Source organism: Tunturibacter gelidoferens (assembly GCF_040358255.1).
Classification (GTDB): domain Bacteria; phylum Acidobacteriota; class Terriglobia; order Terriglobales; family Acidobacteriaceae; genus Edaphobacter; species Edaphobacter gelidiferens.
This window is the reverse complement of the sequence record NZ_CP132938.1, coordinates 1268773-1326443: the sequence shown is the minus strand read 5'-3', so window position 1 is coordinate 1326443 and position 57671 is coordinate 1268773. Positions and strand designations below refer to the sequence as shown.

The window sequence follows — 57671 nt, the reverse complement described above, 5'->3', positions numbered from 1 at the left end:
ATATGCGACAAACCCGGCTCTACATGCGGGCTGATCAGAACATGATGGAACCCTGGCATCGCAGGGTCTGCATCGACACCACCCACGCGCCGAAAGACCCATGCCATGACTGAGCCGAACGCATAGTGGTTATAGGAGTTCATCGCAGGGTCGCCTGTGTCTCCGTTCCAGCGCTCCCACCACGTCGTTGCACCCTTATCGACCATGTATCCCCACGATGGATAAGTGGTGGTCAGGAGCAGGTTGTACGCAACATCCGAGCGGCCTTGCGCTTCAAGCACGGAGAGCAGAAAGGGCGTGCCAAGGAATCCGGTCGTCAGATGGGTCTGATGGGCCTGAATGTCGCGCACCAGGCGATCGGTCATCGACTTCTCCATCGCTTTCGGAGCGAGTCCGGCATACATCGTCAAAACATACGATGTCTGGGTGTCGCCCGCGACCGATCCGTCGGCTTGAACATATTTCTGCTGATACGCATCCTGGATGTGAGAGATCAGTGTCGCGTACTTGTCTGCGTCTGCGGTCCGGCCGAGTGCGGTAGCCATCGTCTGCATCTGGCGCGCAATGATGACCCAGTAGGCGGTCGCGACGAGGTCAGAGGGAGTGTGTGGATCGGGTGCGAGCCAGTCGGCAAAGTTCGCCCCCAGATCCTTCTCGCGAACGTAGTTCGGATTCGTGCGCAGGATGAAGTCCATCCACCGCTCCATGTCCGGCCAGCTTCGTTCGATCACCGCAGCGTCTCCGTATTGCAACCACGTCGCGTATGGAACGAGCACGCCCGCGTCACCCCAGCCGGGAGCGCCAGGATGGCCGTCCCTTCCCTGCAAAAGATTCGGCGAGATGTTGGAGAAGGCGCCGTCCGGGCTTTGCGCATCGATGACATCGAGCATGAACTTATGGGAGAAGGCGTCGATGTCGAAGTTGTACGAGCCGGTACGCCAGAAGGCGCCAGCATCGCCCATCCATCCCATGCGTTCGTCGCGCTGCGGGCAGTCGGTGGGGATGGAAACAAAGTTGCCGCGCTGTCCCCACAGCCCAAGCTCGCTCATCTTGTTCAGCAGCGTGCTGGAGCTGTCGAAACGAATCGCCGGGGAAGCGGGAAGGCTGTTGAGCACCAGACCTTGCAACGCTGACAGCGGAGGCTTGCCGCCGTAGCCGGACACCTGCACATAACGAAAGCCATGAAAGGTGAAGGCGGGAGTCCAGTCCTCGTCTCCATGTCCGCTGAGGGTGTAGTAGTCCGTTGCATCGGCGTCACGCAGATTTTCTGTGTACACCGTACCGTCCGGATTGAGCCGTTCCGCAAAGCGAAGTTTGATAGTAGTTCCCCGTGCCCCGTGCACATGCAGGCGAGCGACGCCGACCATATTCTGCCCCATATCGAAGACGGCGTTCTGCGTATTGCCAGAGCCGACCATCGTGACGGCGACGGGCGAGATCGTCTGCGCAGGCTGCACTGGTGTATCAGGCTGGGCAGTGACGAGAAGACCAGTGTTCGCATCATCGACGACCACTGGCATCCAGTGAGCGGAGTTGGGAGATGCCGACGTGTTCCATCCCGGAACTTCAAGCCGCGCGTCGTAGGCCTCTCCGCCGTAGATCTCTGAAGAGACAATCGGAGAGGCGGCCGTCTCCCAGCTGGAGTCCGTCGCAATGACCTGATGAGTGCCGTCGGCAAAGGTCAACTCGAGCTGGGCGCGCAGACGATCCGGACCAGGAAACAAGCGCGAGCCCGACCACAGGAGCGGACTGCCATGCCATCCTGCCCCAAGGATCGCCGCGATCGTATTGTGTCCGGGGACGAGCAAAGAGGTGACGTCGTAGGTCTGATACAAGACGCGCTTGCGATAGTCAGTAAATCCTGGTGTGAGCCTGAACTTGCTCACTTCTTTACCATTCACATAACTTTGGTAGCTACCAAGAGCCGTTACATAGAGCCGGGCAGATACTACCTTGCGAGACGGCGTGAACTGCTTCCGGAATAGTGCGGTGCTCGAGTCGATCACCGTAGGATTCTGTCCGCGCGATTCGCGATCTGTGCCGACGCCGAAGTTGAGATCGGAAAACGCGCCGAGCTTTTTCGCAGCAGACCACTCCTTTGCTTCAACTGGCTTGATCGACCGAGCCTGCCAAGTGTCGTCGCTTTCAATCCACTTTGTTTCGCCTTCATCGTCGGTGAGCTTTAGGGCAGCAGCTAAAGCAACGCGAAAGGTTCTATTGGATTCACTCGATTTTGGGCTCTTTATGTGCACAACGATCTGGTTGTCTCCAACGTGGAGTTGATCGCGAATATCTTCACGATCGAAGGCGCCCCATTGATCCTTATGCCCTGTGACGATGCCGTTGACCTGCGCGGTAAAAATTCCACCCGCCAAAATGTGAAGAACAGCTGCGCTCGGAAGTTTGTCGAGATGCAGGTTGTACTGAAACTCCGCCTCCATGCCCTGCGGGACACGCTCGGAATCACCTTCTTGAATCCAGATCCACGAGATCGCCTTCAACACCTCTGCCTCGTCACGATTGTCGCGCCGAATCCACTGGGCCTTCCAGTCTGAGGGTTGAAGCAGACCCATCTCCCACCATGCGACCTCGGAAGACCGTTCCTCTTTTCCCTGAGAATCCCAGGTTTGAACCGTCCAATAGCAGCGCTGGTGAGACGTCAACGCTGGTCCGGCATAGGCCACATTCACAGACTCTGAGGACATCTGCTTTCCGCTGTCCCAGACATCGGCGCGCCCTTGGCGCAGTGTGGTGGCTGAGCTGGCAACAAGAATCCGGTAAGCTGACTGGCTCCAGTTGCGTGTGGTCGCATCACTCTGCCACGACAGCGTTGGACGCGCTGAATCGATACCGAGCGGATTGATCCGCTGATCAACGCGAAGATGGACTGGCGCGGCAGAGGCTGTCGCAGCACAAAGAGATAAAGCCGCTACGAAGGAAGCACGTTGCGCCGGCGAGGCGAACAGAGAGGTTGCGTGGCGCAGAATTTTCATGAGTTGACTGTCCAATATACTTTGGGCTGCATGCGGAATTAAACAACGACTTCGCATCATTTGCCTACCGAGCGCTGCGACAGACTGCCAACCTCCAGCAGTCTGTCCAGACTCATCAAGCCATCGCACTGACCTGCGGGTAGCAAGTGAACTCCTCTTCCGAGATCTTCCAGTACGGCATAAACTTTTGACCGTTGTTTCCTCGGACAGTGAAGTGAAGCGGCGAGCCATCAACAGGCTCCAGATGATTCGCGAGATGCTCGGCTTCGTGTCCCTTGTCCACAGAGAGACTGGCGGTCGGAGATCCGACAGCGGCCAGCAGAATAGGACCGTACTCGACCGAGTATCTTTTCTTGCCCGCAATCTGATCATCGCCGTTGTAACGGCGCACGCGAATCTCTGCGGGAAGCACAAACTCGATGACATCTCCGTCGCTCCACTTACGATTGACCGCAAGGTAACTGCCCGGTTTGCCCGAAGCAGCTGCTTTACCGTTGACCGAAACCGCCATCTCCTTTGCCGCCCAGGACGGAACGCGGATCCTGAGATTAGCCTCCGTGGGGGTCGATACCTTCACCGCGCCACTCACATGCGTGTCGTAGGGGAAGCGAGTCTTCATCTTCAACTCCATCGGCTGACCTGCCTGCTGCCAACGAATCGTTGAAGGCTCGAAGAGGTTCACGTAGATTCCATCCGGCGCGATGGAGTAGATGTGCTCGGGCAGCGTCCCAAGCAGCCTGGTTCCCTGTCCCTCGCAACACGTATTCTCGTGCGTGGATTTTTCTTTCTTGCCCTCCATGACGGTGTGATAACGCAGGCCGACGCCGCCATCCTGGTTCGCCATGCCGACGTTGTAGATCGATTTCTCGATCTCCGTTGCGTAGCGCTCCTCATCGGGATTCAGGAGTTGGAAGCGCTGACTTAGAAAGACCCAGAAGCTGCTGCCGCAGAGCTCTCCCAGTTTCTGGCGGAGATATTTGCTGTTCGGCGGATCCTTTTCGAACTCGATGATGGAGATGCTTCCGCCGGCCTGCTGCCAGTGCGCGCGATAGAGCTCCCATGCTCCGAGAACCCCGTCACGATAGCGCACGTCGCCAGTGGCGAGATACATATCCAGATACGCTTCGAGATTAGTCAGCAGATAGCAATGCGGACGATCGTAGGGGTACTGCCACACCTGCTCCTTCTCCTGCTTTGCCAAACCCTCCATCCAGCCGTCTTCCTGGTAGTAGCGCTGAATGACCTGCGCGTCGGCCGGCTTTCCAAGTGGACTCGTACACATGCGCGTGTTCGCGACCATCCCCTGGCCGCCTTGAATCGCACCGCGCAACATGTCCGGCAGGAAGGTCTGCTGATTGAACCAGTCGTAGTAGCCGCGCAGCATCGGCAGAGCCTTGGGGTTGCCGCCATACGCGGCTTCCAGCAGTCCGTGCGTAAGCCATGCGCGAGTGTAGGCCGCGCGCTCCGAGTAGAAGATCGTGTCTTCCGGATACGCCATGATGTATCCGTTCGGCTGACGACACTCTTCAATGCCATCGACCACAACATTAAGGCGACGGTGCAGCTCGGGATCGTCAATCCAACGCAGCGTGTTGCCGGCACCCATCAGGAAACGTCCAGCGTTCGAACCTGCAAGATCTTCCTCCCAGAAAACCTGGGAGCCGGTCGGCTTGAAGTTCTTGATCTTGCCTGTTCGCTCGTAGAACTGACGAAGAAGATCGTCCGTCGTGTACGAGTTCAGCAGATACTGAATGTTGTTTTGCATTGCTTCCTGAAAGACGCCACCCTCCAAAGTCACTCCCGTCTTCGGCGCTTCGGCTTTGTACTTGGCCGGCTTCCAGGTTGCAGGGTCTGTCACCGCGTGTGGATTATCGACGCGAATTCCCTCTCCGTCCTGCCGGGGTGGCCGCGTGAGTTGCGCCACCAGCTCGCTGTTTCCATACTTCTCATCCGCCGTCACCTTGCAACCCACGGCAACATCGTGTCCGCCGGAGATAACAGCCATCTTCGCAACCATCAGCGTGTAATCGGGGCTATCCTGGGGCTCTTTGCCCAGCGGCGTGCTGTCTGAAGCAACTGCCTTCACAGCCCGAAGCCGCGTTGCTGTCAGTCGCACATATCGACCATGAACATCGTGCGCCGCGTACTGCGTAATGTTGTCTTTCAGATCCGGAAAGTCGGATTGAGTGAAGTCCGCAATGGTCTCAACCTTTCCGAAGTTTGCATCGTCGGAGGCTTCCAGCCGGAATCGCAGTGGGAATCCCTCGCCTCCGTAGTACTGGTCGCGGCCCGGATACATCCGCTCCGAGGCAGGGAATAACTGAATCGCGGAGATTGGAACAGCCTTCTTCAGATCTACCTGGACCCACGTCGTCACATCGGGCGTCGCAACCACCTTCGAACGATAAGCGCGGTAGTTCGTCGCTGGGGTCGCGGCCATCCTGATTCCGGTTAGATAAGTCGCCATCTCCTTATCGCTCGTCTGCGCCAGCAGGGCGACCGGTTTCATCGCTCCGATGACAGCGAATCCCGCTCCAGCATAGGTTGAATTCAATAGAAACTTACGTCGTGTTACAGCCATGACCCATCTCCCGTGCTTTGTATCGAGTTACCGTGGTTGCGTAAAAGGAATGAAATCTTCGCGAGCAATCCTAAGGGTGATGGGTCAGAAAGGAAGCCTCTGACCCCTTTGTGGGTTTAGACGCCAACGCAATTAGAAGGCGTAGCGCAAGGCGAGTTGCAGCACTCGCTGACCAACAGTTTCCTGGGTGAGCAGGCCGGCTGCGGGGTTAGTGATGCTGGTACTACCGGTAGAGAAGTTGGGGTGATTGAAGACGCTGAACGCCTCCGCGCGGAACTGGAGTTGCTGCCGCTCGGTGATCGAGAACGCCTTCTGGAGACTCAGGTTCGTTGTGTCGATGCCAGGCTGACGCGGTCCGCTTCTGGCCGTTCCGTACTGACCGGTCGCGGGCTGCACATAGCAGGATGGATCAAAGAACTGCAGACGGGGATGGCCTGCAGGCGGATTACCAGTGCAGATCCTGTTTGCGTAGACGCTATGCACCGAACTGGTATCCGCATTGTTGTTGGCCGTGACCTGGATCGGCTGGCCGGTGGCAAACTGCTGAACCCCGGAGAGCTGCCAACCGCCAATGATCTCGCGGTTGATCAGATTATTGGAGTTCAGAAACTTCTTTCCAGGACCGAAGGGCAACTCATACACCGCGCTAAAAATGAAATTCTGCGTGCGGTCAAAGCCTGCGGGGCCGTAGGTGAGCCCCGGGTTATAGAGATTCTGAATGTCCGCGTTATCACCGTCTAGGATGTCCATCGCCTTGGAGTAGGTGTAAGCCCCAAGGAACTGCAGACCGTTGGTGTAAGTTCGTTCTACCTTGACGGCCAGTGCGTGGTAGTTTGCCGAGACCGCGTTGAGCTGACCATCGGTGGTTCCAACATTCGTATTCGGTCTTAGGTCTAGGATGCCGCTCGTGTTTCCAGGAGTCAGTCCGAAAGGCTGGTTGAGGTCGGCGCGCGCGGACTGATGACGAGTCACATTCCCGATATAGCCGACCGTAAGGAGAGTGTTGTTGCTGAGCGACCGCTGGATGTTAACGTTCCAGTCTTGTACCGAAGTGTCCTTCAACGTCTTCGTCAGTGTGTAGTTCTGCTGTCCAGCCAAAGATGGATTAGGAACAAATAGATTTTGAATATCGACTGGGGTGGCCACATTGAACGAATACGACTGATTTACAAAGTTGGGCGAGTACAGCAACTGGAATTGAAGATTATTGTAGAGAATTGGCGCGTAATAGATTCCGTATCCCCCCCGAACTACAGTTCGATCATTTGCTTGGTAGGAGAACCCGAACCGTGGCGCCCAGTCGTTGTAGTTTGTCTTCCACGTACCGGGAATCACCCGGTTGGAAGCCACGTTGAACTGGCCTCCATGTCCATTCTTGTCGTTCGGAGGATTGTCGAAGTCATAACGCAGGCCGATGTTGAAGGTCAGCCGTGGCAAAGTTTTCCAGTCATCCTGCACGTAACCTGAAATGTCCGTGCCTCGAAAAGCGCCCACTGTTACGCCGTTGGCAGCATTCGCGGTTCGAGGGAATCCAAGTTCGAGATCGGCCAGCGAGTTGCCCTGATCAGTCGCGCTGCGCACTCCTCCTGCGTAAGCCGAGGTTGCGCTGCCGTCGAAGTTGTAGATGCCGTTGTTACCGACGACCCAGTTGCCATCAAACTGTGTCCTGACATAGTCGCCGCCGAATACAAAAGTGTGGTTGCCTAGTTTCCAACTTACTTCATCGGTGTACTGGAAACGATTTTGAATTGCACCCTGAGGAGAATAAGGATCTCCGAGCGAGGTGTAGTTGCCGGTGTTGAGGTTGATCGCGGGAGGTGTCCATTGGGATGGCTGAGGATTAACGTTCGCCAGGCCATACTGCGCCGCATAGTTGAGAGCTCCTTCGCCCTGCTGCGTGCGGAACAGATTACTGCGGTTGTAGCCAACCTTGAAGACGTTCACGACGTTCGAGTTGAACACGTGCGTTTCAGCAGCCGAGATATTCGTGCCCTTTAGCGCGATAAAGATTCCGAAGAGCCCCGGCGTGATGCTGTCATTGCCGAACTGGCTCTCCAGTCTTGCCACCGTGCCGAACAACAGATCTCGTTGCGAGATGTTGTAGTCGACACGGCCAAGGTACTCGTCGTAGTTACTGATCTGCGGCAGATTCACAACGTAGTTGACGTTGTTCGCATCCAGGGTCGTGTTGGGTGCGGGATAGTTCTTCAACCACTGCTGGGCAAACGGACTAATCGCAGGGAGCTTATTTCCCGCAAAGGGTTGGCTCGTCCCTGTTGTGGGATCGTAGGTCGAAGGATCGTAGAGGGTGACTCCGTCCGCCGAGAAGTCTCCGTTGCGCTCTGCGCCGGTTGGAACTCGGTCGCGGTTGACGTTAGCCGTATGGCTCCGCAGACCCGAGTAGTCAAAGAAAGCGAACAGCTTGTTCTTCCAAAGTGGAGCGCCGATATTGCCTCCAAACTGGTTATAGCGTTTTGCAGGCTTGGTCGTCGCGAACCAGTTCTTAGCATCGAAGTCATCATTCTGAAGAAAGTCGTACGCCGTTCCATGAATCTGGTTCGAGCCGCTCTTCGTGATGACGTTGATGATCGACGGCTGACTGAAGCGCGCAGGAGCGCCGTTCAGGATCGTCGTGACCTCCTGACTCGCTTCAACCGACGACAGGATATTCACGGTCTGCGTCAGCAGATTCGTGTTGTCGACGCCGTCCTGAAGAAATGCCGTGTGTGCATTGCCGAGTCCCGAGATGATGACCGAGTTTGCGGTCTGTCCGTAGAAACCTTCATCTCCACCATCAACTCCAACATCGGTTCCTGCCTGCGATGACGGCCCAAGCGTTGCGATGTTTAGGATGCTTCGGCTATTGTTCGGCAGATTGACCAACTGCGTCGGCGAGACCGTAGTCACTAACTCGTGATTGTCCGTCTGCAAACTCACTGAGCCGGACTCGGAGGTAACCGTCACCTCCTGCTGCACATTGCCCACGGAGAGTTGCAGGTTGGCTGTCGCGCCATTCGTGGTCACATCCACAGTGGTCACCAGGTGTTTGAACCCCGCTGCCGTGGCCGAAACTGTGTAAGGCCCCACCGTGAGGGAAGGGACGTTGAAATAGCCGTTTTGATCCGTCGTGACGTTGCGCGTCGTAGACGTTCTGGCGTTTTTGATCTCGATCTGACAATTAGGAACCACAGCGTCTGCACTGTCGCGAATCGTTCCTGAGAGTGAGCCGAGATCGGTCTGGGCAAACATGACCCTCAGCGGACCTATGCCTGCCGCGATCAGTAATACGAGTACGGTTTGGAGCGCCCGAGAGAGTCTGGTCTTCCGAAAACCGGTCAACTGGTTAAAGCCCATGTGATGCGTTCTGCCGTTATCTATCGGCTCTGAAGGAGCGTTGGTTTTGCTTAAGTGTGCCATGCGAGATTCCGCCTCCCTGTAACGCCCGCAAGTCGAACAGAGGCGTCAACCGATTGTCAAGGGGAAAATTATTTCAATTGGAAAATAGTGCCGAAAATTGAGAGTCTAGATGCACCCCAAAAAACAGCCTTTTCGCGGAACAAAGCTGCCTAATTACCGGCAGGCAAGCTGTTACCTCGGCGCCGATGCCGAGAGGGTTTCCACTGCGGAATCAGGCCGACAATGACGGACACTAGCCGCCCGAACAAAAACCATCGATGTGGCCTTGGGAGGGCGGCTGCGAGGACTTTGGACGCGAGATTCCGGATGAGAAATCCCTCCTCCTGCAACCCCTCGGTTGCGCTTCGCCAGCCTCAACAATGAGCCTGGAACTCTGCGCGATTCTCCCGCGCGTGCCGCCAGCCAGCAAACATATGCGGCTCAGCCTGCATCTTCTTATGCAGGAGTCCTTGTTCGTACCGATATCGGTATTTTTGAGCGCGGCCTGTCGGACTACTATAGGTACGAAAGCCAGTCTGAAGATCTGAGTGATATGAAACCTATCGAAGGCCGTAAGCGAGTCGTCATTGAAGGGATCAACCCACAAGTCGATTGTGGACGCTATCCAGCCAAGCGAATTCTGGGCGACATCGTAACCGTAACTGCGGCGGTTTTTGGCGATGGACACGACCATGTCTCAGGACGTTTGCTCTATCGCCACTCGAGCGCGAAGGATTGGCAATCCATGCCGCTCTCCCCGCTTACCAATGATCTCTGGTCCGCCAGCTTCACCGTGGATGCGCTCGGCGATTGGCTCTATACCCTCGAGGCTTGGGTTGACCACTTCGACACCTGGTCTGCCGATCTGCAAAAGCGGCTGGCAGCACAGCCCGGTCAGCCTGGCGTGAGTTCTTCGGCCGAATCACAGGATATCCCGCTCGCGCTGCGCTCCGGCGCTCTCCTGCTGGAGCAGGCCGCGGGGCGCGCCAAAGGGCCCGATAGCAAACGTTTAGCAGACGAGGCTGCGCGTCTCCTCGAACTCGCGAACGCAAAGTCTGAGACCTACGATAATCCCTTGACGGACGAGATCCTCGCGCTCGTCGCACTATACCCTGATCTCACCCTGGCGACGCGCTATTCTCAGGATCTGCACCTGTGGGTTGACCGCGAACGGGCACGCTACTCGACCTGGTATGAGCTCTTCCCCCGGTCCACCTCGCCCGATCCTGCGCGGCACGGCACCTTTGCGGACGTGCAGGCGCTTCTGCCAACCATCGCCGCGATGGGCTTCGATGTGCTCTATATGCCGCCGATTCATCCCATCGGCAAAGCGTTTCGCAAAGGCCCGAACAACAGTGTCACCTCGACCGAGACCGATCCGGGCAGCCCCTGGGCGATCGGAGCAAAAGAGGGCGGCCACAAATCCATCCTCGCTGAACTCGGCACCCTGAAAGACTTCGACGCTCTTGTCGCCGCTACGCGCGAGCACGGCATGGAGCTGGCTCTGGATATCGCCTTCCAATGTTCCCCCGACCATCCCTGGGTCGCCGAGCATCCCGACTGGTTCAATATCCGCCCCGACGGCTCCATCCAATACGCGGAGAACCCACCAAAAAAATACCAGGACATCTACCCGCTCAACTTCGAGTCGCCTGATTGGCGCGGCCTATGGGAGGCTCTGCGCGATGTTTTCACCCACTGGATCAAGCGCGACGTCAAAATCTTCCGTGTCGACAATCCGCACACCAAGGCCATTCCGTTCTGGGAGTGGTGCATCGGCGAAATCCATAAAAAATATCCCGATGTGATCTTTCTCGCCGAGGCGTTCACGCGCCCGCACGTGATGTACTCGCTGGCCAAGGCTGGCTTCAGCCAGTCCTATACCTACTTCACCTGGCGCAATAGGAAGGACGAGCTTCGGGAGTACTTCGAGGAGATTACCAAGCCGCCCGTAACCGACTTCTTTCATCCGAACCTCTGGCCAAACACACCCGACATCCTGCATGCCACACTTCAAAACGGTGGCCGCCCCGCCTTCATGCAGCGCCTGATCCTCGCGGCAACTCTTGGCGCGAACTACGGCATGTACGGCCCTGCCTACGAACTCGGCGAAAATCTTCCCGCCAAACCCGGCAGCGAAGAATATCTCAACAGCGAGAAGTACGAGATCCGTCATTGGGACCGTAGCGCGAGCACAAGCCTTGCCCCGCTTATTACCAAGGTCAATCAGATCCGCCGCACCAACCCCGCACTCCAAAGCGACGGCTCGCTTCACTTCCACAACGTGGACAACTCAAACATCCTCTGCTACAGCAAGTGGAGCGGCGACAATCAGATTCTCGTCGCCATCAACCTCGATCCCACGCAGGAACAGGCAGGATGGATCGATCTCGACCTCAAGGAACTGGCCATCCCGCACAACGAAACCTTTGACATCGAAGATCTGCTTACAGGCACCCATTACCAATGGCACGATCGCAGCAATTACGTTGCTCTGCGCCCCGACGTGATGCCCGCGCACATCTTCCGCCTTCTCCGCAGACCCATCGTCGAGACCGCCCAGACCCCGTAAGCAAAACGTTCAAAAAGATAGCTTCCAGCACGAGGACGAAGAGTGAAAAAAGTCTCCAGCGCTACCGATCCGCTTTGGTACAAGGATGCGATCATCTACGAGATTCACGTCCGGGCCTTCATGGACTCGAATGCGGACGGCATCGGCGACTTCCCCGGCCTCATGTCGAAGCTCGACTATCTTCAGGATCTCGGCGTCACCTGTCTGTGGCTTCTGCCCTTCTTCCCTTCGCCTCTGCGCGACGATGGCTACGACATTGCAAACTACGTCGACGTCAACCCCAGCTACGGAACCATCAACGACTTCAAGCAGTTCCTTGATGCCGCCCACCTTCGCGGCATGCAGGTCATGATCGAGCTCGTCATCAACCACACCAGCGACCAGCATCCATGGTTCAAAGCTGCGCGCCTCGCTCCCAAAGCTTCCCCAGAACGCGATATGTACGTCTGGAGCGACACCGACAAGCTCTTCGAGGGCGTCCGCATCATCTTCACCGACACGGAGAAGTCTAACTGGGCCTGGGATGATGTCGCACAGCAGTACTACTGGCACCGCTTCTTCTCTCATCAGCCCGACTTGAACTTCGACAACCCGCGCGTGATGGAGGAGGTTCTCTCGGCGATGCGCTTCTGGCTGGACATGGGCGTCGACGGCCTGCGCCTGGATGCGATTCCCTACCTGATCGAGCGCGACGGCACCAGCTGCGAGAATGTGCCCGAGACCCACGTCAAGATCAAAGAGATTCGCGCCGTAATCGATGCCGAATACGAGAATCGCCTGGTGCTCGCCGAAGCCAACATGTGGCCCGCAGACGTCCGTCCCTACTTCGGCGACGGCGACGAGTGCAACATGGCCTTTCACTTCCCGCTCATGCCGCGCATCTACATGGCACTGCGTCAGGAGGACCGTCTGCCAATCACAGACATTATGTCGCAGACTCCCTCCATTCCGGACAACTGCCAGTGGGGTCTCTTCCTTCGCAATCACGACGAACTCACCCTCGAGATGGTCACCGACGACGAGCGCGACTACATGTACTTCGCATACTCGGCCGACCCGCGCATGCGCATCAACGTTGGCATCCGCCGACGCCTCGCGCCTCTGGTCGATAACAATCGCCGCCGCATCGAGCTGCTCAACTCGCTTCTTCTCAGCTTCCCCGGAACGCCCATCCTCTACTACGGCGACGAGATCGGCATGGGCGACAACATCTATCTGGGCGATCGCAACGGCGTCCGCACGCCCATGCAATGGAACTCCGACCGCAACGCAGGTTTCTCGACGTCGATCCCCGCGCGGCTTTATTTTCCCGTCATCACCGATCCGATCTGGGGCTATCAATCGATTAACGTCGAGGCCCAGCAGTCCGATCAATCGTCCCTGTTGCATTGGACACGCAACATGATCGCCCTGCGCAAACTCTTCCACGTCTTCGGGCGTGGGACGCAGGAGTTCCTCAGTCCAGAAAACCGAAAGATCCTCGCCTACATTCGCCAGTACGAAGAGAACGGCAACTGCGAAACCGTCCTTTGCGTCGCGAACCTATCGCGTTTTTCGCAGCCCGTCTCGCTCGACCTCTCTAAATTTTCCGGCATGGTTCCCGTCGAGATGCTGGGGTACGTCAATTTCCCCACTATCACTGCGCAGCCATACCCACTCACGCTTTCGCCATATTCCTTTCTCTGGCTCGAACTGCAATCCGCACCGGCAGCGCCTGAGCCAGTAGAGGTACCCGTAGACGAGCCTGTCGTGCACATGCTCAGCCGCGGCATCGAAGGCGTTCTGACCGGAGAAGGCTTAACTCTTCTGCAGCATCTGCTGGCCAGCTACCTTCCGCACCAGCGCTGGTTTGGAGCGAAATCTCGAACCATCAAGACCGTTGAAATTCTGGACTCTGCAGAGCTTCGCGACCTCAACGCAATGATTCTCTTCCTGCATCTGACCTATGAAGACGACAGCGCCGATGTCTATCAGCTCGCGCTCACCATCAGCACAGGCGAGGTTGCAGAGATAGTCCGCGCTTCAGACCCGGCGAGCATTGTCGCGACCGTCACAACCTCTGAAGGTCCCGCAGTCCTCCACGATGCGGTCGCGCGCGAAGACGTTCGTCAGGCGATCCTTCGCCTCATCGAGACGAACGGTGAACTCCCCACCCGCAACGGGAGCCTGCGCGGACGCAGCAGCAGCGCCTTCGCCGAAGCTCGCGGCAGCGGTCCGCTTCCGGCTCGCACGGGTTCAGCCGAACAATCCAACACCTCCATCCTTTACGACGCGAAGCTCATCATGAAGCTCTTTCGCCGGCTCCAGCCCGGTGAAAATCCCGACACCGAGATCGGCCGTTTTCTCACCGAGACAGCACACTTTCCCCGCATCGCTCCGTTTCTTGGGGATATCACACTCCACTCCAAAACCGGCGACCCCACCACCATCGCGATGCTCCAGGGCCTGGTCGAAAACGAAGGAGATGGCTGGCAATGGACCCTCGACGAGCTCTCGCACTACTACGAGAGCGTCGCCATCCTGCCCGCTCTTCATGACCTCGGCACTCCGCCGTCCTTCCTTGGAAAGAGCGAATCTCCGGCCCTCGCTCGCGAACACGCCGGCCTCTATCTCGACGCTGCTGCGCTGCTAGGCCGTCGCACCGCCGAGATGCATCTTGCACTCGCCACTCCCACTCACAACCCGGCCTTCTCAGCCGAAGACTTCACAACTGCCGATCTCGTCGCCGACGCCGACCGTATCGACGCACAGCTGTCCCTCACCCTCGATGCTCTCAAGCGCGGCATGTCGCACCTTACCGAGACAACCGCCGATAACGCCGCTCTCGTTCTCAGCCGTCGCATCAACCTATTCGCCCGAGCACGAGCCATAGCCTCCGCGACGCCCACCGCAGCCGGCCAGCGCATCCGCATTCACGGGGACTATCATCTCGGCCAGGTCCTTCGTTCCCGCAGCGACTACGTCATCCTCGACTTCGAAGGCGAGCCCGCGCGTAGCCTCGCCGAACGCCGCGCCAAACAATCGCCTCTGCGAGATGTGGCAGGCATGCTGCGTTCCTTCAGCTACGCCGCGCACGCCGCACATAACGCCTTCGCGCAGCGTCGCCCAGACGACGCAAAGTATCTCGAGCCGTGGGCCACGCTCTGGCAGAACTCCGTCTCCACCGAGTTTCTCCACGCCTACCATGCCACGATCCACGCCAAAGATCCGGGCCTGATCCCCGAGCCCGCGCAGGCACAGCTCCTGCTCAACGCATACCTGCTGGAGAAATCCCTCTACGAGCTTCTTTATGAGCTCAACAACCGCCCCGCGTGGGTCAGAATACCCCTCTCAGGCATCCTGTCCCTGCATTCATAAATATTTTCTTGGCTATCTTTCCTGCGATACAAATTCCATTCTTTTGTCTTGTCGAAAAAAAATTCCACGATAGTCTGAATCATGGCTCCAGTGAAGCTGATCGTTGTCTTTGCCGCATGCCTCGCGTGGTTGCCGGCCAACTCATCGTCAACTGGACATTTCCTCTTGACAGAGCGCGGTGCCGCATCCGACCTCGAGATCGCCGGCATAGCCGCAGATATCGCACCCGGCACAGTCCGCTACATCTCCTACGGCCAACTCGCGACACTTCCCCAGACAACCGTCACAGTCACAGGCGATGACAACTTCCGCGAACTCCCTCAGCAAAAGCTAACCGTCACCGGCGTCTATCTCGACGTCCTCGAGAGCTCCCTCGGCGTCCTTCCCGGATCGGATCTACTGACCGCCCTATGTTCCGACGGCTATCGTGCAACCTACACTCGCGAATATGTGAAGACGCACCGTCCCATCCTCGCGTTGAAGATTGACGGCCTGCCAGTCAAAACCTGGGCGGCCCAGACGCACATCGACGACCCCGGCCCCTACTTCATCACCCACGAAGACTTCACGCCGTCCTTCAGCGTCCTCTCCTTTCCGGAGATCCCGAAGATCCCCGCAAAGATAACCCGCCTCGAGTTCGGCACAACGCAGCAGGTCTACGGGGCCATCGCACCTCACCAAAAAGATGCGTCCAATCCGCAGATCATCGATGGTTTTCGCATCGCCCAGCAACACTGCTATCGCTGCCACAACATGGGCAGCTATGGCGGCACCAAGGCAGGCAGGTCGTGGCAGACGCTAGGCAACTTCGCAGCCTCATCGCCATCGACCTTCGAACGCTACCTCCGCAATCCAAAATCCATCGACCCGAAGTCGGCCATGTCACCTAATCCACAACTCGATGAGTCCACTGCGAAGGCCCTCCAAACCTACTTCCAGACCTTTGCCACGATACCCCACTAATCCTCAACCTTAGCGTCGCCGTCCATTCTGGTCCAAGCCATGACAAACCCCCAATCCCCACTCACATCCCTTCATCACGCGCTCGCGTCGTCTGAGACAGATCCCCACACGATAGCAGTCGCTGCAGCCGGCAAAGCAAACAGCAACGACTCGCACAACGCCTTCCTCACCCTTACAACAATCGAATCGCTCCATCGAGCCGAACGACTCCCGAACCTCTTTGCCGACACTCAAAATCGTCCACCGCTCTACGGCGTTCCAATCTCGATCAAAGACTGCTTCGACCTAACAGGCACCACGACAAGCTGCGGCTCCCGCTACTACCAGCAACTCCATCCCGTCGCCGAAAAAAACTCATGGGTCGCGCAACGCCTTCTCGATGCGGGCGCGATCATCCCCGGAAAAACTCATCTCCATCAGCTCGCCTATGGCATCACCGGCGAAAACGCCGACTACGGAGACTCCGTCCAGCCACGCGACTCAACTCTGCTCACCGGCGGCTCCTCCAGTGGCGCGGCTGCGAGTGTGCAGGAAGGATCTGCCCTCGCAGCCATCGGCACCGACACCGGAGGCTCGGTCCGCGTCCCTGCTGCACTCTGCGGGCTCGCCGGCTACCGCGCCTCCCTCGGTGTCAGCCGCGGCGAAGAACGCTGGTCCGGCGCAGCTCACCTTGCTCCATCCTTCGATACCCTTGGCCTGCTCTTCCGCGATCTACGCGATGGTCCCGCGCTCGCCGGCGCTATCTACGACATCCCCTCCATCACCGCACCATCTCAACCCCGCATCGGCTATGTTGGCGACAACTTCACACACGATTGCGAACCCGAGGTCCTCTCCGCATTCGCGGCATGGAAGCAGCGCCTCACCGAACGCCGCGCAACCCTGATGCCGATCGACACCGCCTTCTGGGTCGACAGTTTAGATATCTTCGCGTCCATACAAGCCAGCGAAGCAGCCCAGCTCCACCGCAGCCACTATCAACACTTCGAGCCCGCGATCGCAGAACGCCTTGCCTGGGGGGCATCTATCACCATCGAGCAACTCCAGGCTTTTCACCGTCGCCTCGAAGTCTTCCGCTCCCAGATGTCGTCGCTCTTCCAACAAGTCGATCTCCTCCTGCTCCCCTGCGCTCCCGTCAGCAAACTCTTCGCCGGCAAAGACCAGTCGCACATCCGCAAAGCGATCCTGCGTTACACCACGCCCGCCAGCCTTGCCGGCTTGCCCGTCGTCACTCTCGCTGGCGAAGCAATCGGTGCGCCCCTCGGCACCGGAATGCAGCTAGTCGCCGCTCCCATGCAGGACGCCTCGCTCTTAGCGTTCGCGGCGGCTCTCTAGCCAATTAGTCACAACGCGACGGAAGCGCATCAACTTTACAGATGCGCTCCCATTGACGATGATGTTAGGGCCGGATGCACACCCTCCGGCAGTCACGGGGAATTAACAATGAGCACAAGCAACGGCGTACTACGCGAAACACTCGACAAGATCATCGGTACCGACCGCACCGAACACCTCTTCAAGCTCCTGGTCATCCATCCCGAGATCGCCGCCGCCCTCGGCCCGCAGGTCTCTCGCGCCGTCCTCGCGCAAGCACTCAACATGCTCCTCTTCGAAGACCTTCTTCGCCGCGTCCCCACTGCCAAAACTTACGCCGACTACACCCTCAGCAAGGGGCGGCAGATCCTTCACGATCACGGTGCCGTCCGCACCGTCGCCCTCGAAGGCATGGGCGGCCTGCCCGCCGGACAAGAGGCCATCACCCGCATCCTGCGTCCGCTCGGCTACGCGCTCAACGGCGTCTACCCGCTCGAGCGTCTCAAGATGACCGGCCGCTCCCACGCCCAGGCCGACTACCCCGAAGCGATCGCGCAGTTCTTCCTCAGCGAGCTCCATCCCGAGCGCTTCTCCCCCGAGTTCCAGGCCGCCGTCCGGCGCGTCACCGCGAGCTCGAAGGACCCCGTCACCCCGCAGGCGAAGTCCCTCCTCGACAAACTCGAATCCACCGGCTCCCTCAGCGTCGATGAATCTGTAACTCTGCTGCCCATCCTCGCCTCGGTCTTCGAGCGTCAGCACACCGAACCCACGCTCGCCGACTACGAAATCCTCCTCGCAGAATCCCCCGAGATGGCCTGGATCTCCACCGAGGGCAACGCCTTCAACCACGCCACCGACCGCGTCCCCGACGTCGATCAACTCGCCGAAGAACAGAAAGCCCTCGGCCAGCCCATGAAGGCTGCCGTCGAAACCTCGCAGTCCGGCCGTGTTCGCCAGACAGCCTTTCTGGCCGCTAAGGTTCAACGCAAGTTCCACACCGCAGAAGGCGCACTCGTCGCCAAAGAGGTCAACGGCTCCTTCTACGAATTCATCACTCGCCTGCCGCTCCCCGAAGAAGACGGCAAGCAGAAACTCGATCTCGGCTTCGACAGCTCCAACGCCCAGGCCATCTTCAAGATGACCGCCACCGGCAAGTCCTAGTTGCTGCGCGAACCACCGGACTGCATCGGCGCAAGTCAATGCAGTCCGCATTTACGACTAAGCCCTACAACCGCAGGATTGTGGATGCGGTCCTGAAGAATCATCGCCTGATAAAAGTTAGATGGCTCCTGCTGACAGCAAGCAGTCTCTACTCATTTTGTAAAAAGATTCGCCCTTTCAAACCGCCCCCGTGTCGTGCCAGCCATCTTCAAGATGCCGCGACCTCGTGATCGGTTTGGCGGATGAAGGAATTAGGCCCAGCCGAGTTCTTTCATCGCAAACCCGGAGTTCCAGATCTTTGTGAAATGGGAGATTTTGTCACCGTCGAATTGTAGGAAGTAAACATAGTCGGACTTCGTGGTCTTTCCGGTCGGCGAAATCGGGCCGCCTGCCAAGTGCGTGCCAGTGAAAACCGCGTAGATGTTGACGTTGTTCCGTTCTGTATCGGTCGCGAATGACTTCACATCATACGTTCCGTCGGTAAGAACCGTAAGCAACCCTTGCATCCAGTTGGTGTACTGCTCAACCGTCGACACCTCGGCGAGCGGTTCCGCCTGTGCGGAGAACGTAGCCCCGGGGGTGCAATATGCGCTGCATACCGACCAGCCCTTGCCCGTCTCACAAGCTGCCAGAAACTCTTCCGCTGTCTTCGTAATCGACATCATTGCTCCTATCTGCTTAGAGGCGCGTGGCGACGAATTTGATTCCCGGCGCACTCATTGCCACTCCCGCACATCATTTGGACAATGCTAAACTCCACGATCTGGTGCGCGACCACAAATAACCGTACCATCAACCTCATGGCTGCTCCTCCCACCCTGCCCTTCGTCATCCTGCCGAGCTCCCACGCCCGCGCACACGACACCTTCGCCGACGCCGACGAGCTCGCCTCACTCCTCCGCGAGCAGATCCGCGGCGAAGTCCGCTTCGATCCCGCCTCCAAAGCCCTCTACTCCACCGACGCCTCGAACTACCGCCACATCCCCATCGGCGTCGTCATCCCACGCGACGAAGCCGACGTCATCACCACCGTCACCCTCTGCCGCCGCTTCAACGCACCCATCCTCACCCGCGGAGCCGGCACCTCGCTCGCCGGACAGGGCTGCAACGCCGCCGTCATCCTCGACTTCTCGAAATACATGAACGGCATGGACGAGATCGACGTAGAAAACCGCACCGTCAAAGTCCAGCCCGGCATCGTCCTCGACCGTGTCCGCGACGCCGCCGAAAAACTCCACCTCACCTTTGCACCCGACCCCGCAACGCACAGCCGCTGCACCATCGGCGGCATGATCGGCAACAACTCCTGCGGCGTGCACGGCCTCATGGGCGGCAAAACCGTGGACAACATCGCCACACTCGACCTCCTCCTCTACGACGGCACCCGCCTAACCGTAGGCCCCACGACCGAAGCCGAACTCGCCGCCCACATCGCAGCCGGCGGCCGCACCGGCGAGATCTACTCCACCCTCAAATCCCTCCGAGACACCTACTCCACTAAGGTCCGTGAGAAATTCCCCAACATCCCACGCCGCGTCTCCGGCTTCAACCTTGACGAGCTCCTCCCCGAAAACTCCTTCAACGTGGCCCGCGCCTTAGTCGGCAGCGAAGGCACCTGCGCCATCATCCTCGGCGCAACCCTGCAGCTCGTTCAATCTCCACCCTGCCGCACCCTCGTCGGCGTCGGCTTCCCCGACATCTTCCTCGCCGCCGACCACGTCCCCCAGATCCTCGAGCACAAACCCATCGGCTTCGAAGGCATGGACGGTCTCCTCCTCGACGCCATGCGCCGCAAGCAGAAGTTCGCCGAAGAGCTCACGCTCCTCCCAGATGGCAACGGCTTCCTCATCATCGAGTTCGGCGGCGACACCCAGGCCGAGGCCAACACCAAAGCCCGCGCCCTCGTCGCCTCACTCAAAACCATCGCACCAGACGCCACCACGCGCATCTACACCTCCGTCGAAGCCAAGAGCATCTGGCGCGTCCGCGAGTCCGCCCTCGGCGCCACCGCCTTCATCCCCGGCGTAGGAACCGGCTGGGAGGGTTGGGAGGACGCCGCCGTCGATCCCCATCAACTCGGCAGCTACCTCCGCGCCATCTTCGCCCTTATGAACGAGTACGGCTACCGCAGCCCCATGTACGGCCACTTCGGCCAGGGCTGCGTCCACATGCGACACAACTTCGACCTCGAAACTCCCGAAGGTATCCTCAAATTCCGCCAGTTCATGGACCGCGCCACCGACATCGCTCTCGCGCACGGCGGCTCTCTCTCCGGCGAACACGGCGATGGTCAGGCCCGCGGCGCTCTCCTCCCCAAGATGTTCGGCCCCGAGCTCATGCAGGCCTTCCGCACCTTCAAGAGCCTCTTCGACCCCACCAATCGCCTCAACCCCAACAAGCTCATCGACGCGCACGAGCCGCACGAAGACCTTCGCCTCGGCGCCGACTACAATCCCTGGCACCCAAAAACTCACTTCGCCTACGCCGAGAACAACGGCTCCTTCGCCTCAGCCAATCTCCGCTGTGTCGGCGTCGGAGCCTGCCGCAAAACCGACGCCGGCACCATTTGTCCCAGCTTCATGGCCACCGGCGAAGAGCTTCACTCCACCCGCGGCCGCGCCCACCTCCTCTGGGAGCTGATGCAAGGCGAAGTCCTCCCCGACCAATGGAAGAACAAGCAGGTCAAAGAGTCTCTCGACCTCTGCCTCGCCTGCAAAGCCTGCAAGTCCGAGTGCCCCGTCTCGGTCGACATGGCCACCTACAAATCCGAGTTCCTCGCTCACCACTACGAAGGCGAGCCCCGTCCGCTCTCGCACTACGCCTTCGGCCGCATCGACGTCTTCGCCCGCCTAGCCTCCTACGCCCCGCACCTCGTCAACGCCGTCAACCACACTCCCCTCATCAGCTCCATCATCAAAAAAATTCTCCACATCCACCCAAAGCGCAGCTTCCCGCGCTTCTCCAAACCCTTCACCCCCGATCGCCGTCTCGCCCGCGACCCTCAACGCCGCCGCGACCGCCGCATTCCACTCCCCGCCGACGCCCCCGAGGTCTTCCTCTGGGCCGACACCTTCAACAACTACTTCCACCCCGCCGCCATGCGCGCCGCTCACAACGTCCTCACCACCGCCGGCTTCCGCGTCACGCTCCCCACGCAACACCTCTGCTGCGGCCGTCCCCTCTACGACTTCGGCATGCTCGACACCGCCAAAGACTATCTCCTCAAAACTCTCAACGCCCTCACCGCGCAGCTACAAGCCGGCACCCCCATCGTCGTCCTCGAACCCTCCTGCGCCTCCGTCTTCCGCGACGAACTCACCAACCTCCTCCCCCACGATCCCCGCGCGCAAAAGCTCCGCGACCAGACCTTCCTTCTCAGCGAGTTCCTCGTCAAACGCGCCCCCCACTACCGTCCCCCGCAACTCAACGAAAAGATCCTCGTCCACGGCCACTGCCATCACCGCGCCACCATGGGCATGCAAGACGAAATAACCCTCCTCCGCCTCACCGGAGCCGAAGTCGAACTCCTCGACTCAGGTTGCTGCGGCATGGCCGGCCCCTTTGGCTTCGAAAAAGACAAGTTCGCCGTCTCGCAAACCCTCGCCAACCGCGTTCTCCTCCCTGCGGTCCGCGCCAAATCCGCAGGCACCATCCTCGTCACCGACGGCTTCAGCTGCGCCGAGCAGATCACCCAGAACACCAAAGCCAAACCCATGCACCTCGCCGAAGTCCTCGCCCAATCCCCTCAAGACTAACCACCCCGCCGGACTAAGTCTTATCCGTCGGCAGAGACCCCCTCTCTCGCAGAAGAGACGTCAGATCCTCGTGATTCAAATAGAAGACGATCTTCAACCCATCATCCGATCGATACAGCACAAACGTCGAACGCAAAGTAAGACCGTCGCCAGGCCCGCTTCCTCGATCAAGCTTCATCAGCCACTCGGTCTTCAGCAAAACGTATCGATCATCCAGCCTCGTCTGCTCTACCGATGCCAGCGCAGTTGCTCCGCCACCCACACCCTCAAACAGCTTCCTTCGCAGGGGAATCGCCATCAACAGCTTCGAAGACGGTACTGCACGCGCGCCGCTCGGATCGGCCGACATAAAGACATCGGCAAACTGCTCCACAATCTCTTCAGCACTCCCTACGTTAGCGTTTATCTGGAATCGTTTGAGAAAGTCTTCTACCTCTTTATCGATATTTTTCACCACGGCTCCTTGAATGGCTGATCAAATTCCTGATCGTCCCCCTGCCGTGTCCGCGACAAGGTAACCTTTAGTATTATACCACTTTTTGGGTTACAAATCAAGACGCACCCCCCTTGGCCGAGAAAAACGTCGCCTCCGAATCATGGCCTCGCGAGCCCCCACAACGAAACAAATTCCGCCGCCGCCCCGTCCTCGCACCGCTAAAACCGCGTCTACTCATATGAGCCTTCCATCGGCTCCCTCCGCGGCATTCAAATCGCCGCGCCCGACGGCTCCGTCAACTTCCGCACCGTCTTCCCCGGCTTCTACATGGGCCGCACCAATCACATCCACTTCAAAGTCCGCATCGAAGGCCACGAAGCAAACAAGACCTACGCCGCCGGCCACACCTCGCACATCGGCCAGGTCTTCTTCCCCGAAGAGATCACAACGCTCATGCAACACGAGCCCTACAGCAACCACCAGATCCACCGCACCACCCAGGCAGAAATCCACGTCTTCAGCGATCAAAACGGCCAACTCCAAATCGTGAATCTCAAGCCATTACACGCCGGCGACTGCTCCAAAGGCCTTCGAGCAGAACTCATCGCTGCCGTCGACCCCATAGCAAACCCATCCCCGGCAGGACGCAGGGGTCGTCCAGGAATGTCACCTCCACGATCCCTGATCTCGCCAAGATGCCAAACCCACCTCTCCTCGAATAAAATCTCCGCTGTAGAGTCGCGACACCGAGGTCTAAGTGACCATGGACAAGAGACTGCGGCAAACGATCCCGAAGCGAAGCGAACTATCAGCTCCCCACCAAAACAAATTCGCCGCTATCGCTCTCCTCCTCGCCCTCGCTGCCGTCGGCGCCGCCGCTCAGTCAAGCACCGAAGCAGCGCCCACCGCACAACAAGCACCTTCCCCTGACGCAACTCCCACCCTTCACGTCTACACCAATCTCAAGCAGGTCCCCGTCCTCGTCCTCACCGACGACTACCAGCGAATGAAACCCCTCGACACTTCAAAGTTCCGCATCAGCCTGGACTCAGGACCGCAGTTTCCTCCGACGTATGTCCGTCAGGAAGGCCGGGATCCAATCTCCTTGTCGATCCTGATCGATGCGAGTAAGCCGGACAACCAGATGCTGCCGCGAATCTCCCAGGCAATCGCCGGTCTCGCGCCAGACTACCTGCAACCGCAGGATCGTGTCTCGATTTATGTGCTCGATTGCACCCTCATCCGCACAGCCTACGAGGCGCCGGCCAACGCGGCCGTACTCAGGCAGACGGTCGATCGCGGGTTGACGCCCTGGCAGATCCGTCAGCGAAAGAAGGGTTCCGCAGTACCCTGCAAGCCATCCATACCCCTTTGGGACTCCATGGCGAACGTGCTGGACGAGCTCGCGCCCCAGTCCGGACGACGTGTCCTCCTGGCGATAACCGACGGCGAAGACAGCGGCAGCCGAACACTGTGGTCGACGGTAAGGCGACGCGCCCAGTTCGAATCGATCGCCGTCTTCGGACTACTTCCCACCCCGGTCTTCGCCGCGATGAATCGCCAAGACAGAGGAGAGATCAAGGTCGACTCCTCATCCCTTCGGTCTACCGAAGACAAATTCAACCAGATCTGCGGCCTCAGCGGCGGAGTCGAAGTTCAGCAAAGATATGGAATCGTGAGCTGGCGGTTGCGGGAGTTCCTACAGATGGTGCGGGAGCGCTACATCCTCGAGTTTCCGCGCTCTCCCACCGAAGAAGCTGGAGAACACACTATAGCCGTCTCCTACAGAAAGCGTGATCTATATATTGCGCCCTCAGGAATCACTGTTCCCGTCGCAAGCGAAGACGAGAAAAAGGGTGCGAACACCGTTCCAATAAATTCATCACAAGCGCCAGTGGAGGGCTCGCGAAGGGTGCTCCTCCCCAACCAGTAATCCTCCCCTGGCTCTCACCCAAAAATCTTGTCAAGCCCCGAAACCGCGAAAACCCGCGCCAATCCAGCACATTCGCGTGGCGTATGAGTTACTCTCCAACCGCTATACTGGTATCAGACTTGGAAAAGCCCTCGCCGCAAGAGGGCTTTTCCTATTGCAAACCGTAACCCCTTTGATTGGACGTATTTGCCTGTAAACCCTTTGTTATGAATATTTTGCAAATGTCGTCCAAACGTAAGCTGATGATTCAAAGCGACTTATACGATAATACCCCTCAGGGGGGTGCGCCTCCCCCGCCAACTTGCCACCCCTGACCCGAACCATCTACGCTAACCCTCGAGACAACCCAGACAAACCATGACGATCAGAAAAGAAGTCGAAGACATCCTCGCGCACCTCGGCGTCCCCGCCACCACCGGCAACCTCACCGTCCGCACCCCAATCACCGGCGAGGTCATCGCCCAGATCGCCACGATCACGCCTGAGGCCGCCAGCAAAGCCATCGCCTTCGCCCACACCGCCTTCCTCCAATGGCGCCTCATCCCTGCACCGCGTCGCGGCGAACTCGTCCGCCTCCTCGGCGAGGAGCTTCGCGCCCAAAGCCATCTACTCGGCCGCCTCGTCACCATCGAAACCGGCAAGATTCTCTCCGAGGGTCACGGCGAAGTTCAGGAGATGATCGACATCTGCACCTTCGCCGCTGGCCTCTCGCGCCAGCTCGCCGGCCTCACCGTCCCCTCCGAGCGCGCCAAACACCGCATGATGGAGACCTGGCACCCTCTCGGTGTCGTCGGCATCATCTCCGCCTTCAACTTCCCGGTCGCCGTCTGGAGCTGGAACGCCGCCCTCGCGCTCGTCTGCGGCAACGCCGTCGTCTGGAAGCCCTCCGAAAGGACCCCCCTCACCGCCCTCGCCACGCAGGCTATCTTCGAACGAGCCGCTGAAAAATTCGCCGAGATATACGAACCCGTTCCCGAAGGCCTCTCCACCCTCCTCATCGGCGACGCAAAAGTAGGCGAGCAGTTAGTTGATAGCCCACTCATCCCGCTCGTCTCCGCCACCGGATCAACGACCATGGGCCGCGCCGTAGCTCCAAAGCTCGCCGCACGCTTCGCCAAAGCCATCCTCGAGCTCGGCGGCAACAATGCAGCCATCGTCGCCCCCACCGCCGACCTCGACCTTACCCTACGCGCCATCGCCTTCTCTGCCATGGGCACCGCCGGCCAGCGCTGCACGACCCTCCGCCGCCTCATCGTCAATGAAAGCGTCTACGACAAGCTCATACCGCAGCTCAAAAAGGTCTACGGCTCCGTCGTCATCGGGGACCCCGGCGCACAGGGCACCCTCGTCGGCCCACTCATCGACGAGCGCTCCTACACCGCCATGCAGAAATCCCTTGAAGAAGCCCGCAGCGCCGGAGCCGCCGTCACCGGAGGAGAACGAATCCCAACCGCGAACGACGAAGCCTTCTACGTCCGCCCCGCCCTCGTCGAGATCGGCTCGCAAACCGACACCGTCAAACGCGAGACCTTCGCGCCGATCCTCTACGTCCTCAAATACACCGACTTCGCCGACGCCCTCGCCCTCCACAACGACGTCCCCCAGGGCCTCTCCTCGTCGATCTTCACCATGAATCTCCGCGAAGCCGAACTCTTCCTCTCCGCCACCGGCTCCGACTGCGGCATCGCCAACGTCAACATCGGAACCTCAGGCGCAGAGATCGGCGGAGCCTTCGGCGGCGAAAAGGAGACCGGCGGAGGCCGCGAGTCCGGCTCCGACGCGTGGAAGGCGTACATGCGCCGCGCCACCAACACCATCAACTACGGAACCGACCTGCCCTTGGCACAAGGAGTCAGCTTCGACATCGACTAAACGTAGCCACACGGCGGCTGTTTAGGCCGCAAGACCAAGCGTCGAGTTGACCGTAGCCAGCGCGGCCTTCTCCTCCTCGGAGACCAGAGTCCCTCCGAAGCCGAGAAATCCGCCTTCCTTGGTCGCCTCTGCGGTCGCCTTCGCAACTCCGGCCAGCCACTGCTTTACCTCAGTCGCTTCTTCCGGCGTAGCCTTCTGCGCCAGCAGATCGGAGGTCCGCTTCAGGATCTCGGTTGCCGCCGCCTGTACCTGAACAGGAGTAGCGCCCGCCGGTGGTCTAGGAATCGACATCTTCTGAGTCAGGTCCTGCGCAAGATCTTTCAGCAACGGCGTCTGCGCTGATCCGGCTGCTTGCAAGATCATCTTGCCCGCAGCAGTAGACTCTTGAACGAGGCCGATAGGTCCGCTGGGGCTGGCCGCCACAACCAGAATGCTCGCCATAAACGGAGAGGAACGCAGGAGGTCCCACTCATCAACGCTGAAATCTGCTCTTGTGCTCATCGAAAGTCCAGCCTTCCGCCCCATCGCAATCACGTGCGCCGCCGACAAGGGCTCTTGGGATTCGGACAGCAAAAAGATTGGCCCACCAATCACTGCCGGACTTCGAGGCTATCGAGCCGACTGTGCCCTGTCAATCGAAGCACCGTGAATTTCAAGAAAACGTGCGCCTCGGCCCGAATTCAAACCATGTACGATAACTCCGACGAGAGGACTGAAACTTCAGATGAATCGAAGCAAGCGACTAGCAGCGATCTGCGCCACCCTCTTCACCTGCACGCTGACCATCCAGGCCCAAACCACACCAACTCGTCCCAAGATTCTCGGCATCTCGCACGTCGGCTTCTTCGTCTCCGACCTACCCAAAGCCCTGGACTTCTGGCACGGCCTCCTCGGCTACGACGAACCCTACGATCTCAAGAACCCCGACGGCACCACCCGCATCGCCTTCATAAAGATCAACGACCACCAGCACGTCGAACTCTTCAATCAGCAACCGCCGGCAGGCTCGGGTCACCTCAGCCACATCGCCTTCATCGTCTCGAACGCCGAGCGGATGCGACTGTATCTCGCCTCTCGCGGCATCCTCGTCGGCAATCAGGTCAGCAAAGGCAAAACCGGCGACCTGAACTTCGAGATCAAAGATCCCGACGGCAATCTCATCGAGTTCGTCGAGCCTCAGCCCGATGGCATGGAAGCGCGCAACACCGGCAAATTCCTCCCCGCCTCCCGCATCTCCGACTCCATCTACCACCTCGGCTTTCTCGTCGGCAACAGCGAGAAGTCCATCAAGTTCTACGGCGATCTTCTCGCCTTCCACGAGTTCTGGCGCGGCAGCTCCAACGGCACGCAACTAAGCTGGATCGACATGCAGGTACCCGACGGCAACGACTACGTCGAGTTCATGCTCTACCGCGATCTTCCCCCACCGGACAAACGCGGAGGCCAGGAACACATCTCTCTCCTCGTGCCCGACGTCGCAAAGTCCATCAACGTCCTCGAATCTCGCCCAGCCTTCCAAACTTACGGCAAGCCTGTGGCTCCTCACACCGGCGTCAACGGCAAGCGCCAGGTCAACCTCTTCGACCCCGACGGCACCCGCGTCGAACTGATGGAGTCCGAAACAGCAAACGGCAAGCCGGTCCCACCCTCCACGGCTCCGCCGCCAAACTAAACTCACAAAAAAATGGCTGCAGCGGAACACTCGCCACAGCCATCCTTTTCTAAAAGCTACTTCGCAGGAGCCGCGGTCTTCCCTGCCAACTGCCCATCCATATCGGCCAACACATACGCCACCACGGACAACATCGCCGCGTTCTTCCGAAACTCCTTCGGATCCACCTTATCGAGCGTATCCGCCTCCGTATGGTGCCAGTCGAAGTAGTGCAGATCCTCTGTCCTCGGAGCCAACGCGGGCACGCCGTCGTCGGTAAGCGGCTCGATGTCAGACCCACCCCCACCCGGCAGCACCTTGTCCGCACCAATCGGCCCCAGCAGCGAAGCAATGTCCTGTAGCGTCGCAAACGACTGCTGCTGATCCGGCGGCAGCTTGCTCAAGTCAAAAGGCGGCGCACCAGGCATCATCGACTCGAACCCGCCATATCCAATCCCCAGCGGCTTCTCCGCTCCTTCGTCCATCTCGATCGCCGCCACCTGTTCGCCGATCTTCGCGCCAATCATCTTTCGATAAGCCTTCCCGCCCGCCTCGCCATTCTCTTCGTTCACCCAGAACACCAGCCGAATTGTCCGCTTCGGCTTCAGGCCCAGCTTATGAATCAGCGTCACCGCTTGAAACGTTCCCATAATGCCAGATCCATCGTCCTGCGCGCCTTGCCCCACATCCCAAGAATCAATGTGCCCGCCAATCACCACAACCTGCTCCGGATGCTCGCTGCCAACAATCTCACCCATCACGTTTCCGGCTTTCACGTCAGCTTCCATATGAGCGTCCATCTGCAGATGCACCTTCACCGGCCCCTCTTTGCACAGCCGCTCGATCATCAGCGCATCCTCGATCGAGATCGCAGCTGCCGGAATCTTCGTCACCTTCTCGTCGTAGTAAAGCGAGCCCGTATGCGGAGTCTGCATCGCCAGCCCCGTAGCCGACCGCACTAACACACCGACTGCGCCCTTCGCCGCGGCCTTCGACGGTCCAATCGCCCGATACATCACGTTCACGCCATAACCATGCCAGCCCGGATTGAACACCACGATCTTTCCCTTCACCTGCTCCGGCGTCATCGCATCCAGCGCCGCAAAGCTCGGCACAAACACCGCCTCCGCCGTAATGCCGTCCTTCGGTGTTCCCACGCTCATACCCAGCCCCAACATATGCAGCGGCTTCGTCACAGGCGCGACGATGGCACCCGACTCGCTCCCCCTCACCCAATGCGGCACCATCACCGGCTGCACCGTCACATTCTGCAGCCCGGCCTTTCGCATCAACTCGGCACCCCATTCCACCGCGGTGTTCAGCTGCGGCGAACCACTCAGCCGCTTGCCGATGTGGTCGCACAGATACGTCAGCGCCACATATCCATCGTCATCTGTCTCGCCTGCCTTCAGAATCCTATCCGCCTCCGCCTTGTACTTCGCCGCCAGCGGCCCGCTGACAGCCTGCATCGACACCGGTGGCGGCGTATCAGGTGCACCCATCTGCGCCGTCCCCGTCTGAACAAAAACCAGCGCAGCCCCCAAACCAAAAGCGGCAAGACCTTTCATGCAAATCTCCTTTTTATTTGTAACGGATTCATTGACCATAAAACCTCGCATCGTCAAACACAAGAAAATGAGCAAATATCGCCGGCACAACATAGCTCACCTGAGTACCTGACACTCCATCTCCCCACGCCAGGGCCATCTCGCGTAGCATCTCAATAACGAGCGCATGATCACCTTCCATCGAACGCCCCGCCGACCTTTCCTCCTCTGCTTCGCCTGCATCCTCACCGCAGCAAGTCCATTCGCCGCAACCCAAACCCTCGCCCGCCCCGGCTGGGTAGGCTCGGGCATCACCACCGACCTCTGGTGGAAACGCGCCATCATCTATGAGATCAATCCTGTCGACTTCGGCCCCGCCGGAGACAGCCCCCTCCACGGCATCGCTCATCGCCTCGACTACATTCACTCTCTCGGCACCGACGCCATCCTCCTCACGCACTTACAGCCCGATCCCACTCACGCCGAAACCATCGACCCCACCCTCGGCACCCTGGACGACTTCGATGACCTCCTCCGCGAAGCCAGCAGCCGCCACCTCCGCGTCCTGCTCGACCTCGACCCCGCCATTCCCGCAGCCGATCTGCCCAATGTCGCCCGCTTCTGGCTCAATCGCGGCATCGCGGGTTTTCATGTCATCGGCACCAACGACACCGCCCGCGCTCAGGCTTCAACTCTCCGCACCACGGCCAGCAGTTATCTCGGCCAACGCATCCTGATCGCGGATGCCGACCTTACCTTGACCGCAACTGCCCAACCTCAGCCTGAGCCACAACCCTCCACACGCGGCCGTCATCACGCGCACTCACGCTCTCGAAAACAATCAAGCACCGGCACTACAACCCACGCCTACACCGCACTCGACACCCAATCCCCGCAACTCCTCCTCGACGACCGCCCGGGTGCCATCACCACTCTCAACGCCGCTGCCATTCGTCCGATCATCGACCACCTCCAGGAGATCCAGCAAGCCGGACACAGCCTCCCGCTTCTCGCCACCGACGGCCCCTCCTTCACCCGGAGCATGAGCCGCTACGCCGACGGCCACCACGATCTTGCGATCGCCAGGCTTCTCGCCACCTTCCTCTTCACCACCCGCGCCGAATCGCTCCTCTACTACGGGCAGGAGCTCGGTGTCCGCACCTCGTCTTCACCTGACGCAGTCACACCGTTGATTCAGTGGGATGCACCACCACCGCCTGCAAAACCGGCACCCGCCACCGAAACATATGTCCCGTACAAGCCCCCCACGACCGCCGCGAGTACTCCTCCCGATGCCGCGCCCAACGCCGCACTGGAAGACGCCGACCCGAACTCTCTCCTCAACTGGTATCGCCAGCTCAGCACGCTTCACCACGGCAACACCACTCTGGCCTCGGGCACCAGCCTCACCATCAACCGCGACGATCAGAATGTTCTCGTCCTGATCCGCAAACCGAAGGTGGTCTCCGCCAACTCTCCCGTTCTGGTCCTGCTGTTCAATCTCACCCCACAGCCGGTACAGCTTTCGCTCAAAGCCGATACAACGAAACTCGGGCTGCGCGGCAGCTTTCTTCGGACAGTTCTGCGCTCCTATGACGGGATAGGCACCATGCATCTCGACGAGATGACGCTCCCGCCCTACGGGGCCTACATCGGCGAACTCCGCTACTAGAGCGTCGTAATGCTGACGTTTCCATCAGAGGCGTGAATGCTGAACGGAACGCCACCATTATTCAAATGTCCGTGGAGATGGTGTCCGCCCGACTCTCTGCTGTCGTAGTGATCCATCGTGAGCGGAAGAGTGCAGTTCAGATGCCCATCGCCGGTAGCCACATCCATATCCGCAGAGAGAGCCTGCGGCAGCCGAATGGAAACCCGTCCATCAGAACTCTTGATTCGCGAAGCACCCGTAAGCTGCGAACCTGGCGCAAGCGTAAAGTCGAGGTTTCCATCGCTCGTCTCAAGCTGAACCATCGTGAACTGACCATCGATCTTCATGTTGCCATCAGAGCCTCTAGCGTCAATGGTCCCAACCGCGTTGTGGAGGCTGACACTGCCGTCTGAAGCAACAAGGTGCACATCCCCTTTGATGTTGTCGAGCTCAACAGACCCGTCGCCAGCATGAATCTGAACCCTGCCCGTCAGGTCGCGCGCGGACAAATTACCGTCCGCCACTTTGGCATCCAGATCCAGCTTCGCCGGAGTCTCCACCGTCACCTTCGTCCTTCGGCTCTCGTTCCAGAGAACGCGAAAGCTGTGCGGTTTCTCTTTGATTCCGAAAAAGACGTGATCTCCCTCCTGGTGCTCCTCTATGGAATACTCGCTCAGCTTTTGAGTGGACTCCACATGAACTCGGATCTCTTTGCAATCGCCGCAGGAGTGAATCTCAAGTCCGCTATCGCCCGTCTCCACCGTAAGCGAGGCAGATCCTCCACCCACGGCATAGACCTTCTGCCAATCGTGGTCTGAGCTCTGAGCAAACACCGCAGAAGATGAGGAAGCGAGAACAATCGCCGCGACCGTAGCGACGAATCCGATGGAACGCATAGCAAAAGACGGCATAGTGATCTCCTGGCCGCAAGAAAGGGCAAAGAGGAGTACGCGGAGGAGGCCCGCACGGTTCCACGCCTGTTTTGTTTTTTTGTTGTCATTCCGTAGCGCAGCGAAGGAATCTGCTGTCACACCGACGGGCCTATCGCTTACGCCAGTTCCCGAACCGTCAGTCCGGCACGGCCGACCGGCAGCAGCGTCTCGTATCCCGCATAGACGCGGTCAAACACCGCATCCCAGCTGCACCCCAGCGCATACTCCCGCGCCTTCAGCCGCATTCCATCCAGCCGCGCCCTGTCTCTCACAAGATCCGCAACAGCCGCTGCGAACTGATCATCCTCCGTTACAAATCCCGTCTCGCCGTTCTGCACAATAAACTTCGGTCCGCCATCAGGGGTCACCACTGCCGGTACCCCACTCGCCAGCGCCTCCAGCACCACATTCCCAAACGTATCCGTATGTGAAGGAAATATGAGGACATCCATATTCGCATAAGCCTGTGCCAAGGCGACCCCCCGCAGCACTCCCGCGAACTCAGCATCGGCCATCTCTCGCCGCAGCTCCGCCTCGTCGCTGCCATGCCCGACGATCAAAAACCTCACCCCACCCACTTCCATCGCCGCGAGTTCTCTCTGTACACGCGCCAACAGCTTCACATTCTTCTCGATCGAGAGTCTTCCCACGTATCCCAGCACCACCCGCCTGTCGCCCACATCGCGCGTACGGTGCGCCGGCGAAAACCACTCCGTATCCACACCACGCTGCATCAGATAGCATGGCCTTCCCGTCGCTCTCTTCAACATGCGGCAAAGCTCTTCATTCGGCGCAAACAAAACTTTCGCCAACTGGTAAAACCGCGAAGTAGCCCACCACGCCCCAGCCTCCACGCCCTGCTCCGTCGCAGCGCCCGCCCGCGACGAGAGCCTGCCCGTCAACCACCCCATCCGCCGCGACGCATACTCATGCACATTCGTATGCCAGGAAGCCGCCAGCGGAATCGCCATCTCCCACGCAAAGTACGCTCCAAACATCCCCAGCTCGCTCGGCCCCGTAATGTGGATCACATCTGGCCGAAAGCGCTCCAGCTCCCGTCGAATCGCTCCGCCGTGCCGCCAGAACAGCGTGTCGAACTCGAGATCCTTCTCCATTCGCACCGAGCCCCGACTGCGCTCCAACTCCAGCGTGCGAAGCTCATCCACCTGCTCAAACGAAATCTCTCGTGCACCCGCTCGAACACACAGAAACGGAAACCCGCGTCTCTGGGCATAAGCCACAAAGTTGCGGCTTGTATGCGCGACCCCATTCACTTCATGAAACGAGTCCGGAAAGTAGGCAACACGCGGCACACGCATCGCTTTAGACTACCTCTCGTGCTCCGCAGTCCTAACAATCTTGCTAAGCTACAACGAGAAGCCAGGGTCTTCCCTCGCATGAAAAATAAAGCCGACCAACGGGAGGCCCCAGGGACGATGGCGCTCCCCAAACCGGTACACCCGCCACGAAGTGGCCGCCCTCCGCGCAGGAGGCCCGTCCGGCAGGACAGCAGCCTCTACCCTAGGCGTCCAGCTTCGCCAAAGTAGTCCGCATCTCGCCACTGTCGTTCCACGCCATCCGCAGGCCGCTCGAAACCGGCCCTGCGCCCATCATCCGAACCAACACCAGCACCGCCCGGAAGAACGCAGGAGCATGACCGGTCGTCCAGAGCCGCGTCATCGGCTGCATCACCCCCTCGGCGTCGGGGTGATAGACCCGCTCATCCCACAATCTGGACCCTTCGGGAAAATCCGGATAGTTCCTGATCGCATCCAGCGTGGACTGCAGAATCCTGTGCTTCCATGGTTCGGCATACTGCGGCATAAAGAGCACATGACTCTCCCGCTCGCGCCTTACCTCGTGCACAAACTCGTTGAAGCTCGTCGCCCGCGTCAGGTTTACATTGGCATTCGGCTCAACACCATGCCGGTCGCCGCCGCTGATCACTAACTGGTTCCACTTTCCCGCCAGCGTGGAGGTCTCGCGGTTCTCCTTCCAGGAGCGCAGGCCGTTCAGTTCCAGCGCATGAACGAACTGCCCATTCACCGCCAGAAACTCGTTCACCAATACCTCGTGTTTCTCCATCCCCACCCGGTACAGATCCCACAGCGGGTGGTTGAACACAATCAGCACTCCTGGCAGCTCATCGAGCTCCGCCAGCATCTCCGTCAGCAGCTTCGGCGCTCTCGTCGCCACCGGAATGGCCGTAAACACTGCCATCCGTTCCATCCACTGCGCCCCAGTCGCACTCGGCAGGTTGTGAATCCCCAGATGAAACGCGGTGGCCCCAAACGGCACCGTCCACTCTACCGATACCGGAATATGCCGCGACGAAGGCACAGTTCGCAGCAGCATCGGCGCATTGATATCGTCATGATCCGTAATCGAAACCAGTCCCTGAATCTGCAGTTTGTCCTCGATCTGCTTTCGCTCCAGATCAAACGCCAGGCTGGGCGTCAACGGTGGCGTCCAGTAAGCACGCGCATAATCTGCATCGATTCCCGTCAGTCGTTTGCTCCGCCGCTCGCCCCACCGAATGACCGGCTGCAGAAAACTCCAGTCCTTTGACAGCTCCGAGATGAAATCCAGCGTCTCCTTCGATTGATTCGTATGGCTATGCAGCGATACGCCCGTCATGAAGCCCTTCGCCGCCTCCGGTTCCCGCCACAGGTATGAAACGCTCGACTGGCTCATCGGGTGACCCCCCAGGTTCCTAGGCCCTCAGGCTGCTTACGACCACAGTATGGAGCCGACATGTGACGAGGGTATGACTGCACCAATAATGCAGCTTCAAAATCCCTAAACCACGTATCTACAATGATTCCCCAAAGGTTGTAGCGGCGCTCCAACCCTTCTCAACTCCGGCTTCAGCCCTCTGAACTTCGGAAAGACAAAATCCGTATCCTATCCAGAGCCCGTAGGGAGAGAATCTATGCCGCGACAGCCCACATCACCGCAGGTTCTGGCACACGTAAGAATGGCCGATGGCGTCGCCTTCCAGTTACGCAAGGATCCCCCGGGGACCCTGGAGGTCTCGGAGCTGAACAACGTTCTCCTGAGCATCCACGTTGGCTCACCAACCAGGGTCTCCTGCCGACGGGATAACAGGCACTTCACTGGAACCGCAGTACACGGGGATATCGACATCATTCCGGCACACACTCCGAGCCGCTGGGTGATGCACGATGAAAATGACACGGCCCTCCTTCTCAGCCTGCCGCAACAATTCCTCCACCGCATCGCGAACGAGTCTGGAGTGGACAGCTCAAAGTTGGAGATTCGCAACCGCTTCCAGGTGCGCGACCGCGAATTGGAGGCACTCAGCTGGGCGATGAAGCGGGAGATGGAGTCGGGGTGTCCGTCAGGTCGCTTTTATCTCGATGGACTCGCGCTGGCAGTGGCTTCACGCCTGGTGACTCGACACAGCTCTCTGGCAAAGTCAGCGCCTGAAAAGAACCAGGGGCTAAGCGGCCACAAGCTGAAGCGGATTCTCTCCTTCATCGAAGATCAGCTTGCTGAGAATCTTTCGCTCGACCAGATCGCCACCGTCGCAGGAGTCAGTGCCTCCCACATGAACACGCTCTTCCGCAAGTCCACCGGACTGCCCATCCATCAGTACGTCATCCAGCGTCGTGTCGAGCGCGCGAAGACACTCCTGACGCACGACAATCTTTCCATGGAAGAGATCGCGCAGACCGTAGGTTTTGCCCATCAAAGCCACATGGCAAAACATATGCGGCGCGTTCTCGGAGTTCCTCCAAAGGCGATGAAGCGGCTGTTGGCAGACTCTCCCAACTACAACTGATCTTTTGTCCGCCGATTGTGCTCGAAAGCATCGAAACGTGCGCGCACCCAACCGCACCGGCACGCCATACTCCTCTCATGAGACGCAGAGAATTTTTGAAAAATACATCGGGGATGATCATGGCCACCATACTGGAATCACAGGCATTTGCAAGACAGTCCGAGCACATCGATGCCGCCTGGTACCTCCGTTCGCGCCGCTATGCCTCGCTGCCCATGAGCCGTGTCGCTTATGTCGAGCACGGTCGCGGCCCAGCTGCCCTCTTCGTCCATGGATATCCGTTGAACGGCTTTCAGTGGCGTGGAGCCCTTGAGCGGCTGCATAAGCATCGACGTTGCATTGCACCCGACGTGATGGGACTTGGCTACACCGAGACCCCTGAGGGTCAGGTCATCACGCCGGAGTCTCAGGTGGCCATGCTCGCAGCGCTGCTCGACTCCCTGCACATCGACACGGTCGATCTGGTGGCAAACGATAGCGGCGGCCTCGTCTCCCAGCTCTTTCTGGCCCGGCATCCCCAACGCGTGCGAACACTTTTGCTCACCAACTGCGACGTCGACGAGAACAACCCGCCACCCGGCTTCCTGCCATTCGTCGCACTGGCCAAAAAGGGAACATTTGTCGACCGCGTCCTCGTTCCAGAGTTGAACGACAAAGAACTCGCTCGTTCTGCAAAGGGGCTTGGCGGCCTGACCTATACCTATCCCGAGCGCTTCTCCGATGAAACAATCGAGACCTACCTGCGTCCACTGGTCGAATCTCCATTGCGAAAATCACAAGTCAATCAATACGCGATCTCCCTCGCAACAAACGTCCTGGTGCCGATTCGCGAAGACCTCAGGCAATGGAAGGGACCGGCTCGAATGGTCTGGGGGCTGAAGGATACCCTCTTTGGAGTAGAGTGGGCCGAGTGGCTCGACCGTACCCTGCCGGGATCCCGCGGCGTGCGACGGGTTGAAGGAGCAAATCTGTTCTTCCCGGAAGAGATGCCGGATCTCATCGCCGAGGAAGCGACAAAGTTGTGGCAGGTCGGCTAACGGAGACAAGCTCGCGCAGGGGGTTGCAAGTCACTCCCTACCGCGTCTTCGCGATATCTGGCCCCATCATCTCCTGCACGCTCGGCGCCGGATCATCAGGAATCTCCTGCTTCTCCATCCTCGCCTGCTCACGTTCATAGTCCGACTCGAGATGATTCTCCGTCAGCCCCGTCTTCAGCAACGCAAACGCCTGCTCCGGCGTATCCGCAAACTGAAACAGCTCAAGGTCCGCCTGCGCAATCGCACCCTTCGCCGCCAACAGCTCCATATTGATCACATTCTTCCAATAGCTAGACCCGTAGACCACCACCGTGATCTTCTTCGCCAGTTTTCTGGTCTGCGCCAGCGTCAGCAGCTCGAACATCTCATCCAGCGTTCCGAAGCCGCCCGGAAAAACCACCAAGGCCTTTGCCAGATAAGCGAACCAGTACTTCCGCATAAAAAAATAATGAAAGTCAAAGCTAAGCGCCGGCGTAATGTACGGATTCGGATGCTGCTCGAACGGCAGCTTGATATTCAAACCAATCGTCTTGCATCCAGCCTCATACGCCCCACGATTGGCCGCCTCCATAATCCCCGGCCCGCCGCCCGAAGTAACCACAAATCTGTGCCGCCGCCCGGGCAGCGTCTTCGACCAGGAAGCGACCAACCCCGCCAGCCGCCGCGCGTCTTCGTAATAATGAGCCATTTCCACCGCAGCCTCCGCCAGCCGTAGCTTCTGAGCGCTGGCCTCTCCGCTCGCTATCTCCTCAGGACTTGCGGGCTGCTCCGCCTTGGGTGCAGGCTCGCTCGAACCCGTGTTCGCCAGCAGCTCCAGCTCGGAGCTCGCCACGTCCAGCGCTCGAAACCGAGCCGACCCAAAGAACACCACCGTATCCTGAATCCGCTCCCGCCGAAACCGCGCCATCGGCTCCTGATACTCCGCCAGTATCCGCAGCATCCGCCCATCCGGCGAGCTCAAGAACTCCGCATTCTCATACGCCAGCGGAGCCTGCTCCAGCGCGTCCGGTACCTTTGGGTTCATACTCTCTCACTCATTTGAAATCGCTCATCCCCGGTAGTCGCGGTAATGCACCGCCTCAGAGATACCGATCCAGATATCCAGCAGTCCCAGCCCGGAGATCATCCCCCGCACCGCGCCGTTATGCAACACTGCCGTCAGCCACGGCCTCGCCAGAATAAACTCGTTCCGGTCCCATATCCGCGTCCACCACGGAAGCACCATCACCAGCACGCCCAGGTACACGCAGAACAACACCAGCACAAACAGCGACAGCCGTTGCAGCCACACCGGCGCTGATCTCTTTGCAGGTTCTCCCTGGCTTACCGTCGGTTCTTCCACAGTCGGCTCAGGGTTCGGAAATAGTTGTGGCTGTCCGGACATCAAACTCCGCATCAAACGTTCTGCGCAAAACCTCTTCCGCTCGAATAACTCTAAGTCTGACACTAGCAGAGCGCCTCGTCCTTGTCTCTCCAACGGAAGGATCATGCGAGGCTCCCCTTCCTTCACTTCGCTGATTTTGCGGGCGTTGGCAGCGCCGCAGGAGCATGCGTATCGTGCGGAAAATCAAGCCGCAGATCATACGTCGACCGAGTCCCCGTCACCTTGACCGGCAGCTCAAGCCCCGCACCATTTTTCTTCAGCAGCTTGTCGAATGGAGTCAGCAGCATGCTCTTCCAACCCGTCGTCATCTGCGACGCCGTCGCCTGCGTCTTCACCGTCCCATGAAACTCAAACGTGCTCGCAACCAGTTGCATCTGCCCGTCCGCCAGCATCTGCGCCCCAGGCATCTGGTAGTTCAGATCCTTCACCTCCAACACCGCATTCGCAATCGTAAACTTTCCGCTCAGCGCCGAACCCACTACCTCCGCATCCTGCGGGTTTGCCTGCTTCGGCTTCCCCTGCGCCCTCATACTCAGCGCGTCCATCTTCGCCTGCATCTCGGGATTGTTCATCATGGCATCGCTGATCGCGAACGTACCCTCCAACCTCATCTTTCGCGACACGCTCACCGGCCCCGCAGGATCGAGAAAATGCACCTTTGCCGCCAACTCCCCACGCATCAGCGGCGGATTCGACTTCAACACGAGGCTAAAAATATCCTCAAGCCGCCCCTTCCCGATCACCACATTGAGATCGGTGTTATGCCCCTGCACCCCCACCGCCCTCGTCACAGCACCTCGTGCCGTAATCTCGGTCCTGCCAAGCCGCGCCCGCACCGGATCCAGCCACGTATCTCCCGTCGTCCCATCCACCACCGCATGAAACTCCGTATGCAGAGGCACCGGATGGTCGCTGATATCCAGTCGAAAGTCCGCAGTCTCCGTAGTCCCATCCGCCGTCAAGTTCCCCAGCGTTCCGCCAAACCTTCCCGTCGAAGACAAGACCCCACCCAACCCATGAATCGAAGACAGGTCCGCATGACTGAACGTGTAATCCCCGTCAAGCGGCGTATCCCGCGGATTGTCGTCCTGCCATGGCCCAAAGTGCCCCGTCGACTGCACATCCCCCACTGGCTTCGGATTCACCAGTAGCGCCGTATAGTTCAACGGCTTCTTCGACCCCACATCGGTCAGCACCAGGCTCTTAATAGCAAACTCCAAGGGCTTCTTCCCCGGCTTGCTCGTCTCCAGAGTCACCTTTGCATCCGTGCACTCGATCCGGTCGACCGCAATCCCCAGAGCCGACTGCCCCTTCCGCCTCGGATCATCAGGCCCCTGTCCTCGATCTCCCTTCGGTGGAATATTCACCCGAAGCCCCTGCACCTTCACCGTGACTAATCGAGTCGTAGGCCGCAGCAACTCGCTCCATCCTGTCCTGAACTCAAATCGATCGACTACCAGCATCGGCGGCGCATTCGGACTCGCATCCGGCTTCGTCGGTCCCGCCAGGTAGAGAATCCGCAGCCCTCCACCAGTAACAATCATGTCCCTGCTCATCGCAAGCTCAAGCCGGTCCAGCTCCACCGGGCTATGAAACCGCGCCGAAAGCGTCTCGACCACCTTCTTCCGCAGCATCGGCTGCACCTGCCTCAGACCCCACTCCACCGCCAGAGCACCCGCAATCGCCACCAGCACAAACACCGCACCAGTCCACAGCACCCAACGCCACCCCCACCAGCGCTGACGCTCCACCGGCACCACGGTCTCCGTATCTGTCTCGCTCAAATTGTTCCTCTGCTGTTTGGACGCTCATAGACCGCCAAAAGCCGGAGCCCACCCGAAAAATACCGCGGAGACGGAGTTTTCGCGACAGTCGAGCGCCATAATCCCGCAAAGCTCTACCACCAGCTTCAGCTTTAGCACGCCTCGCAGCGGGGTGGCTAATGCTTCTTAGGAGTCAAACAGGTCTGTCCGAATCGATCGTTCAAGCACAGCGTCCACCCACTTGGCTCTTGATCGATCTTGTAGTGGTACTCCGTCTTACTGAGATCCGTAGCCGCCTCCACCGTCACGCCGGCACATTGATCCTTTTTCGTCTCCGTTCGTCTAGCCGGCATAAGATCCATGGTCGAACCCTGCACCGATACCTGCCCAAACTCCTGTTTCATCGTCGTGATCAGACACTTGCCGTTAGACGAACCATGAATATCCGTCAAAAAGTACTCCCCGGCTCGCATCATCTTCCACCGCGGAGGAGAAAACGTATACAGCACCGAGCGTGCCGAATGCACTCCCTCACTGTCAGACTGCTGAACCAACTGCCACTGTCCAAGCAGATCGTCAGGCAACGCTGGACCACCCGACTGCGCCAACGTTGCCGACATCGCCATCTGCACCAGGAACAACACCGGGCTAAGAAGCACAAAGAGAATCAACGCAACCGTAGAGCGCCCCTTCGACACCTGCATCAGCTCGCGATAGGCTCCCCAGACGCAGAAGATCCACACATAGGTAGCCACGAACCCCAACCCCAGGAAGATAAGAAAGATCCTGAAGCCACTGCTTGCCGACAGGGCCGCCGCATCTGTAGCGTTTCCGCTCATCACCTGTTGATATCCAACCCCATCCAGCACCTTGAAAGCTCCCGCCCCCACCAGCGAGAAGAACAGAAATAGCAGCGTCGACACCCCCGAAAAATAACAGGTAGCGGCAACAACCTTCTTCCAGGCAAGCCTTCCCCCCACCACCTTCCAAACCACGACGGCCAGCACAACGTTCAGCGCAAACGCCAACGCGGACTGCACAGCGAGTATGCCGAACAGCACCTCCCTGTTCTCCTTGCCAAAGAAAAACGGAATCTGCGCAAGAAAAGCTATCCCGAAACACACAGCAACGAACGTAAAAGCCTCTTCCAGCGCCGAGTCCGACTCGAGATCCAATGCCAGAACAGCGCTCTTCGGAGCGGGAAGCAGCGCCACCAACCTCCGACCAAAGAACGGAAGAGCTCCAACCAGCTTGTCGATTAGATCTTTCACTCGGGACGCGCCTCTGGCCGTCCACTCTAATCCCTCGTCTCTGTATCTCCTATAGAAATCACGCTCCGGGCACCGACTTTGAGTCGAGCTTCGACGAGTGGCACAGAATCAACGATAGAACCCGGCAGCACAGCTAAAGCCCCTCAGGACTCTTTAGCTGAGACAACCTCTTCTCCCGCCCCTTCCACTCCTGCGACGAAAACAGCCTCGGCCCCGCCTCGATCAACCGCGGCATCATGTTGAACACCGCCACCCGGTTCCACGGCCCGCCGTTCCTCATCCGAAACCCCTTCTCATTCAGGTCGCTGACGATGCTCGCATACGAGAAGTCCTGCCCCAGCAGCTCCATCATCAGCATCAGCGTCTGGTTCTCTCTCGGATGGACCTCCAGCCTCTGACAGTCCTCCGAGATCCGCAGACCGTAGGGAATCTCTTCACCAAACACTCCCGCCCTCGGAGCCTCCTGATCCGGCAGCTCCCGCCTCCACTCGATCGACACCAATTGCCAGCCGGCAGCCATACGCTGCCTCATAATCTCAGGGCTAAAGGGCCCCGAGACCACATCGCGAACCCGTTCGAAATAAGACATCCCCAGCCTCCGCAAGCGAAACTCCGCAAAGGTAAACATGCAATTCCTCAACCAAAGCTCCGGCTCCGGTCAAAACCCGTAACCCATGGATTCAGCAAAACATAACGACAAGCTGACCAACACCCCACACACCCGGCACCGTCCAAACTTACAAAAGACTGTTCATTTCCGAACTCCTCCAGCTCTCTTTCTGAAACCCAGTCTCGGCATCCCACCAAGCCAGAACACCGCAGAAATCGCACCTGCATGCAGGGAATCCCCGATCTCCAACACAAAACGTCGGCACCTAACGCCCGCCTAACGCGCCTGAAGCTCTGCCCGTTGAATCTTCGCGCGAACATCCTCCCCACGAAAGATCGGCGACGAGCAAGCATGCGCCGTACAAAGAAACAGCGCGGCCTGCTTCAACGCAGGATACGTAACACTGGTCGGCAGCGGAGCCGGGTCCGCTGGGTCGCGTACCTCAATCAACTCATGCGACGTAATCGAGCGCAGCGCAGCCGCATGCAGCGCTATCACATTGGCACTCGCCGCCGGACCAACCACGGTCACATGAATCGGAGCCTCCGTCATATCCTCATTCGCAAGCAGCACCCCAGCCGACAGCGGCAGCAGCGCAACTGACTCCGCCGCAAGATACCGCATCGCCTCCGCAGCAGCAGCCCGAAACCTTTCCTCCCCGGACGCCACCGCAAGCGCCGAAGCAAACCTCACCACCGCAACATTTTCATCACGATCAGGATGCGGCCGATACGCAGCATCCGTAGGCTTCTGTGCCGTAACAAATCCCCCACCCGCCACCGCAGGAGCAAAGTGTGCCGCAATATACTGCCCCGTCGCAGCCGCAGCCTTCAAATCGCCTCGATCCCCCGTAACGTTATAGAGCGCCAGAAAAGCCTGCCCCATCGCCAGCGTATCGCCGAGATAAGGCCCACCCGCATCCACATCGTCATGCCGAAATCCCCCGCCAGGCAAGCTACGATGCACCACGATCCAAGCCGCCGCACGCTGAGCCTGCAACAACGCCGACCCATCGCCACTTGCAGCGTAGTAGTCGCACAACGCAGCGATCATCCACCCATTCTCACGAGAATAAACATGCGTATCCACCCGCGGCATCCCCTGCGCGCGCCGGCCCGCATCCTGCAGTTTGAAGTAAGCCTCATTCTCCTGCCCATCATGCAGATCCGCATCCTGCGACACGAAGAACACACCCGCCGAAGGCGCAGTTAGAAAATTTGTAACGTAACGATGCACAGATTGTGCCGCCTTCAAATCCTCCGGATTCTGCGTCTCCGCATAAGCCAGCGAATACTCCCGCAACTCATCCGCCTGGATTGAGATCAGCTTCTCAAAGTGCGGCTCCGTCCAATGCCTCCCCACCGAGTACTGGTACATCCCGCCCCACACCGGGTCCAGCAGGTTCGTCGCATCGTGCAGCGTATCGGCCGCGCGCTTCGCATACTCGCGGTTCCCCCGCGCACCCTGACGCATCGCATACTCCACCGACTCTTCATCCAGATACTTATGAACAAACCCCCACCCTCCGATGGGCTTGTCATACTGCTTCTCATACAGCGTTTCAATTCGCGTCAACAACCCCGCACTGATCGCCGATCCCGAAGCAGGCCGAAACGTTGCCTCCCTCTCGACACTCGGCCCCGGCGAAGGATCATCAATAATCGCCTGCAACATCGACGACATCAGCCGCGGCGGCAGATACCCCTGCCGCTTCACAATCTCCGAGCCATCCGCCGCGAACACCACCGTGGCCGGCCATCCATAGTCCTGATACCGATTCGAGATATCCGGCCGCGAGTCCTGATCCACCTTCACCAGCACATACTTCTGATTCAGCAGCCGCACCACCGCCGGATCGCGATACGTCACATCATCCATCACGTGGCACCAGTGGCACCACACCGCCTCCAGATCCAGCAGCACAAACTTATGCTCTGCCCGAGCCTGTACAAACGCTCCATCCGACCAGGCCTGCCAATGCAAAGCCGCTTGCGGAGTCGGACCCGAAGCCCCGCCCGAAACTGTAATCGCCATCACCGAGATAAGCACTGCCGAACGGAATCGCATGTCACTCTAAGTACGAACCGCAGCCCTAAAGCGGATTCCCTGACTCTAGCCACGCATCCCATCCACACTATCCCGCCGACCTCCCACAAACCACCCTTCACCCATGGAATGTCGCTCTACCAGCTATAGTGCACCGTGTAGCTGAGGATCGCTTCGCCTTTCGCTGGCACCGTCACGGGGAAGTCGATCGTGGAGCTGTCACGTTTGGTGAACTCAGCAGACTTTGCGACGATCTCCCAGTTCTCTCCGCGACCCATGTGTTCCACGGCGTGAATCGTCACCGGCTGGGCCTTCTGATTCGAGAGCTTGATCTCAAAGCTCTCATCCATCTCCCGCCTCATATTGTCCACTTTGAAGTCGGTCTGACGCCGCGCCGCAGTCAGGTCGAAGGCGCTCCCACTAATCACTTTTACTGTCTGCTCCGCCGGCGTGTGCATGATCATGTTCTCTCCCACAAACTGCATCTGGCCACCGGTATCGCGCCGATAAAGACGCAGACGGCCTGCGGGCAAAGGCATCCCGAGATGGTTCGACTCAGAGTTCTTGATCTCCTCAAAGATCGAAACATGGGTGTTGCCGGAGTGCGAAAATCCGACCTGATCGTTATGGTATCCAGGATAAAAAACCTGCTCCACAGTGCCGTTTCCTTCAAACTGATACGTCCGCCGAACGGTCACATTCGAGGCCTCGAGAAACTGCACCTGCTTCGTCTCCTCATTACGAAGCGAGACCGTGCGATGAAGATCGTACAGATGGAAATCGTCAAACGCCTTCTGAGTGACTTGGGGACCTGCCGAAGCTAGAACCGCGACGCTCTGGTTGACATTCGCCCAAGTACGATATCGGCCCTGCAACTCCTGGATCTTCGCCACATCCCCCGCCATCAACTGAATCGTCGCTTCAGGAAAGTCGCTACCCGTCTTGTTCTCGATGGTCACCCAGCCGATAATCTCAGCCAGCTCCGGCCCCGTCGTATCGGCTGTCTCCGGCACCACCACGTTGTAGGTGGCCTGCCAGTTCATCCCATGTGTAATGTAATCAAGCTCCGCAGAGAACCGCGCAGCCTTCTCGGCATCAATCTGCCACCGCAGCGTAGGCTTCAACAACAAGCCGTCCGTCGTCGCCGGAAACACCGGAGTCCCAGGCATGGAGAACTGCATCTTCCCGCCAACTTCGATCAACGGTTGGTTATACGGATATCCATTCGCCGCCTGCCCGCCCGCTCGAATGATCCGGCCCTCCACAGTTGTCGCCGGAACCACCTGCCGCTCACCCGTTGCACTCTCCCTCACCTGCGGTCCTTGAATCTGAAAATCGATCGTCTTGCCCTCGTACTTCTCCATCATCCACTGCTGGTCCACCACCGCCGCGTCATAGTTCTGCTCGGCCACACGCACTAGATTGCGACCACTCGGGTCGCGAAGCACCACCGAATCCGGCTCAAGTTGCCTTGTCACATTCGTCGTCAGAACTTCGTTCGATCCCGCGTGGAGATCGAGCGGAACCGTCGTGCGAGCGACGGCAAAGTCCTGGTTGTAGATGGTGAGCCGGGTCGGCGCGGTCGTGGGCTCCTGCGCCACGACATAAGAGAAGGCAAGCAGAGGCAGAAAAGCGAAACATCGGATCATGAGATATCCCTGGAGCACAGCATGAGTATGAAAACACACTGTTAGACGGAGAAGAACAGCAAACATGGACAACAAGCTCATCTAAATTCTGTCCTGCCGGACGAGCGCCCTGCGCGGGCAGGGGTCACTTCGTGACCCACAATTGCTTCGCGAGGTGCTCCCGCTGGTCGCAAACTAAATTCCGTGCCGACTAACGGGAGGCCCTGTGCAAATGACCCGCCAAGACCGGTACACAAGTCACGAAGTGACCGCCGCCCGCGCAGGGCGCCCGTCCGGCAGGACACACACGCGTTTCACGCTCCAATGAGAAAATAGAAACACATGCTCCAACTCTCAGCAGCCGGCAAACGCTTCGGCCAAAAACTCCTCTTCGAAGACGCGAACTGGCTCATCAACCCAGACGAGCGCACAGGTCTGGTCGGCGGCAACGGCACCGGCAAGTCCACCCTTCTCAAGATCATAGGCGGCATCGAGTCCCTCGACTACGGCACCATCACCCGCAACAAGGGCGTCACCCTCGGCTACCTCCCGCAGGACGGCCTCGCCCTCCGCGGCCGCACCGTCTTCGCCGAGTGTCTCTCCGTCTTCGACCACCTCCACGAGCTCGAGCGCGAATCCATCGCCCTCACCACCGTCCTCTCCGAAGCCGACCCCAAATCGAAAGAGTACGCCACTGCCGCCGAGCGCTACTCCGACATCGCCGACCAACTCCACGTCCACGACATCTACAACCTCGACTCGCAGGTAGGCGCAGTCCTCGGCGGCCTCGGCTTCTCCAAAGAAGACTGGGACCGCAACACCGAAGAGTTCTCCGGCGGCTGGCAGATGCGCATCGCCCTCGCCAAGCTCCTCCTGCAAAAACCATCCCTCCTCCTGCTCGACGAGCCCACCAACCACCTCGACATCGAGTCCCGCAACTGGCTCGAAAACTACCTCCACGACTACCCCAACGCCTACATCCTCATCTCGCACGACCGCTACTTCCTCGACGTCACCGTCAACAAAACCGTCGAACTCTGGAACAAGCGCATGCACACCTACCACGGCAACTACGAGAAGTACGTCGCGCAAAAAGAAGAGCGCCGCACACAACTCATGTCCGCCTACAAAAATCAGCGCGACCGCATCGAAGCCCTCGAAGCCTTCATCAACCGCTTCCGCGCCCAGGCCACCAAAGCAAAACAGGTCCAGTCCCGCATCAAAGAACTCGAAAAGATCGAGCGCATCGAGGTCCCCGAAGACGAGTCCACCATCCACTTCTCCATCCCGCAGCCCCCGGCCAGCGGCCGCACCGTGATCGAAGTCAACAACCTCAAGAAGATCTACCCCACGCCCACCGGCGGCGAAAAACTCATCCTCGACGACCTAAGCTTCACCATCGAACGCGGCGACCGCATCGCCCTCGTAGGCGCAAACGGCGCAGGCAAATCCACCCTCATCCGCCTCCTGAGCCGTCAGGAAGAGCCCACCGCAGGAACCATCCGCGAAGGCCACAACGTCCTCTCCGACTTCTTCGCGCAAGACCAATACAAAGTCCTAGACCCAAACGCCGGCATGCTCGACGACATCAGCGGAGCCGCACCCAAAGTCCCCGTCGTCGAACTCCGATCACTACTCGGCTGCTTCATGTTCTCCGGCGACGACGTCTTCAAAAAGCTAGGCGTCCTCTCCGGCGGGGAGCGCAACCGCTACGCCATGGCCAAGATGCTCGTCTCGCCCTCCAACTTCCTACTCTTGGACGAGCCCACGAACCACCTCGACCTCCGCGCTAAAGACGTTCTCCTCGACGCCATCCGCAACTTCACCGGCACGGTCCTCTTCGTCTCGCACGACCGCTACTTCATCGACGGCCTGGCCACCCGAGTCTTCGAGGTCGAAGACCGCCGCCTCCACATCTACCCCGGCAACTACGAGGACTACCTCTGGCGCAAACAGGGCGGCCCCGAAAAAGTAACCGAACAGATCACAAATTCGCTCGCCGCAACACCCACACCTTCCCCTGTAGTCGAAATCCCAGCGCCAACCACCGAACCTGTACTAAACGCAAACATCAAACGCCTCAACCCAATCAAGCTCAAGCAACTCGAAGACCGCCTCCGACACGCTGAAGAAGAGATCCCCCGCCTCGAGTCCCTCATCGCTGCCGCCGAGGAGCGTCTAGGAAACTTCACCTCCGCCGATCAATCCCAGAGAGACGCCGCCGAGCTCGACGAACTCCGCACAAAACGCACCAGCCTCCTCACCGAATGGGAAGAACTCTCCCTCACCCTCGAAGAGCAGCAACTAGCCTGAGCGCCATCGCACTCCTCAATACCCGGATTTCCACCAAACAAATTGCCCTCCCACCGAAGCCGCACAGTCTCACCGTGACCTGCGCAGTGGAGAACCCGCCTTCTCTACCACCGTAGTCAGAACTAAATCTAAAGAGCATGACGCGAAGCTCACCCTCCCGTGCTACCGTGTCTGCACCTCCAGAATTCGAGATTTGCTCTCTCGAGGAGACACAAGCATCCCGATCGGGACCACCGACCGGCCCAAACCAGCAACCGTCCTATTCCACCTGCATCTCCTTCGCTCGTCTGCTGTTGCCGAGGAGTCATCATGAGACCACTCTGGAAGTCGCTCTCTCGCACATCCGCCATCACCCTCGCTCTCCTGGCCACGCTCCACGCACAGGCGCCCACACCCACCCAAACCGCCCTCACCATCTCCCCTTCCACCGCCGGAACCAACACAGCCATCGTCCTCACCGCGAGAGTCACCTCCGCCGGCTCTCCCGTCCATCCCGGCCTCGTCCTCTTCTGTAACGCCAACGCCGCCCACTGCGAGGACGCCGCCATCCTCGGCACCGCCCAGCTCACCTCCGCCGGCACCGCAAAGCTGCACCTCCGCCTCAGTCCCAACACCTACAGCCTCAAAGCTGTCTTCCAGGGAACGCCTCACAGCCTCGTCCCCCGCGAGCCCAGCACCTCTGCCGCTCAGCCCCTCACCATCACCGGCCTCAGCGAATCCTCCATCGGCCCAGTCACAGCAACCACTCCCTCCACCGGCCGCTACAACCTCTCCGCCACCGTCGGCGGTCTCGGCACCTCACCCCTCACCGGCACGGTCTCCTTCTCCGACGTCGTCCACAACGGCACCCCCCTCACCCTCGGCACCACCTCCATCAACGCCCTGCCCACAAAGGCGCAGCTCTCTCCCTTCACCCTCGCCACCTACACCAACTCATTCCTCCAGGTCCTCTCCGGCGACTTCAACGACGACGGCCTCGCCGATCTCGTCACCCTCGCCTACGACGCTAACCAAGACATAAATCTCGGCACCAGCAACCTCGTCACCCTCCTCAGCAACGGCGACGGCACCTTCCGCTCCACCACCGTCCCCCTTACCACCGAGTTCCCCCCCGCCTTCGCCTCCGGAGACTTCAACGGCGACGGCATCCTCGACCTCGCCGTCTACGACGCCTTCTCCTGCAGCATCACTCCCATGCTCGGCAAAGGCGACGGCACCTTCACCGCCCAGACCCCAACTTCCATCCCCTCCTGCGTCGGCCCACCCGTTCTTGTAGCCGACATCAATGGCGACGGCATCCCCGACCTCATGCTCTCCGGAAGCCAGAGCTTCAGCAATCCGGCTATTCTCCTCGGCAAAGGCGATGGCACCTTCACACTCTCGGTCCCTGCATCCAGCTTCATCACCTGGCCCCCCACCGTACTTCGCGACCTCAACGGCGACGGCATCCCTGACCTCATCACCACCTCCGAGAACTACACCTCGCCCGGCATCTATCCCATCCTCATCTACACCGGCAACGGCGACGGCACCTTCACTCTCAAGTCCTCCATTCCCTACCCGCACTACGTCAACTCGCTTGACGTAGCCGACTTCAACGACGACGGCATCCCCGATCTCATCGTCGCCAACAGCGACAGCACCCTCGACCTCCTCACCGGCAACGGCGACGGCACCTTCGCTCTCAAAGCTCCCATCTCCCTGTCCGGCGCCACGCCCTATCAAATAGCCGCAGCCGACTTCAACGGCGACGGAAAGGAAGACGTCCTCATCGCCTCACCCGCAAATCTGAAGATCCTTCTCGGCAACGGCAACGGCAGCTTCACCTCGCCGCCCATCTCGCAAAACACCTTGTCCTATCAGGGCTTCACCCTCGGAGACTACAACGGCGACGGCATCCCCGACGTAGCGTCCCTTCTCTACAACAACAACCTCTCTACCACCGTCTTCACTCAGCTCGTCGAGCACACCAAACAAGCCACCATCGACAACATCCCCCTCCAGCCCGACACCGATCACGTCGTGACAGCCCACTACTCCGGATCGACCGACTACAAGCCCAGCACCTCCCCGCGCTTCGATCTCATCACCTTCCCCAACGTCACCGCGAAGCTCCACTTCACCAGCACCGGCTTCGTCTATAGCCGCGTCACCAACACCTACAGCGGAACCCTCACCGTCACAAATACCGGCAGCTCTGCCATCGCGGGCCCCCTCCAGATCGGATTCACCAACCTGCCCGCAACCATCACACTCGCCAATCCCACAGTTCCAAAGAACGAAGGCTTCTTCACCATCCCCGGCGGACTCCTCCCGGGCAAATCCGCGCAGATCCTCGTCCGTTTCAACAACCCCTTCAACGCCAGCATCACCTACACCCTCGTCGCTTACACGGGAGCGCTCTGACATGAAAACCGCCTCAGCCACCAAGACCCCACGCAGCTTCCTCGCCCATACAGCCGCTCTCCTTGCCGTCCTCATCCTCTCTTGCGCCCCTTCGGCTCACGCGGACACCTACTCCATCTCCATCGACACCTCAACCCTCCCCAGCGGCGACCAGTTCGAGTACTTCCTCGATCTGCAGTTCAACCCCGGCCAGCTTCCCGGCACGCAACTCGCCTACGCAGACGCCTCCGTGCCCACCTGCTGCATCAACTACGGCTTTTCCCTCACCGGAGACGTCTCCGATGGCTTCGGCGGTGGCCCCACCGACATCAGCTTCGACAACCAAACCCCCTACAACGACGCCTTCGGCAGCATCTATCTGCCCTCAGCCGGTGTTCCCATCACCTTCACCGTCGGGCTCAGCGGTCCCGCAGTCGACTCCCCCAACGGCACCTCACTCTCTGGCAGCACCTTCGCCATCAGCCTCTTCGACGACAATATGGCGCCCATCCTCACCGCAAATCCCGACGGCTTCCTCGGCCTCCTCAACCTGAACACCAACGGCACCGTCACCACCCAGACCTTCCTCGACGCAACCGGCGGCCCATCCGCCATCACCATCACCGATCTCACCCCGCCGCCTGCGGTGCCAGAGCCCAACACTCTCGTCCTCCTCGCGACCGGTCTCACCGGAACTCTGTCACTCGTCCGCAGAAGAGTCCGAAGCTGACCTTCAACCTCCTCGCCCGAAGCTCAATTCGCCAAAGACCCATCGAGATCCCGACAACCAAAGACTGTCTGCGCAAGAGAAAACCGTCCGGCGGTATATGCTTCTCTAGTTCTCGGAGGCAACCGATGGTTCTTCGCAAAGCAGTCCTGATCCCGTTCGTTCTTCTCTGTATCGGGCAGTCGCCAACCCTGCGCGGCCAGTCCACTCTCGCCGCAACCCCACCAATGGGCTGGAATAGCTGGAATCACTTCGCAGAGCATGTCACCGACGCGGACGTCCGAACCGCAGCTGATCTCATCGTCTCCACCGGCATGCGCGACGCCGGGTACATCTACGTCAACGTCGACGACACCTGGCAGGGCACCCGCGACGCCAACGGAGAACTCCATCCCAACGATCGTTTTCCCGACATGAAGAAACTCGGCGACTACATCCACTCCAAAGGTCTCAAGTTCGGCATCTACTCCTCGCCCGGCCCCAAGACCTGTGGAGGTTTCGAAGGCAGCCTAGGCCACGAGGTCCAGGACGCAAAGATGTACGCCAGTTGGGGCGTCGACTTTCTCAAGTACGACCTCTGCTCCATGCAGGACCCCATGCGCGAGCTCACGGCAAAGAACAACGGCAACACCGATGCCGCCTTCAAGATGATGATCGACGCCTATCGCAAGATGGGCGACGCCCTCAAGGCGACCAACCGCCCGATCTTCTACAGCCTCTGCCAGTACGGCGTAGCAGAAGTCTGGAAGTGGGGGCCGGAAGTCGGCGCACAGATGTGGCGAACCACCGACGACATCAACGACACCTACGGCCGCATGACCATCATCGGCCTCGAACAAGCTGATCTCGCTCCCTTCGCCGGACCCGGTCACTGGAACGATCCCGACATGCTCGAAGTCGGCAACGGCCACATGACCACAGACGAGTACCGAACCCACATGAGCCTCTGGGCACTCCTCGCCGCGCCTCTGCTCGCCGGCAACGATCTCAGCAAAATGTCCCCCGAAGACAAGAGCATCCTCCTCAACAAAGAGGCAATCGCAATCGATCAGGACTCCCTCGGCAAGCAAGCCACCCGCCTCTACCAGCGCGGAGACTTCTCCGTCTGGACCAAACCCCTCGCCGACGGAAGAGTAGCTGTCGGCCTGTTCAACACCGCTGGCGACTCACGCGACGTAGCTGTCGACCTGACTCAAATCGGCTTCGCTCAAGGGGCGACTCTCCACGACGTCTGGGAGAACAAAGATCTCGGGAAACACACCGGCATCTACTCCCGCAATATCCCAAAGCACGGCGTCGCCCTACTCATCCTGAGCAAATAAAGGCTGGCCTCAGTCCGCCCATCCAGCCCAGCAATCGCGCCTCATCCGTTCCCAAACGGGGCAGTCATCTGCCCGTGGGGCCTTCGTCCGGCCCAAGGGCCTTCATCCTACCCCATGGGGCTTTCATTCTGATCCAAAGGGCCGCCATCCGTGTCCCCACAAGGGACCGCCATGCTGCCCCAAAAGGCCGTCATCCCGTCCCCAAAGGGACCCCACCTTAAAAGGGCCGTCATCCTGAGCGCAGCGAAGGATCCCCGCATTCGTCGTTGCCTTTGTTCTTACCTCCACTGCACGAATGCCCCGTCGCAATTTCGCACCAAATGGAAATCCGAAATTCCTCAAAATCATGACGCACTCTCAGACCGAATAGCCCGCGCCGCAATTGTAGCCGGGCTACTCGAAGATCCAATTCAGAATCCAACCCTCTGAAGACAAGCGAGATCGACGAGGCTTAGCCATTCCAACCAATGACCCGCTATCGAAACTTCTGAAACCTGCCGTAACTCTTACCGTCCTGGCCGCCTGCCTTCTTGCCGCGTCGCCCATCCACGCGCAGGAAGCGTCGAAGAAGCAGGACAAGCTCCTCACCCACGAGTCAGGCTTTCTGACCGACGAGACCTACTCCAGACTTCAGCCCGACCGGACAAACGCCGACTGGCTGATCTACTTCAAAAACCCGGACGTCTTAAGGAACTCCGACACCTTCGTCCTCGACCCCGTCAAAGTCTTCTTCTTCCCCGAAGTCCAGCAGAAAGACATCAACCCGGCAGACCAGACCAAGCTAGAGGAATACTTCACAAAGGCCATCAGGGACGAACTCGAGGCCGGCCGCTACAACCTCGTAACCGAGCCCGGCCCGGGCGTCATGGTCTTGCGCTTCGCCATCACCAACGTGGAGCCCAATGGCGCCAAGACCAACGCAGCCATAACCGGAACCACTGCCGTGGCGACCCATGCGGTCGCGCCCGGCGCAGGCGAACTGGTGCCGCGACTGAAAGTCGGCAAAGTCTCCATCGAAGGCGAGATGGTCGACTCCGCTTCCGGAGAGGTGGAGATGGCCTTCATGACCAGCAAGAGCGGTCGAAGGTTCTTCAGCGGCCTCAAGGCCTTCGAGAAGTGGGGCGACATCGACGCCGCCTTCCGCTCCTGGGCCAAGAACTTCCGCCAAAGACTGGATAAAGCCCACTCCTCCTGAAGCCGGGAAAAAAGAAGTCAAAAAAAATCTCGAAAAGTTGGCGTGTTTTTAAACCACCACAAAACAGCCATCCGCTCACCACGTTTCACCAGCAAAAACCACGCTTCCACCACCCAAAAACCACGTTTTGCGCCCACATTTTTCGCAAAACCCCCACCAAAAACCACCCCAGAAAAATTATCTTCCCTCACGCAGCCGAGCCGCCAGCCTCTCCGGCAACCCAGCCATCAATATCCTTCCCTGCGCCGCCGTCAGGTCATACGGCACGCGATGATAGATAATCTCCCGCGCCTCCGAGTCATAAATCACAAACGCCGCCCGCCAGTCCGAATCCCTCGGCTGCCCAACCGATCCCGGATTGATCAGATGCCGAGTCCCCTCTGGAATCAGCATCTTCCAGCTCTCCGCCGCATTCCTCGTCCTGAACTGCATCCTGATCTCGTGCCAGTCATGACCTCTCTGCGAGAACCCACCTTGCAGATGCGTATGCCCAAAGAATGTGATCGCAGTAGCGGCCTGCTGCAGCGGAGCCCACGCATCCCGCATGCTCAAAATGTACTGATCCTCGTTCAGTGGAGATCCATGCACGCACGTCACGCCCGGCTGCTCCGGCACCACCGGCCCCTGCGGCATCGCCTTCAGCCAAGCCAGATTCTCTTCGGTCAATTCAGCCTTAGTCCACTCCGCCGCAGCCCGCGCCACAGGATTAAACCCCACCGCCGAGGTCAACCCGCAGCACACCCGGTCATGATTTCCGCGCACATTCACCTGTGCCCTGTCGCGCATCAGCGCCACCACTTCATTCGGGCTTCCGCCATACCCCACCACATCGCCCAGGTTCCAAAGCACGTCATACGGCTCTGCTGCGGCAAGAACTGCGTTCAATGCTTCGAGGTTCCCGTGAATGTCTGAAATCACCAGCGCGCGCATACAGTCAAATTGGCCCCAAACCACATAAGGCACAATTCTCAAGTCTATAGACATTCACCCGTTCAGGGAAATCACCCAACTCCGTCCGTCAAACCGAAGCCAGTGGCTTCGACCGGTCCGTCTTCATCGTCGGAGCCGAAGCCAGCAGCCTGCGCGTATAAGCATGCTGCGGATTCAGAAACAACTTCGCCGCCTCCGCCTGCTCCACAATCTCGCCACGCTGCATCACCGCAACCCGATCTGCCACCTGCGACACCACCGCCAGATCATGCGAGATAAACAGCATCGCCAGTTCATGCTCCCTCCGTAACGCCTTCAACAGCTCCAGAATCTGCGCCTGCACCGTCACGTCCAGAGCCGTCGTCGGCTCATCTGCGATCAGCAGCCTCGGCCGATTCACAATCGCCATCGCAATCAGAATCCTCTGCCTCTGCCCTCCCGAAAACTGGTGCGGATAGTCCTTCGCCCTGCGCTCAACATCCGGCAATCCAACCTCTTCCATCGCCTCCAGAACCCGCGCCCTCACCGCTCTCCGCCCCATCTCCGGATGATGCGCCGCCACTGCCTCGCCAATCTGAGCACCCACCGGCATCACCGGATTCAGCGCCGTCATCGGCTCCTGAAAGATCATCGCAATCTCTCGCCCACGACGCCTCCGCATGGCTTCTTCAGACAGCGCCAGCAGATCCTCCCCATCGAATCGAATCGCCCCGCTCACCCGCGCACTCTCCGGCAACAACCTCAGCACCGCCAGCGAGGTCGCCGACTTCCCAGACCCCGACTCCCCCACCAATCCCAACGTCTCACCGGCACTGATCTCGAACGAAATCCCTTTGACAGCCTCATGCCGCCCAAACCCCACCGACAACTCTCTGACTTCCAGCAACATCGCAGAACCCATACCATGCATGGTAGCGAACATCCTCACCACCGGTCGCTCCACTTCAATTGTCCCTCCCGCAGTCAAGTAGGACTTTGACCCTCAGATAGCGTCTAATCTCGATGACAGGCCTATGAGACACATCCCCCATCGCATCCTCTTTGCCGCCTTGATTCTCACCGGCCCCATCTGGGCACAGATGCACAAGGTCGCCAAACCCGAACAGGTCGTCCGCGCAGTCGGCGTCTACGAGTGGACCGGCGACTTCGCCAAACCCACTGCCAGCCGCCTCATTCCTGTCTCTCTCTTCATCGATGGCAAGCTCGAAGACGCCGGCATTTACGTCGCTCGCCCCGTACCCTTCGCCCTCCTCAGCGGCAACGTCTACGAACTCCAGACCGCCGGCATCGACAAAGGCTATCTCGATCTCGCCTATGCAAAACACCTACAAGCCGTCGAGGCCACCGGCGATCTCGCCTACGACGACGGCTGGTTCGGCTACGGCAGCGTCAAGCCCCTCGCCGCGCCAAAGAAAGCCGCAGCCCTCAAGCCCTCGAAGACCCTGCCCGTCCTCACCGGCTCCAAAGGCGACACCAGCCATCAAGCCGACGCTAAAACCAGTACCGACGCGAGCAACAACGACGACCCGAATCGCCCAACGATGAAGCGCCGATCCGACAACTCAGCCGCAGACGCCTCCAACTCAGGCACTCCCTCCGCTTCAACAACCTCTACAGGCTCAACCTCTGCGGACGACCCAGATCGTCCCACCATGAAGCGCCGCTCCGACAGCTCGACCTCCGACACCACAACCGCATCAACCGGCAGCACTCCCGCCGACGACCCAGACCGTCCCACCATGAAACGCAGATCGGACAGCGCTGACACCTCGGCCACAGCATCCAGCACTCCCAACTCCACTCCCGACGATCCCGACCGTCCCACCATGAAGCGTCAAACCTCGGACACCCCCACCACCGACACCGGATCGACAACCGCCAGCGCCCCTACTCCATCCGACGACCCAGACCGTCCCACCCTCAAGCGACACTCCGCCGAAGACGCAAAGAGAGCGCACGACACCAACTCGGTCGCAGGGACTGGCAACCTCAACGACGATCCCAGCCGCCCCAACCTCCATCGCGGCAAGCCCACCAGCGCCATGACCGAAACCGATCTACCAAAGCTCGTCGGCATCCCCCAAAATCTGCACCAGATGGTAGCGGTCTCTGACGCGGCCAACCGAGACCCCCACCCCTTCACTCTCGAGTGGCAGGACGACGCCCAGCACAAAACCGTTCTCGCCAAGATGCAGGCCATGGCCCAGGCTCAACTCGCCGCATACGCCTCACCGGGCAAACCTCCCGCCGCGCCCCCCGCCGCCACAGTAAAGAAGACGACAACCACCACGCGCACCCACCGAGCTACACCCACTCCCCCATCGATCCTTCTCTCTGACGAAGAGCTCAAGGCTTACACCCTCAGCTACGGCGGCGCCGCAACCTACGTCTACTCCGCCCACACCGCGGGTACGGGAGCAGCTCTCCGCTACGTCACCATTGTCGCTCAGGACAACGGCCTCGGCGAACTCAAGCCAGCCATCCAAAGTGTCACCGACGCAGCCCACCTCGACCGCACCCCTCTCATGCGCTTCGTCGATGTCGTCGACGCCGAGGCCAGCAACCGAGCCAGCCTGCTCTTCGAGCTGCGAGGCCAGAACGCTCGCCAGTTCGGCCTCTACCGCGTCATCGCCTCGCACTCCGAGCAGATCTTCCTTACCGGCACAACACAATAAATTCAGCAGTCCACCAACGCATCTTGTCCAACAGGCTTGAGCCCCACTCGTCACAGGAGTAGCCTAACCCTGTACCGGTTTCAGCTTAGGAGGTCTCCATGCGAAACCTTTCCGCCTCAATCCTGCTCCTAATCGCTTCTGTCCCTGTTCTCGGTCAAAACCGGATCATCTCGTTCGACCCCAGCTCAGTCAACTTCGATCCAAAGTACCTTTGTCCTGTCCAGTTCATCGCCCAACGCCAATCGATAGCCACCATACGTAGCGCAGGAGACGAGCGCAGCCACGATCTATCATCCGAGGCCCTCCACGTCGCCATAAAGCACTACGGAGGACCCCCAATCCTCTCTCTGGAAGCCACGCTCCACGCTGTTCCGTCCGACCCAAGGATCCTTCCAATCGGCGCGGACCCCAGCGACCTCACGAAGACCTTCCAGATTCAGCTCGCACCCGGCAAAAATGACCTCAC

40 protein-coding genes (2 of these 40 only partly in view) are annotated in these 57671 nt (G+C 59.4%); 19 read left to right on the top strand and 21 right to left on the bottom strand.

Annotation, left to right across the window (positions count from 1 at the left end; genetic code table 11):
* The 3 genes from RBB81_RS06040 to RBB81_RS06030 all read right to left on the bottom strand — a co-directional run.
* Positions 1 to 2993: the 5' portion of an alpha-L-rhamnosidase gene (locus tag RBB81_RS06040; protein ID WP_353073064.1), read on the bottom strand. It extends 241 nt beyond the left edge of the window; 2993 of the gene's 3234 nt are visible here — the first part of the coding sequence; it begins with the start codon at positions 2991 to 2993; the stop codon falls past the left edge of the window.
* Positions 2994 to 3108: 115 nt separating this feature from the next.
* On the bottom strand, positions 3109 to 5574 hold the full coding sequence (locus RBB81_RS06035) for a beta-L-arabinofuranosidase domain-containing protein (protein WP_353073063.1): 2466 nt from the start codon (positions 5572 to 5574) through the stop codon (positions 3109 to 3111).
* Positions 5575 to 5706: 132 nt separating this feature from the next.
* The gene (locus RBB81_RS06030) at positions 5707 to 8991 is read right to left on the bottom strand and encodes a TonB-dependent receptor (RefSeq protein WP_353073062.1); all 3285 of its coding nucleotides are present in this window, start codon (positions 8989 to 8991) and stop codon (positions 5707 to 5709) included.
* Between the two features lie 532 nt (positions 8992 to 9523).
* Between RBB81_RS06030 and RBB81_RS06025 the strand changes: the two genes are divergently transcribed.
* From RBB81_RS06025 to RBB81_RS06005, 5 genes are all read left to right on the top strand, one after another.
* Positions 9524 to 11542, top strand: coding sequence for an alpha-1,4-glucan--maltose-1-phosphate maltosyltransferase (locus RBB81_RS06025; RefSeq protein WP_353073061.1), 2019 nt, complete (start codon positions 9524 to 9526; stop codon positions 11540 to 11542).
* 42 nt (positions 11543 to 11584) lie between these two features.
* Positions 11585 to 14899 (top strand): maltose alpha-D-glucosyltransferase, encoded by a 3315-nt coding sequence (gene treS, locus RBB81_RS06020; RefSeq protein ID WP_353073060.1) that lies wholly within the window; start codon positions 11585 to 11587, stop codon positions 14897 to 14899.
* A gap of 165 nt (positions 14900 to 15064) precedes the next feature.
* Entirely contained in the window at positions 15065 to 15862 is a 798-nt protein-coding gene (locus tag RBB81_RS06015; protein ID WP_353073059.1) for a hypothetical protein, read from the top strand.
* Between the two features lie 39 nt (positions 15863 to 15901).
* The gene (locus RBB81_RS06010) at positions 15902 to 17197 is read left to right on the top strand and encodes an amidase (protein WP_353073058.1); all 1296 of its coding nucleotides are present in this window, start codon (positions 15902 to 15904) and stop codon (positions 17195 to 17197) included.
* Positions 17198 to 17305: 108 nt separating this feature from the next.
* Positions 17306 to 18337 (top strand): DUF1338 domain-containing protein, encoded by a 1032-nt coding sequence (locus RBB81_RS06005; RefSeq protein ID WP_353073057.1) that lies wholly within the window; start codon positions 17306 to 17308, stop codon positions 18335 to 18337.
* A 251-nt stretch (positions 18338 to 18588) separates the two neighbouring features.
* On the opposite strand, the gene RBB81_RS06000 is transcribed toward RBB81_RS06005, so the two are convergent.
* Positions 18589 to 19002 (bottom strand): nuclear transport factor 2 family protein, encoded by a 414-nt coding sequence (locus RBB81_RS06000; protein WP_179581072.1) that lies wholly within the window; start codon positions 19000 to 19002, stop codon positions 18589 to 18591.
* A gap of 135 nt (positions 19003 to 19137) precedes the next feature.
* Here RBB81_RS06000 and RBB81_RS05995 point away from each other — a divergent pair, with 135 nt between their 5' ends.
* On the top strand, positions 19138 to 22092 hold the full coding sequence (locus tag RBB81_RS05995; RefSeq protein ID WP_423248067.1) for an FAD-binding and (Fe-S)-binding domain-containing protein: 2955 nt from the start codon (positions 19138 to 19140) through the stop codon (positions 22090 to 22092).
* A 13-nt stretch (positions 22093 to 22105) separates the two neighbouring features.
* Here RBB81_RS05995 and RBB81_RS05990 read toward each other — a convergent pair whose 3' ends face one another.
* Entirely contained in the window at positions 22106 to 22546 is a 441-nt protein-coding gene (locus RBB81_RS05990; protein WP_353073055.1) for a hypothetical protein, read from the bottom strand.
* Between the two features lie 216 nt (positions 22547 to 22762).
* A complete protein-coding gene (locus tag RBB81_RS05985; RefSeq protein ID WP_353073054.1) occupies positions 22763 to 23056 on the bottom strand; it encodes a hypothetical protein in 294 nt (97 codons plus the stop codon).
* A gap of 235 nt (positions 23057 to 23291) precedes the next feature.
* Here RBB81_RS05985 and RBB81_RS05980 point away from each other — a divergent pair, with 235 nt between their 5' ends.
* Both RBB81_RS05980 and RBB81_RS05975 read left to right on the top strand, forming a co-directional pair.
* Positions 23292 to 24461, top strand: a complete 1170-nt coding sequence (locus RBB81_RS05980) for a hypothetical protein (RefSeq protein ID WP_353073053.1) — start codon at positions 23292 to 23294, stop codon at positions 24459 to 24461.
* Positions 24462 to 24818: 357 nt separating this feature from the next.
* A complete protein-coding gene (locus tag RBB81_RS05975) occupies positions 24819 to 26333 on the top strand; it encodes an aldehyde dehydrogenase family protein (RefSeq protein WP_353073052.1) in 1515 nt (504 codons plus the stop codon).
* A gap of 21 nt (positions 26334 to 26354) precedes the next feature.
* On the opposite strand, the gene RBB81_RS05970 is transcribed toward RBB81_RS05975, so the two are convergent.
* Positions 26355 to 26834, bottom strand: coding sequence for a hypothetical protein (locus tag RBB81_RS05970; RefSeq protein WP_179581064.1), 480 nt, complete (start codon positions 26832 to 26834; stop codon positions 26355 to 26357).
* A gap of 223 nt (positions 26835 to 27057) precedes the next feature.
* On the opposite strand from RBB81_RS05970, the gene RBB81_RS05965 reads away from it, so the two are divergent.
* Positions 27058 to 28005 (top strand): VOC family protein, encoded by a 948-nt coding sequence (locus tag RBB81_RS05965; protein ID WP_353073051.1) that lies wholly within the window; start codon positions 27058 to 27060, stop codon positions 28003 to 28005.
* A 56-nt stretch (positions 28006 to 28061) separates the two neighbouring features.
* Here RBB81_RS05965 and RBB81_RS05960 read toward each other — a convergent pair whose 3' ends face one another.
* Complete coding sequence (locus RBB81_RS05960) at positions 28062 to 29552, bottom strand: M20/M25/M40 family metallo-hydrolase (protein ID WP_353073050.1); 1491 nt, start codon at positions 29550 to 29552, stop codon at positions 28062 to 28064.
* Positions 29553 to 29718: 166 nt separating this feature from the next.
* Here RBB81_RS05960 and RBB81_RS05955 point away from each other — a divergent pair, with 166 nt between their 5' ends.
* On the top strand, positions 29719 to 31203 hold the full coding sequence (locus RBB81_RS05955; RefSeq protein ID WP_353073049.1) for an alpha-amylase family glycosyl hydrolase: 1485 nt from the start codon (positions 29719 to 29721) through the stop codon (positions 31201 to 31203).
* On the opposite strand, the gene RBB81_RS05950 is transcribed toward RBB81_RS05955, so the two are convergent.
* The 3 genes from RBB81_RS05950 to RBB81_RS05940 form a co-directional block, all read right to left on the bottom strand.
* Positions 31200 to 32093 (bottom strand): DUF4097 family beta strand repeat-containing protein, encoded by an 894-nt coding sequence (locus RBB81_RS05950; RefSeq protein WP_353073048.1) that lies wholly within the window; start codon positions 32091 to 32093, stop codon positions 31200 to 31202. The genes RBB81_RS05955 and RBB81_RS05950 overlap by 4 nt on opposite strands.
* A 137-nt stretch (positions 32094 to 32230) precedes the next feature.
* On the bottom strand, positions 32231 to 33433 hold the full coding sequence (locus tag RBB81_RS05945) for a glycosyltransferase (protein WP_353073047.1): 1203 nt from the start codon (positions 33431 to 33433) through the stop codon (positions 32231 to 32233).
* A 202-nt stretch (positions 33434 to 33635) separates the two neighbouring features.
* Positions 33636 to 34808, bottom strand: coding sequence for a hypothetical protein (locus RBB81_RS05940; RefSeq protein WP_246373679.1), 1173 nt, complete (start codon positions 34806 to 34808; stop codon positions 33636 to 33638).
* A 238-nt stretch (positions 34809 to 35046) separates the two neighbouring features.
* Here RBB81_RS05940 and RBB81_RS05935 point away from each other — a divergent pair, with 238 nt between their 5' ends.
* Positions 35047 to 35919 carry an AraC family transcriptional regulator gene (locus RBB81_RS05935; protein WP_353073046.1) on the top strand — a complete coding sequence of 291 codons (873 nt, stop codon included), beginning with the start codon at positions 35047 to 35049 and terminating at the stop codon, positions 35917 to 35919.
* A 119-nt stretch (positions 35920 to 36038) separates the two neighbouring features.
* Positions 36039 to 36956: an alpha/beta fold hydrolase gene (locus tag RBB81_RS05930; RefSeq protein ID WP_218892286.1), complete on the top strand. Its 918-nt coding sequence runs from the start codon at positions 36039 to 36041 to the stop codon at positions 36954 to 36956.
* A 37-nt stretch (positions 36957 to 36993) separates the two neighbouring features.
* Here RBB81_RS05930 and RBB81_RS05925 read toward each other — a convergent pair whose 3' ends face one another.
* The 7 genes from RBB81_RS05925 to RBB81_RS05895 form a co-directional block, all read right to left on the bottom strand.
* Positions 36994 to 37980, bottom strand: a complete 987-nt coding sequence (locus RBB81_RS05925; protein WP_179581050.1) for a TIGR00730 family Rossman fold protein — start codon at positions 37978 to 37980, stop codon at positions 36994 to 36996.
* Between the two features lie 24 nt (positions 37981 to 38004).
* Entirely contained in the window at positions 38005 to 38340 is a 336-nt protein-coding gene (locus RBB81_RS05920) for a hypothetical protein (protein WP_179581048.1), read from the bottom strand.
* Positions 38341 to 38462: 122 nt separating this feature from the next.
* Positions 38463 to 40124 (bottom strand): AsmA-like C-terminal region-containing protein, encoded by a 1662-nt coding sequence (locus tag RBB81_RS05915; RefSeq protein ID WP_353073045.1) that lies wholly within the window; start codon positions 40122 to 40124, stop codon positions 38463 to 38465.
* Between the two features lie 155 nt (positions 40125 to 40279).
* Positions 40280 to 41374 carry a hypothetical protein gene (locus tag RBB81_RS05910; protein WP_179581044.1) on the bottom strand — a complete coding sequence of 365 codons (1095 nt, stop codon included), beginning with the start codon at positions 41372 to 41374 and terminating at the stop codon, positions 40280 to 40282.
* Positions 41375 to 41507: 133 nt separating this feature from the next.
* Positions 41508 to 41963 carry a recombinase family protein gene (locus tag RBB81_RS05905; protein ID WP_179581042.1) on the bottom strand — a complete coding sequence of 152 codons (456 nt, stop codon included), beginning with the start codon at positions 41961 to 41963 and terminating at the stop codon, positions 41508 to 41510.
* A gap of 297 nt (positions 41964 to 42260) precedes the next feature.
* A complete protein-coding gene (locus tag RBB81_RS05900) occupies positions 42261 to 44051 on the bottom strand; it encodes a DUF255 domain-containing protein (protein WP_183790459.1) in 1791 nt (596 codons plus the stop codon).
* A 116-nt stretch (positions 44052 to 44167) separates the two neighbouring features.
* Positions 44168 to 45679 (bottom strand): DUF4139 domain-containing protein, encoded by a 1512-nt coding sequence (locus RBB81_RS05895; protein ID WP_246373680.1) that lies wholly within the window; start codon positions 45677 to 45679, stop codon positions 44168 to 44170.
* Positions 45680 to 46000: 321 nt separating this feature from the next.
* On the opposite strand from RBB81_RS05895, the gene RBB81_RS05890 reads away from it, so the two are divergent.
* The 5 genes from RBB81_RS05890 to RBB81_RS05870 all read left to right on the top strand — a co-directional run bounded on the left by RBB81_RS05890 (position 46001) and on the right by RBB81_RS05870 (position 53600).
* Positions 46001 to 47971: an ABC-F family ATP-binding cassette domain-containing protein gene (locus RBB81_RS05890; protein ID WP_353073044.1), complete on the top strand. Its 1971-nt coding sequence runs from the start codon at positions 46001 to 46003 to the stop codon at positions 47969 to 47971.
* A 309-nt stretch (positions 47972 to 48280) separates the two neighbouring features.
* Positions 48281 to 50377 (top strand): FG-GAP repeat domain-containing protein, encoded by a 2097-nt coding sequence (locus tag RBB81_RS05885; protein ID WP_353073043.1) that lies wholly within the window; start codon positions 48281 to 48283, stop codon positions 50375 to 50377.
* Position 50378: 1 nt separating this feature from the next.
* Positions 50379 to 51086, top strand: a complete 708-nt coding sequence (locus tag RBB81_RS05880; protein ID WP_353073042.1) for an NF038129 family PEP-CTERM protein — start codon at positions 50379 to 50381, stop codon at positions 51084 to 51086.
* Between the two features lie 125 nt (positions 51087 to 51211).
* The gene (locus RBB81_RS05875) at positions 51212 to 52405 is read left to right on the top strand and encodes a glycoside hydrolase family 27 protein (protein ID WP_353073041.1); all 1194 of its coding nucleotides are present in this window, start codon (positions 51212 to 51214) and stop codon (positions 52403 to 52405) included.
* 403 nt (positions 52406 to 52808) lie between these two features.
* Positions 52809 to 53600 carry a DUF3313 domain-containing protein gene (locus RBB81_RS05870; RefSeq protein ID WP_353073902.1) on the top strand — a complete coding sequence of 264 codons (792 nt, stop codon included), beginning with the start codon at positions 52809 to 52811 and terminating at the stop codon, positions 53598 to 53600.
* Between the two features lie 17 nt (positions 53601 to 53617).
* Here RBB81_RS05870 and RBB81_RS05865 read toward each other — a convergent pair whose 3' ends face one another.
* The 3 genes from RBB81_RS05865 to RBB81_RS05855 form a co-directional block, all read right to left on the bottom strand.
* Positions 53618 to 53791: a hypothetical protein gene (locus RBB81_RS05865; RefSeq protein WP_183790468.1), complete on the bottom strand. Its 174-nt coding sequence runs from the start codon at positions 53789 to 53791 to the stop codon at positions 53618 to 53620.
* Positions 53778 to 54530 carry a metallophosphoesterase family protein gene (locus RBB81_RS05860; protein WP_423248066.1) on the bottom strand — a complete coding sequence of 251 codons (753 nt, stop codon included), beginning with the start codon at positions 54528 to 54530 and terminating at the stop codon, positions 53778 to 53780. The genes RBB81_RS05865 and RBB81_RS05860 overlap by 14 nt, the downstream gene beginning before the upstream one ends.
* Positions 54531 to 54618: 88 nt before the next feature.
* Positions 54619 to 55431, bottom strand: a complete 813-nt coding sequence (locus RBB81_RS05855) for an ABC transporter ATP-binding protein (protein WP_353073901.1) — start codon at positions 55429 to 55431, stop codon at positions 54619 to 54621.
* A 112-nt stretch (positions 55432 to 55543) separates the two neighbouring features.
* Here RBB81_RS05855 and RBB81_RS05850 point away from each other — a divergent pair, with 112 nt between their 5' ends.
* On the top strand, positions 55544 to 57205 hold the full coding sequence (locus tag RBB81_RS05850; protein WP_353073038.1) for a hypothetical protein: 1662 nt from the start codon (positions 55544 to 55546) through the stop codon (positions 57203 to 57205).
* 98 nt (positions 57206 to 57303) lie between these two features.
* A protein-coding gene (locus tag RBB81_RS05845; RefSeq protein ID WP_353073037.1) for a hypothetical protein crosses the window boundary here: on the top strand, positions 57304 to 57671 show its 5' portion. It continues 154 nt past the right edge of the window; only the first 368 of its 522 coding nucleotides appear in the window; it begins with the start codon at positions 57304 to 57306; its stop codon lies off the right edge, out of view.

Excerpts from the sequence above, each read along its gene's own strand:
- RBB81_RS06035 (WP_353073063.1), bottom strand. The coding sequence starts at position 5,574 with ATGGCTGTAACACGACGTAAGTTTCTATTGAATTCAACCTATGCTGGA.
- RBB81_RS06030 (WP_353073062.1), bottom strand. The coding sequence starts at position 8,991 with ATGGCACACTTAAGCAAAACCAACGCTCCTTCAGAGCCGATAGATAAC.
- RBB81_RS06025 (WP_353073061.1), top strand. The coding sequence starts at position 9,524 with ATGAAACCTATCGAAGGCCGTAAGCGAGTCGTCATTGAAGGGATCAAC.
- RBB81_RS06010 (WP_353073058.1), top strand. The coding sequence starts at position 15,902 with ATGACAAACCCCCAATCCCCACTCACATCCCTTCATCACGCGCTCGCG.
- RBB81_RS06005 (WP_353073057.1), top strand. The coding sequence starts at position 17,306 with ATGAGCACAAGCAACGGCGTACTACGCGAAACACTCGACAAGATCATC.
- RBB81_RS06000 (WP_179581072.1), bottom strand. The coding sequence starts at position 19,002 with ATGATGTCGATTACGAAGACAGCGGAAGAGTTTCTGGCAGCTTGTGAG.
- RBB81_RS05995 (WP_423248067.1), top strand. The coding sequence starts at position 19,138 with ATGGCTGCTCCTCCCACCCTGCCCTTCGTCATCCTGCCGAGCTCCCAC.
- RBB81_RS05980 (WP_353073053.1), top strand. The coding sequence starts at position 23,292 with ATGGACAAGAGACTGCGGCAAACGATCCCGAAGCGAAGCGAACTATCA.
- RBB81_RS05975 (WP_353073052.1), top strand. The coding sequence starts at position 24,819 with ATGACGATCAGAAAAGAAGTCGAAGACATCCTCGCGCACCTCGGCGTC.
- RBB81_RS05970 (WP_179581064.1), bottom strand. The coding sequence starts at position 26,834 with ATGAGCACAAGAGCAGATTTCAGCGTTGATGAGTGGGACCTCCTGCGT.
- RBB81_RS05965 (WP_353073051.1), top strand. The coding sequence starts at position 27,058 with ATGAATCGAAGCAAGCGACTAGCAGCGATCTGCGCCACCCTCTTCACC.
- RBB81_RS05960 (WP_353073050.1), bottom strand. The coding sequence starts at position 29,552 with ATGAAAGGTCTTGCCGCTTTTGGTTTGGGGGCTGCGCTGGTTTTTGTT.
- RBB81_RS05955 (WP_353073049.1), top strand. The coding sequence starts at position 29,719 with ATGATCACCTTCCATCGAACGCCCCGCCGACCTTTCCTCCTCTGCTTC.
- RBB81_RS05950 (WP_353073048.1), bottom strand. The coding sequence starts at position 32,093 with ATGCCGTCTTTTGCTATGCGTTCCATCGGATTCGTCGCTACGGTCGCG.
- RBB81_RS05945 (WP_353073047.1), bottom strand. The coding sequence starts at position 33,433 with ATGCGTGTGCCGCGTGTTGCCTACTTTCCGGACTCGTTTCATGAAGTG.
- RBB81_RS05940 (WP_246373679.1), bottom strand. The coding sequence starts at position 34,808 with ATGAGCCAGTCGAGCGTTTCATACCTGTGGCGGGAACCGGAGGCGGCG.
- RBB81_RS05935 (WP_353073046.1), top strand. The coding sequence starts at position 35,047 with ATGCCGCGACAGCCCACATCACCGCAGGTTCTGGCACACGTAAGAATG.
- RBB81_RS05930 (WP_218892286.1), top strand. The coding sequence starts at position 36,039 with ATGGCCACCATACTGGAATCACAGGCATTTGCAAGACAGTCCGAGCAC.
- RBB81_RS05925 (WP_179581050.1), bottom strand. The coding sequence starts at position 37,980 with ATGAACCCAAAGGTACCGGACGCGCTGGAGCAGGCTCCGCTGGCGTAT.
- RBB81_RS05920 (WP_179581048.1), bottom strand. The coding sequence starts at position 38,340 with ATGTCCGGACAGCCACAACTATTTCCGAACCCTGAGCCGACTGTGGAA.
- RBB81_RS05905 (WP_179581042.1), bottom strand. The coding sequence starts at position 41,963 with ATGTCTTATTTCGAACGGGTTCGCGATGTGGTCTCGGGGCCCTTTAGC.
- RBB81_RS05900 (WP_183790459.1), bottom strand. The coding sequence starts at position 44,051 with ATGCGATTCCGTTCGGCAGTGCTTATCTCGGTGATGGCGATTACAGTT.
- RBB81_RS05895 (WP_246373680.1), bottom strand. The coding sequence starts at position 45,679 with ATGATCCGATGTTTCGCTTTTCTGCCTCTGCTTGCCTTCTCTTATGTC.
- RBB81_RS05890 (WP_353073044.1), top strand. The coding sequence starts at position 46,001 with ATGCTCCAACTCTCAGCAGCCGGCAAACGCTTCGGCCAAAAACTCCTC.
- RBB81_RS05885 (WP_353073043.1), top strand. The coding sequence starts at position 48,281 with ATGAGACCACTCTGGAAGTCGCTCTCTCGCACATCCGCCATCACCCTC.
- RBB81_RS05880 (WP_353073042.1), top strand. The coding sequence starts at position 50,379 with ATGAAAACCGCCTCAGCCACCAAGACCCCACGCAGCTTCCTCGCCCAT.
- RBB81_RS05875 (WP_353073041.1), top strand. The coding sequence starts at position 51,212 with ATGGTTCTTCGCAAAGCAGTCCTGATCCCGTTCGTTCTTCTCTGTATC.
- RBB81_RS05860 (WP_423248066.1), bottom strand. The coding sequence starts at position 54,530 with ATGCGCGCGCTGGTGATTTCAGACATTCACGGGAACCTCGAAGCATTG.
- RBB81_RS05855 (WP_353073901.1), bottom strand. The coding sequence starts at position 55,431 with ATGGGTTCTGCGATGTTGCTGGAAGTCAGAGAGTTGTCGGTGGGGTTT.
- RBB81_RS05850 (WP_353073038.1), top strand. The coding sequence starts at position 55,544 with ATGAGACACATCCCCCATCGCATCCTCTTTGCCGCCTTGATTCTCACC.